Source organism: Hydrogenophaga sp. (genome assembly GCF_019264445.1).
In the GTDB taxonomy this organism is placed as follows: Bacteria; Pseudomonadota; Gammaproteobacteria; order Burkholderiales; family Burkholderiaceae_C; genus Hydrogenophaga.
In genome coordinates this window covers 1-55,150 of record NZ_JAHVAB010000043.1, presented here as the reverse complement: position 1 = coordinate 55,150, position 55,150 = coordinate 1, and the positions used below count along the sequence as shown (strand labels likewise).

The 55,150-nt window shown below is 67.0% G+C and carries 53 protein-coding genes, 3 tRNA genes and 2 pseudogenes (1 of these 58 cut by a window edge); 25 read left to right on the top strand and 33 right to left on the bottom strand.

All coding sequences use genetic code 11. From position 1 onward, the window contains the following. From KXJ60_RS07295 to KXJ60_RS07275, 5 genes are all read left to right on the top strand, one after another. On the top strand, positions 1–214 hold the 3' end of the coding sequence (locus KXJ60_RS07295) for an O-succinylhomoserine sulfhydrylase (RefSeq protein ID WP_291125765.1). 992 nt of this gene lie to the left of the window's left edge; 214 of the gene's 1,206 nt are visible here — the last part of the coding sequence; the start codon falls outside the window, past its left edge; the stop codon is at positions 212–214. Position 215: 1 nt separating this feature from the next. Beyond that, positions 216–1,604 (top strand): glutamate--tRNA ligase, encoded by a 1,389-nt coding sequence (gene gltX / locus KXJ60_RS07290; RefSeq protein ID WP_291125762.1) that lies wholly within the window; start codon positions 216–218, stop codon positions 1,602–1,604. A 78-nt stretch (positions 1,605–1,682) separates the two neighbouring features. Continuing rightward, positions 1,683–1,758, top strand: a tRNA-Ala gene (locus tag KXJ60_RS07285). A gap of 94 nt (positions 1,759–1,852) precedes the next feature. Further along, a tRNA-Glu gene (locus tag KXJ60_RS07280) sits at positions 1,853–1,928 on the top strand. 70 nt (positions 1,929–1,998) lie between these two features. Next, positions 1,999–2,075: transfer RNA gene (locus KXJ60_RS07275), tRNA-Asp, on the top strand. A 207-nt stretch (positions 2,076–2,282) separates the two neighbouring features. Here the strand turns inward: KXJ60_RS07275 and KXJ60_RS07270 are convergent. From KXJ60_RS07270 to KXJ60_RS07255, 5 genes and pseudogenes are all read right to left on the bottom strand, one after another. Further along, positions 2,283–3,446, bottom strand: coding sequence for an ABC transporter substrate-binding protein (locus KXJ60_RS07270; protein WP_291125759.1), 1,164 nt, complete (start codon positions 3,444–3,446; stop codon positions 2,283–2,285). A 53-nt stretch (positions 3,447–3,499) separates the two neighbouring features. Beyond that, entirely contained in the window at positions 3,500–4,201 is a 702-nt protein-coding gene (locus KXJ60_RS07265) for an ABC transporter ATP-binding protein (protein ID WP_291125965.1), read from the bottom strand. A gap of 38 nt (positions 4,202–4,239) precedes the next feature. Then, positions 4,240–4,401, bottom strand: coding sequence for a hypothetical protein (locus tag KXJ60_RS21675; RefSeq protein WP_366018141.1), 162 nt, complete (start codon positions 4,399–4,401; stop codon positions 4,240–4,242). 114 nt (positions 4,402–4,515) lie between these two features. Continuing rightward, positions 4,516–4,977, bottom strand: a pseudogene (locus tag KXJ60_RS21670) (ATP-binding cassette domain-containing protein); the annotation flags it as partial. Between the two features lie 162 nt (positions 4,978–5,139). Continuing rightward, positions 5,140–5,628, bottom strand: a pseudogene (locus tag KXJ60_RS07255) (AMP-binding protein); the annotation flags it as partial. Between KXJ60_RS07255 and KXJ60_RS07250 the strand changes: the two are divergent. After that, entirely contained in the window at positions 5,621–6,412 is a 792-nt protein-coding gene (locus KXJ60_RS07250; RefSeq protein ID WP_366018114.1) for a PaaX family transcriptional regulator C-terminal domain-containing protein, read from the top strand. The pseudogene KXJ60_RS07255 and the gene KXJ60_RS07250 overlap by 8 nt on opposite strands. Before the next feature lie 74 nt (positions 6,413–6,486). On the opposite strand, the gene KXJ60_RS07245 is transcribed toward KXJ60_RS07250, so the two are convergent. The 3 genes from KXJ60_RS07245 to KXJ60_RS07235 are packed head-to-tail and all read right to left on the bottom strand — an operon-like array spanning position 6,487 to position 9,518. Beyond that, positions 6,487–7,398 carry a DMT family transporter gene (locus KXJ60_RS07245; RefSeq protein ID WP_291125756.1) on the bottom strand — a complete coding sequence of 304 codons (912 nt, stop codon included), beginning with the start codon at positions 7,396–7,398 and terminating at the stop codon, positions 6,487–6,489. 33 nt (positions 7,399–7,431) lie between these two features. Continuing rightward, complete coding sequence (locus tag KXJ60_RS07240) at positions 7,432–8,004, bottom strand: methylated-DNA--[protein]-cysteine S-methyltransferase (protein ID WP_291125753.1); 573 nt, start codon at positions 8,002–8,004, stop codon at positions 7,432–7,434. After that, complete coding sequence (locus KXJ60_RS07235; protein ID WP_291125749.1) at positions 8,001–9,518, bottom strand: Ada metal-binding domain-containing protein; 1,518 nt, start codon at positions 9,516–9,518, stop codon at positions 8,001–8,003. The genes KXJ60_RS07240 and KXJ60_RS07235 overlap by 4 nt, the downstream gene beginning before the upstream one ends. A gap of 112 nt (positions 9,519–9,630) precedes the next feature. Here KXJ60_RS07235 and KXJ60_RS07230 point away from each other — a divergent pair, with 112 nt between their 5' ends. Both KXJ60_RS07230 and KXJ60_RS07225 read left to right on the top strand, forming a co-directional pair. Beyond that, the gene (locus tag KXJ60_RS07230) at positions 9,631–11,013 is read left to right on the top strand and encodes a phosphomannomutase/phosphoglucomutase (RefSeq protein ID WP_291125746.1); all 1,383 of its coding nucleotides are present in this window, start codon (positions 9,631–9,633) and stop codon (positions 11,011–11,013) included. Positions 11,014–11,015: 2 nt separating this feature from the next. After that, complete coding sequence (locus tag KXJ60_RS07225; protein ID WP_291125743.1) at positions 11,016–11,882, top strand: glycosyltransferase family 2 protein; 867 nt, start codon at positions 11,016–11,018, stop codon at positions 11,880–11,882. 10 nt (positions 11,883–11,892) lie between these two features. Here the strand turns inward: KXJ60_RS07225 and KXJ60_RS07220 are convergent, their stop codons facing one another. From KXJ60_RS07220 to KXJ60_RS07165, 12 genes are all read right to left on the bottom strand, one after another. Beyond that, the gene (locus KXJ60_RS07220) at positions 11,893–12,798 is read right to left on the bottom strand and encodes a hypothetical protein (protein WP_291125740.1); all 906 of its coding nucleotides are present in this window, start codon (positions 12,796–12,798) and stop codon (positions 11,893–11,895) included. Between the two features lie 5 nt (positions 12,799–12,803). Next, positions 12,804–13,886, bottom strand: coding sequence for a hypothetical protein (locus tag KXJ60_RS07215; protein WP_291125737.1), 1,083 nt, complete (start codon positions 13,884–13,886; stop codon positions 12,804–12,806). A 4-nt stretch (positions 13,887–13,890) separates the two neighbouring features. Beyond that, the gene (locus tag KXJ60_RS07210) at positions 13,891–15,141 is read right to left on the bottom strand and encodes an O-antigen ligase family protein (RefSeq protein ID WP_291125735.1); all 1,251 of its coding nucleotides are present in this window, start codon (positions 15,139–15,141) and stop codon (positions 13,891–13,893) included. Continuing rightward, on the bottom strand, positions 15,138–17,165 hold the full coding sequence (locus KXJ60_RS07205) for a 3-deoxy-D-manno-octulosonic acid kinase (RefSeq protein ID WP_291125732.1): 2,028 nt from the start codon (positions 17,163–17,165) through the stop codon (positions 15,138–15,140). The genes KXJ60_RS07210 and KXJ60_RS07205 overlap by 4 nt, the downstream gene beginning before the upstream one ends. Further along, positions 17,141–17,881, bottom strand: a complete 741-nt coding sequence (locus KXJ60_RS07200) for a glycosyltransferase (protein WP_291125729.1) — start codon at positions 17,879–17,881, stop codon at positions 17,141–17,143. The genes KXJ60_RS07205 and KXJ60_RS07200 overlap by 25 nt, the downstream gene beginning before the upstream one ends. 77 nt (positions 17,882–17,958) lie before the next feature. Further along, positions 17,959–19,314: a TolC family outer membrane protein gene (locus KXJ60_RS07195; protein ID WP_291125726.1), complete on the bottom strand. Its 1,356-nt coding sequence runs from the start codon at positions 19,312–19,314 to the stop codon at positions 17,959–17,961. Between the two features lie 177 nt (positions 19,315–19,491). Then, positions 19,492–19,842 (bottom strand): rhodanese-like domain-containing protein, encoded by a 351-nt coding sequence (locus tag KXJ60_RS07190; protein WP_291125723.1) that lies wholly within the window; start codon positions 19,840–19,842, stop codon positions 19,492–19,494. A 14-nt stretch (positions 19,843–19,856) separates the two neighbouring features. Beyond that, on the bottom strand, positions 19,857–20,570 hold the full coding sequence (locus KXJ60_RS07185; RefSeq protein ID WP_291125720.1) for a protein-L-isoaspartate O-methyltransferase: 714 nt from the start codon (positions 20,568–20,570) through the stop codon (positions 19,857–19,859). Positions 20,571–20,620: 50 nt separating this feature from the next. Then, entirely contained in the window at positions 20,621–23,800 is a 3,180-nt protein-coding gene (locus KXJ60_RS07180) for an efflux RND transporter permease subunit (protein ID WP_291125717.1), read from the bottom strand. Positions 23,801–23,821: 21 nt separating this feature from the next. After that, positions 23,822–24,967, bottom strand: coding sequence for an efflux RND transporter periplasmic adaptor subunit (locus KXJ60_RS07175; protein ID WP_291125714.1), 1,146 nt, complete (start codon positions 24,965–24,967; stop codon positions 23,822–23,824). Between the two features lie 6 nt (positions 24,968–24,973). Further along, complete coding sequence (locus KXJ60_RS07170; RefSeq protein ID WP_291125711.1) at positions 24,974–25,654, bottom strand: TetR/AcrR family transcriptional regulator; 681 nt, start codon at positions 25,652–25,654, stop codon at positions 24,974–24,976. 90 nt (positions 25,655–25,744) lie between these two features. Further along, positions 25,745–26,929, bottom strand: coding sequence for an acyl-CoA dehydrogenase (locus KXJ60_RS07165; protein WP_291125708.1), 1,185 nt, complete (start codon positions 26,927–26,929; stop codon positions 25,745–25,747). A 102-nt stretch (positions 26,930–27,031) separates the two neighbouring features. Here KXJ60_RS07165 and KXJ60_RS07160 point away from each other — a divergent pair, with 102 nt between their 5' ends. Both KXJ60_RS07160 and msrA read left to right on the top strand, forming a co-directional pair. Next, positions 27,032–27,922: a LysR family transcriptional regulator gene (locus tag KXJ60_RS07160; protein WP_291125706.1), complete on the top strand. Its 891-nt coding sequence runs from the start codon at positions 27,032–27,034 to the stop codon at positions 27,920–27,922. A 63-nt stretch (positions 27,923–27,985) separates the two neighbouring features. Beyond that, complete coding sequence (gene msrA, locus KXJ60_RS07155) at positions 27,986–28,522, top strand: peptide-methionine (S)-S-oxide reductase MsrA (RefSeq protein WP_291125704.1); 537 nt, start codon at positions 27,986–27,988, stop codon at positions 28,520–28,522. A gap of 63 nt (positions 28,523–28,585) precedes the next feature. Here msrA and KXJ60_RS07150 read toward each other — a convergent pair whose 3' ends face one another. From KXJ60_RS07150 to KXJ60_RS07130, 5 genes are all read right to left on the bottom strand, one after another. Continuing rightward, the gene (locus tag KXJ60_RS07150; protein ID WP_291125702.1) at positions 28,586–29,137 is read right to left on the bottom strand and encodes a fasciclin domain-containing protein; all 552 of its coding nucleotides are present in this window, start codon (positions 29,135–29,137) and stop codon (positions 28,586–28,588) included. Positions 29,138–29,236: 99 nt separating this feature from the next. Beyond that, positions 29,237–30,121 (bottom strand): EamA family transporter, encoded by an 885-nt coding sequence (locus KXJ60_RS07145; protein WP_291125700.1) that lies wholly within the window; start codon positions 30,119–30,121, stop codon positions 29,237–29,239. Positions 30,122–30,190: 69 nt separating this feature from the next. Next, positions 30,191–31,156, bottom strand: a complete 966-nt coding sequence (locus tag KXJ60_RS07140) for a metal ABC transporter substrate-binding protein (protein ID WP_291125697.1) — start codon at positions 31,154–31,156, stop codon at positions 30,191–30,193. Positions 31,157–31,172: 16 nt separating this feature from the next. Beyond that, entirely contained in the window at positions 31,173–32,051 is an 879-nt protein-coding gene (locus tag KXJ60_RS07135) for a metal ABC transporter permease (RefSeq protein WP_291125694.1), read from the bottom strand. After that, complete coding sequence (locus KXJ60_RS07130) at positions 32,048–32,782, bottom strand: ABC transporter ATP-binding protein (protein WP_291125692.1); 735 nt, start codon at positions 32,780–32,782, stop codon at positions 32,048–32,050. Before KXJ60_RS07130 ends, KXJ60_RS07135 begins: the two co-directional genes overlap by 4 nt. Positions 32,783–32,910: 128 nt before the next feature. Between KXJ60_RS07130 and KXJ60_RS07125 the strand changes: the two genes are divergently transcribed. Genes KXJ60_RS07125 through KXJ60_RS07100 form a run of 6 tightly spaced genes read left to right on the top strand, consistent with a single transcriptional unit; the run spans position 32,911 to position 37,125 of the window. After that, the gene (locus tag KXJ60_RS07125; protein WP_291125689.1) at positions 32,911–33,417 is read left to right on the top strand and encodes a Fur family transcriptional regulator; all 507 of its coding nucleotides are present in this window, start codon (positions 32,911–32,913) and stop codon (positions 33,415–33,417) included. After that, positions 33,414–34,073 carry an ATP-binding cassette domain-containing protein gene (locus KXJ60_RS07120; protein WP_291125686.1) on the top strand — a complete coding sequence of 220 codons (660 nt, stop codon included), beginning with the start codon at positions 33,414–33,416 and terminating at the stop codon, positions 34,071–34,073. The genes KXJ60_RS07125 and KXJ60_RS07120 overlap by 4 nt, the downstream gene beginning before the upstream one ends. Beyond that, a complete protein-coding gene (locus KXJ60_RS07115) occupies positions 34,070–35,293 on the top strand; it encodes an ABC transporter permease (protein ID WP_291125684.1) in 1,224 nt (407 codons plus the stop codon). Before KXJ60_RS07120 ends, KXJ60_RS07115 begins: the two co-directional genes overlap by 4 nt. A 5-nt stretch (positions 35,294–35,298) precedes the next feature. Next, positions 35,299–35,541, top strand: a complete 243-nt coding sequence (locus KXJ60_RS07110) for a hypothetical protein (protein WP_291125681.1) — start codon at positions 35,299–35,301, stop codon at positions 35,539–35,541. 11 nt (positions 35,542–35,552) lie between these two features. Continuing rightward, positions 35,553–36,140 (top strand): DUF3299 domain-containing protein, encoded by a 588-nt coding sequence (locus tag KXJ60_RS07105; protein ID WP_291125680.1) that lies wholly within the window; start codon positions 35,553–35,555, stop codon positions 36,138–36,140. 28 nt (positions 36,141–36,168) lie between these two features. After that, positions 36,169–37,125, top strand: a complete 957-nt coding sequence (locus KXJ60_RS07100) for an AEC family transporter (RefSeq protein ID WP_291125678.1) — start codon at positions 36,169–36,171, stop codon at positions 37,123–37,125. A gap of 10 nt (positions 37,126–37,135) precedes the next feature. Here KXJ60_RS07100 and KXJ60_RS07095 read toward each other — a convergent pair whose 3' ends face one another. After that, complete coding sequence (locus tag KXJ60_RS07095; RefSeq protein ID WP_291125675.1) at positions 37,136–37,588, bottom strand: hypothetical protein; 453 nt, start codon at positions 37,586–37,588, stop codon at positions 37,136–37,138. Position 37,589: 1 nt separating this feature from the next. Further along, positions 37,590–38,120 (bottom strand): GNAT family N-acetyltransferase, encoded by a 531-nt coding sequence (locus KXJ60_RS07090; RefSeq protein WP_291125671.1) that lies wholly within the window; start codon positions 38,118–38,120, stop codon positions 37,590–37,592. Positions 38,121–38,293: 173 nt separating this feature from the next. Here KXJ60_RS07090 and rpsP point away from each other — a divergent pair, with 173 nt between their 5' ends. The 6 genes from rpsP (at position 38,294) to KXJ60_RS07060 (ending at position 42,235) form a co-directional block, all read left to right on the top strand. Then, complete coding sequence (rpsP, locus tag KXJ60_RS07085) at positions 38,294–38,548, top strand: 30S ribosomal protein S16 (RefSeq protein ID WP_291125668.1); 255 nt, start codon at positions 38,294–38,296, stop codon at positions 38,546–38,548. A 16-nt stretch (positions 38,549–38,564) separates the two neighbouring features. Continuing rightward, complete coding sequence (gene rimM, locus KXJ60_RS07080) at positions 38,565–39,164, top strand: ribosome maturation factor RimM (RefSeq protein WP_291125665.1); 600 nt, start codon at positions 38,565–38,567, stop codon at positions 39,162–39,164. A gap of 50 nt (positions 39,165–39,214) precedes the next feature. Continuing rightward, positions 39,215–39,991, top strand: a complete 777-nt coding sequence (gene trmD, locus KXJ60_RS07075; RefSeq protein ID WP_291125662.1) for a tRNA (guanosine(37)-N1)-methyltransferase TrmD — start codon at positions 39,215–39,217, stop codon at positions 39,989–39,991. Positions 39,992–40,123: 132 nt separating this feature from the next. After that, positions 40,124–40,480 (top strand): 50S ribosomal protein L19, encoded by a 357-nt coding sequence (rplS, locus tag KXJ60_RS07070; RefSeq protein WP_066268749.1) that lies wholly within the window; start codon positions 40,124–40,126, stop codon positions 40,478–40,480. Positions 40,481–40,560: 80 nt separating this feature from the next. Continuing rightward, entirely contained in the window at positions 40,561–41,244 is a 684-nt protein-coding gene (locus KXJ60_RS07065) for a CoA pyrophosphatase (RefSeq protein ID WP_291125660.1), read from the top strand. Positions 41,245–41,302: 58 nt separating this feature from the next. Continuing rightward, the gene (locus KXJ60_RS07060) at positions 41,303–42,235 is read left to right on the top strand and encodes a CobD/CbiB family protein (protein ID WP_291125657.1); all 933 of its coding nucleotides are present in this window, start codon (positions 41,303–41,305) and stop codon (positions 42,233–42,235) included. A gap of 24 nt (positions 42,236–42,259) precedes the next feature. Here the strand turns inward: KXJ60_RS07060 and rsgA are convergent, their stop codons facing one another. The 3 genes from rsgA to KXJ60_RS07045 are packed head-to-tail and all read right to left on the bottom strand — an operon-like array spanning position 42,260 to position 44,795. Then, a complete protein-coding gene (rsgA, locus tag KXJ60_RS07055; RefSeq protein WP_291125654.1) occupies positions 42,260–43,198 on the bottom strand; it encodes a ribosome small subunit-dependent GTPase A in 939 nt (312 codons plus the stop codon). Continuing rightward, a complete protein-coding gene (locus KXJ60_RS07050; RefSeq protein WP_291125651.1) occupies positions 43,198–43,518 on the bottom strand; it encodes a 4a-hydroxytetrahydrobiopterin dehydratase in 321 nt (106 codons plus the stop codon). The genes rsgA and KXJ60_RS07050 overlap by 1 nt, the downstream gene beginning before the upstream one ends. A gap of 14 nt (positions 43,519–43,532) precedes the next feature. Then, the gene (locus KXJ60_RS07045) at positions 43,533–44,795 is read right to left on the bottom strand and encodes a M48 family metallopeptidase (protein WP_291125648.1); all 1,263 of its coding nucleotides are present in this window, start codon (positions 44,793–44,795) and stop codon (positions 43,533–43,535) included. A gap of 83 nt (positions 44,796–44,878) precedes the next feature. Between KXJ60_RS07045 and orn the strand changes: the two genes are divergently transcribed. From orn to KXJ60_RS07030, 3 genes are all read left to right on the top strand, one after another. Then, a complete protein-coding gene (gene orn, locus KXJ60_RS07040; protein WP_291125646.1) occupies positions 44,879–45,481 on the top strand; it encodes an oligoribonuclease in 603 nt (200 codons plus the stop codon). A 95-nt stretch (positions 45,482–45,576) separates the two neighbouring features. Continuing rightward, the gene (locus KXJ60_RS07035) at positions 45,577–47,163 is read left to right on the top strand and encodes an inorganic phosphate transporter (RefSeq protein WP_291125644.1); all 1,587 of its coding nucleotides are present in this window, start codon (positions 45,577–45,579) and stop codon (positions 47,161–47,163) included. 336 nt (positions 47,164–47,499) lie between these two features. Next, positions 47,500–49,428 carry a DEAD/DEAH box helicase gene (locus tag KXJ60_RS07030; protein WP_291125642.1) on the top strand — a complete coding sequence of 643 codons (1,929 nt, stop codon included), beginning with the start codon at positions 47,500–47,502 and terminating at the stop codon, positions 49,426–49,428. Between the two features lie 64 nt (positions 49,429–49,492). Here the strand turns inward: KXJ60_RS07030 and atzF are convergent, their stop codons facing one another. The 3 genes from atzF to KXJ60_RS07015 form a co-directional block, all read right to left on the bottom strand. Continuing rightward, positions 49,493–51,331 carry an allophanate hydrolase gene (atzF, locus tag KXJ60_RS07025; protein ID WP_291125640.1) on the bottom strand — a complete coding sequence of 613 codons (1,839 nt, stop codon included), beginning with the start codon at positions 51,329–51,331 and terminating at the stop codon, positions 49,493–49,495. 32 nt (positions 51,332–51,363) lie between these two features. Beyond that, complete coding sequence (locus KXJ60_RS07020) at positions 51,364–54,900, bottom strand: 5-oxoprolinase/urea amidolyase family protein (RefSeq protein WP_291125638.1); 3,537 nt, start codon at positions 54,898–54,900, stop codon at positions 51,364–51,366. Further along, on the bottom strand, positions 54,882–55,150 hold a 269-nt coding region (locus KXJ60_RS07015), incomplete at its 5' end, for a hypothetical protein (protein WP_291125635.1). The genes KXJ60_RS07015 and KXJ60_RS07020, both read right to left, overlap by 19 nt.

Genomic DNA, 55,150 nt, shown 5'->3' with positions numbered 1-55,150 from the left:
CGTGCTCGACTCGCTGCAGGTGATGTCGCTGTCGACCAACCTGGGCGACACCAAAACCCTGGTGGCACACCCCGCCAGCACTTCTCATGGCCGTCTGACCGAAGCGCAACGCCAGACGGCTGGCGTGGTGCAGGGGCTCATCCGCGTGGCGGTGGGACTTGAGCACCTGGGCGATATCCAGGCCGACCTTGACCGTGGCCTCACTTCCTTCTGACATGTCCGCACCCACCCGCACCCGCTTCGCACCGTCGCCCACCGGCTTCATTCATCTGGGCAACATCCGCTCGGCGCTGTACCCCTGGGCGTTTGCGCGCTCCACGGGCGGCGCGTTCATCCTTCGCATCGAAGACACCGATCTCGAGCGCTCATCGCAGGCTGCGGTGGACGTGATCATCGAAGGCATGAAATGGCTGGGGCTGGACCACGACGAAGGTCCGTTCTACCAAATGCAGCGCATGGACCGCTACAAGGCTGTTCTGGCCGACATGGTGGCTGCCGGACTGGTGTACCCCTGCTACATGAGCGTGGCCGAGCTTGACGCGCTGCGCGAAAAGCAGATGGCCAACAAGGAAAAACCTCGGTACGACGGCACCTGGCGGCCTGAGCCAGGCAAGACCCTGCCTGCCGTGCCCGATGGCGTCAAGCCTGTGTTGCGCTTCAAGAACCCGCAAGGCGGCGTGGTGGCCTGGGACGACAAGGTCAAGGGCCGCATCGAGATCGCCAACGACGAACTGGACGATCTGGTGATTGCCCGCCCCGACGGCACGCCCACCTACAACTTCTGTGTGGTGGTGGACGACGTCGACATGGCCATCACCCACGTGATCCGTGGTGACGACCATGTGAACAACACGCCGCGCCAGATCAACATCTTCAAGGCGCTGGGCAAAGAGCCGCCGGTGTACGCCCATCTGCCCACCGTGCTCAATGAGCAGGGCGAGAAGATGAGCAAGCGCAACGGCGCCAAGCCTGTGACGCAATACCGCGACGAAGGCTATCTGCCCGACGCCATGGTGAACTACCTTGCGCGCCTGGGCTGGAGCCACGGCGACGATGAAATCTTCAGCCGCGCGCAGTTCCTGGAATGGTTCAACCTCGACCACCTTGGCCGCAGCGCTGCGCAGTTCGACGAGGCCAAGCTGCGGTGGGTCAATGCGCAGCACCTCAAGGCCATGGCCGATGACGCGCTGGCACCGCTGGTGGCTTTGCACCTGCAGCAGCAAGGCGTTGCGACCGACGCGCGCTTGCCGCGCATCTGTGGCCTGTTCAAGGACCGCTGCGACACGACCGTGGTCCTCGCGGATTGGGCGAAAGCGTTTTATGCGGACATCACGCCCCATGAAAGCGAGCGAGCCCAGCACGTGACAGACGCCGTGCGCCCTGCGCTGCTGACGCTGGCGGAGAAGCTCGTCGCGTGCGCTTGGGACAAGGCGGGCATCTCGGCAGCGATCAAGGAAGTGCTCGCCGCGCACAGCCTCAAGATGCCGCAGCTCGCCATGCCGGTGCGCGTACTGGTGATGGGCACCGCCCAGACGCCGTCGCTGGATGCCGTGCTGGAATTGCATGATCGACAGGTTGTGATCGACCGTTTGAAGAACGCCTGAAAAAATCGCCTATAATTCGAGGCTTGCTGAAATGCACCGCGCAACGGCAGTTGCAAGGCGCAGATCAACAAACCCTGTGGGGGTATAGCTCAGCTGGGAGAGCGCTTGCATGGCATGCAAGAGGTCAGCGGTTCGATCCCGCTTACCTCCACCAAAAATTGAAGTCGCAATGAGTTTTTCATCGCGCATCGGCAGAAAAACAAGCTTTGCCGCTGCTACAATGCGAGGCTCTTTGAGTCCAAGGTTATGACCCTATCGTCTAGAGGCCTAGGACATCACCCTTTCACGGTGAGTACCGGGGTTCGAATCCCCGTAGGGTCGCCAAACAAGCTGCAAGGCAAGTAGGCAAACAAGTGGTTGGCACTTGGTTCGAAAGAACGAACGCCATCTACCAGGAGTGGTAGTTCAGTTGGTTAGAATACCGGCCTGTCACGCCGGGGGTCGCGGGTTCGAGCCCCGTCCACTCCGCCAAAATTTCGACAGAAATCAATGGGTTGCAATCTTCGGATCGCAGCCCATTTTGGTTTTTGGAATGCGAATCTGGAGCTTCGGAACAGGCGCCTTGTTCTCACCAGGCGGGGCCAGCGCGGTCATGTCGATGAAGCCTTTGCGGATGCCGCGTCCAGGTATCCGGTGTGCGAGGGCGATCTCTTTGTGCTCCTTCGCTGATATGGGGCGCTAGCGTGTGAACCTTCCGTCGCGACCCACAATGACCAGATCGACGTATCGCCCGGAACTGTGCTGCGACGGCGACATGTCCACCGCATAGCCCCCCAGGTCGACCCTGGACATGGATTCGAGGGCCTGCAGCAAGCCCTCGCGTGTCGGCTTGCTGCCTGCACGTTTCACCGCTTCCACCAGGAATTTGGCGGAGATGAATCCTTCCATCTGACTGAACGAGTATTCGCCGAGTCCTTTGGCGGCCGCCAGTGCCTGGAATTCCCGCGATACCGCGATGCTCCTGTTCCAGGGCGACGGAACCACTTGCGAGATCACGATTCCCCGTGAACGCTTGCCCAGGGCGCTCTCCAGTTGCAGGTTGCTGATGACAGACAGCATGTAGAACGTAGACCGGTGCCCCGCCTTGAGATACGCGTCGACAAAGTCGATGCTGGGCTTGCCCGCGCTGATGACGATGATCGCTTGTGGCGATGACTTCGCCACCTCTGCGACCACTGTGTCGAGCTTCGCTCCGTCGACTGCCAGTGGCACCCGCGCCACCAGAGAAATCTGGTGCACCGCCGCAGACCTTTCGACCGATGCCAGCCCTCCGATGCCAAACGGATTGTTGAGATACACCGCGGCCACCTTCGTGATACCCACCACGGCCAGTTGGCGAACCATGGCGTCGAGCTCGCTGCTGTAGCCGGCCTTGATGTTGAAGACGTAGCGGCTGAAGTTCTGGCGCAACGGGTCTGCGCCGGAAAATGGCGTGATGAAGGGCACGCCAAACGCTTCGGCAATGGGCACGGCCGCCATGGAAGGTGGGGTGCCGGCGTACTGGAACAGCGCCAGCACCTTCTCATGCTGGATCAGCGTGCGCGTGTTCTCGGCGGCCCTCTGTGGGTCGTAGGCATCGTCCAGCGCAATGACCCGGATCTTTCGACCGTGGATTCCTCCACTCGCGTTGACGCGGTCGAAGTAGAGCTGCGCACCCTGACGCACCTCGTTCGACAACGCGGCCAGGGGGCCGGTGAGCTGGCAGGATTGCCCGATCAGGATCTCGGCGTCTTGCCTGTTCGCCACGGCTTGCGCGATGGCACCGTGGCTGGAAAGACAAACCAGGAGCCCTGCGCCAAGGCGGGTGCACGCCCGCGCCAGTTTTCGCCATGTCTCCGACACCTTGTCTCCTTTCGTTGTGGCGTGGCTCCCACGAGGGCACGCGGTTCGCGCTCCTACATGCCCAGATAGGCCTGCTGTATCTGTTCGTTCCTGAGCAGCTCCGGCCCGGCCCCCGACATGACGATGCGCCCCAGTTCCATGACATAGCCTTTGTCGGCAATGGACAACGCGGCCCGCGCATTCTGTTCAACCAGCAGGATCGTGATGCCCTGGTCGCGCAACGTTTCGATCAATCGAAAAATCTCCAGAACGATCAGCGGCGCCAGACCCATGCTGGGTTCGTCCAACAGCAGCACCTTCGGCGAGGCCATCAAGGCGCGCGCCATGGCCAGCATCTGCTGCTGACCTCCCGACAAGGTGCTCGCAGGCAGGTGCCGCTTTTCAAGCAGGATCGGGAACCGCTCGTACGTGGCGGAAAGGCTTGGGGCGATCTCGCTTCCGGGACGCGTGAAGGCGCCCAGCACGAGGTTGTCCTCCACGCTCATGGGGCCGAAAACCTGCCGTCCTTCGGGAACCTGGCTGATGCCCGCGCGCACCCTGCGGCTTGCCACGAGACCATTGATGTCTTGCTCTCCGAACCGCACGCTGCCCCCGCTGACCGGTTGAACACCCGAGATGGCGCGAAGCAGCGTGGTTTTCCCCGCGCCGTTGGCACCGACCAGCGCGACCAGCTGGCCGCGCTCGACGCGGATGTCCACGCCATGCAATGCTTGAATCCGACCGTAGTGACTGGTCAGGCCATGGGTGGAGAGCAATGCCTCTGGCGTGGTGCCTGGGACGGCGGCGGGTGCAGTCATGCGGCCTCCTGGTGGCCAAGCGCGGTACCTGCCTCGGACACTCCGTCAGCGCCAAGGTAGGCGGCGATGACCTGTTCGTTGGCGCGAATGGCCGTCGGCGTGCCTTGCGCTATCTTCCTGCCGTGGTCCAGCACGGTGATCGTGTCGGAGACGCCCATCACCAGCGGCATGTCGTGCTCCACCAGAACCACCGTCAGGCCTTCGGCGGCGAGCTGGCGGATCAGCTTGCCGATGCTGGCCGTCTCGGTGGGGTTGAGACCGGCGGCCGGCTCGTCCATCAGCAGCAAGCTCGGGCGCGTCATCAATGCGCGGGCGATTTCCAGCCGTTTCAAGGCACCGTAGGGCATCTCTCCGGCCTCGGCCTTCGCGCAGGACGACAAGCCCACCCGTTCCATGGCCTTCAGGGCGTCGGCCCGGCAAACGCGGTCCTCTCGCCGGAGCCTGGGCAGTGACAGAAGCCCTGCGATCAACCCGCTGTTCTGGCGCAAGTGCGCTCCCACCATGACGTTGTCCAGCGCGCTCATGTTCATGCAGATCTGCAGGTTCTGAAACGTTCGCGCCATGCCCAGTGCAGGGAGTTCCATCGGCGCTTTGGCGGTGATGTCCCGTGTGTTGAGAAGCACCCTGCCGAATGTCGGTGTGTACATCCCGGTGATCAGATTGATCAGCGTGGTCTTGCCCGCGCCGTTCGGACCGATGATGGCGTGCACGGTTCCCTCCAGGACGGCAAAGCTCACGTCCTGCACCGCGCGCAACCCGCCGAAGGTCTTTGTCAGCGACTGGACTTCGAGCGAATTCACGACGCGCTCCGGCGCAACCTGGCGCGCAACGTCGGCACCACCCCTTTGGGCAAAAAAATCATGCACAGCATGAGCACGGCGCCAAAGGCCAAGGGTTTCGATTTCGCGGCGCATCGCCTCGGTCCACGGCTCTGCACCGAAGATGCCCACCTCCAGGGACGTCTCGCGTGGGTCGATGCCCTGTCGGACAAACTCCTCGATGATCACCTGCATGTAGGAAGGCGTCACCATGATCAGGCGCGGCTTGAAGTCCTGGATCAGTTGCACCTGTTTTTCCGTTTGCCCACCGGACATCGGAATGACCGTGCAACCCAGCCGCTCGGCGCCGTAGTGCGCACCCAGCCCGCCGGTGAACAACCCATAGCCGTAGGCGACATGCATCGTGTCGCCGGCGCGGCCGCCCGCGGCACGGATCGACCTCGCGACAAGATGGGCCCATTGGTCGATGTCCCTTTGGGTGTAGCCCACCACAGTGGGTTTTCCTGTCGTGCCCGAAGAAGCGTGGACGCGCGACACCCGATCCTTGGGCACGGCGAACATCCCGAAGGGGTAGTTGTCGCGCAAGTCCTTCTTGGTCGTGAAGGGAAGCCTCATCGCGTTGGCTGAGCTGTTCGGGCTTTCGTCAAGAGGGGTGCGCACCAGCGCCTTTCGGCTTGCCGCCGATGACTGGCTCGATGTGGAGCGGGTGGGCCGCCGCAGCTACTACGGCCTTTCTGACGTCGGTCTGCTGCGCGTTCAGCACGCAGACCGACGGATCTACGAGTTCAACCATCCGCAGTGGGATGGCCGATGGACCCTGGCTGTCCTGGTGGGCTCCATGCGCGCGAGCAAGCGCCTGGATCTCAAGCGCGAGCTGCTGTGGGAGAGCTTCGGGCAGCTTGCGCCCAATGTGTTCGCGCATCCCCACGCCGATCACACCTCCCTTCGTGAAATCCTGAAGGCGGCCAACGCCGAGGAAACGGTGGCGGTCCTCAGTGCCGAGAGCCTTGACGCCTACGCGCGCAGGCCCTTGCAGGTCATCATGAAAGAGACCTTCAAACTGGAACACGTGGAGCGGTCCTGGAAACAGTTCATCGCCAGGTTCTCGCCGGTCTTGTCGATCTATCGCAGCCTCGCGCCCGTTGAGTCGTTTTTTGTGCGCACGCTGCTGATCCACGAATACCGCCGAGTGCTCCTGAGAGATCCCAATCTGCCCGAGGCCCTGCTGCCGGTGAACTGGCCCGGCTTGCACGCTCGGCACCTGTGCGGCGAGCTCTACGGGGTGCTGCTTGCCCCGAGTGAACTGTTTCTCCAGTCGCACGTGGAAACGGCTGACGGCGCCCTGGTGAAGACGCCGCGCGCCATCACGCGGCGCTTGTCGACAAGGTGAGCTGGCATCGCGCCGGGTGTGGAGGGGGCTTCACCCGCTGGTATGCGCAAGGCCTGCGCACGTCGAATCTGCGCTCAGGTCGCGCGCTCCAGCCAGCGCAGGCGCAACAGGCCGGTGGAGAGCGCTGTGCCGCAGACGATCACCACGCCGCAGCCAATCATCCATGGCGTGATGACTTCGCCAAGAAACACCGAGCCATACACGAGCGCAAACACCGGTACGAGGAAGGTCACGGTGAGGGCGCGGCTGGGGCCGGCTTTTTCGATGATGTGGAAAAAGAGGATGTACGCGATGGCGGTGCACAGCAGCGCAACAGCTGCCACGGCGCCCCACGCCGTGGCGCTCACGGGCTGGCTCGGCCAGAGAACGATGGTCGGGATCGCCAGACCCAGCGCGGCGCCGATCTGGCTGCCGGTGGCGGTGGCCAATGGGTGTGCGCCTGTGAGATAGCGCTTGGTGAAGCTGGCGGCAATCCCGTAGCACAGGGTGGCGAGCAGGCAGGCACCCATGGCCAGCAGGGTGCTCGCGGTGGAGCTGCCGCTGGCCACGCCCATGGCGCTGAAGCCCGATTTGCCGATCACCAGCAGGGTGACACCGGCGAACCCGATGGCCAGACCCAGCATGCGCGATCCACCGGGACGGTCTTTGAGCCAAAGCCAGGCCACCAGGGCGCCGGACAGTGGCACGGTTGCATTCAGGATGGAGCTGAGTCCCGTGGTTATGTGCAACACGGCATACGCGAACAACGCGAAGGGAATGCCCGAGTTGAGCAGGCCCACAAACAGGATCGGTCTCGCACGCGCACGGAAATCGGCCCACACCCCGTTGACCAGAAACACCGGCAGCAGGAACAGCGACGCCAGCGCCACGCGCATGCCGGCCGTGGGCAACGCGCCGAACTCGGCCGCGCCCAGGCGGGTGAACAAGAAAGAGGCACCCCACAGAGAGGCCAGCAGCAGAAATTCCAGGGCGAGAACGGGATTCATGGCGTCAAAGTATGCATGGGGGTCTCGCGTGTTTCAGCGCGCCATTGATGCCGGTTGCGCGTGGGATTGATGAGCGCCTGTCCACAATGGCTCGGGCGCACGGTTCGATGGCAGCGGGACACCTTCCAGTGCGAGCAGGGCGGTCTTGCGCTCGAGCCCACCAGCGTACCCGGTGAGCGAGCCATCGGCCCCGAGCACGCGGTGGCAGGGCACGATGACGCTGATGGGATTGCGCCCCACCGCCGCGCCCAGTGCGCGCACCGCGGCCGGCTTGCCGATGGCGGCGCTCAACAGGCCATAGCTCGTGGTGGTGCCGTGCGCGATGCCCAGCAGCGCCCGCCACACCTGTTGCTGGAATGGCGTGCCGGCGGTGAGATCCAGCGGCAGTTCAAAACGCGATCGACGACCGGCAAAGTAGTTGGCGAGCTGGTCGATGGTGTGCTGGAACACCGGTGGCGCCGGGTCGTGCCGCCAGCCTGACGTGTCAGGCCCATGGCGCTGGCCGTCAAACCAGACGCCGCTCAAGCCGCGCGGGGTGGCCGCCAGCGTCATGGGGCCCAGGGGCCCGGGCCAGGTGGTGAAAACCGTGAGGGGATCGTGTTTCATGAGGGGCTTTCAGAAGGTGGGTTGACGCGGCCTGCCGCCCAGGCACGCACCACGGCGTAGCTGCGCCAGGGCTTCCACGCCTGCGACAGGGCCTCGGCTTCCCGGACGGGGTGTTTGACGGCCTGTATGGCCATGGCCTTGTGCAGCGCGACGTCTCCCGCCGGGAAGGCGTCGGGCCAACGCAGGGCGCGCATGGCGATGTACTGCGCGGTCCAGTCGCCAATGCCGGGCAGCGCCTTGAGGGCGGCGATGGTCGACGGCACATCGGCGCTGCCGTTGAGCACGAGGCCTTGTTCGGCGACCGCGCGCGCCAGCGCCACGATGGCGGCCTGGCGCTGCCGCACGATCCCGAGTTGCCCGAGCGCATCGCCTTCGGCCTGCGCCAGGGCTTGCGGGGTGGGGAACAGCCGCGTGAGGCGGTCGAAAGGCGTCTCGATGGGTTCACCGAAGCGGTCGACCACGCGCTGTGCCAGCGTGCGGGCGGCGGCCACCGTGATCTGCTGCCCGAGCACCGCCCGCACCGCAAGTTCAAAGCCATCGAGCGCTCCGGGCACCCGCAAACCGTCGCCCTGCGGGAACGCGCCATGCAGCACGGCATTGATGGCCGCCGGGTCGGCGTCCAGGTCGAGCGCTGCGCGCAGGCGGTGGATCACCTGGGGCAGCGCGGTGCGCAGCGCGTCGCTCACGCGCAGCACCACCTGGCAGCGGGACTCGTCGAACTCGGCAAGCCACCAGCCCTGCAAAACATGCCCGCCCACAGGCATGCGCAAGGTCTGGCCCAGCCGCGCATGGGGCGCGTCCACAAACGAAAGGCCTTGCAGTTGCCGCTGTTCAAAGAAAACCAGGGTGGCCGTCAGGTCGTAGGGCGGGCGGTAGCCCAGCCGAACGGCGGTGCCCTGGCCAGGGTCGGGCGTGCCTGTGGCGCTCTGGCGCCGCAGTTGGGTCGGGTTCAGCCGGTAGTGCTCGACAAAGGCGGCGTTGAAGCGGCGCACGCTCGCAAAGCCGCTGGCCAGCGCAATCTGGCCGATGGGCAGGTCGGTGTCGGCCAGCAACTGTTTGGCGGTCAGGAGCTTTCGCGTGAGCAGGTATTGCAGGGGCGAGACACCCAGGCCCTCTTCAAACACGCGCCGCAGGTGCCGGTCGCTCACGCCCAGGCGCTGCGCCAGCCGTTCGCCCAGCGATGAGGTCTCGTCCAGCCAGTGTTGAGGGTCGTCCATCCACAAGGTGGCTTGCTGCAGCAGGATGGCGGTGGCGTCGGTGCTCGACCAGTGCCGCTCCAGCGGTGCGAGTTCGGGTCGGCAGCGCAGGCAGGGGCGGAAACCCGCGTGTTCGGCCTGCGTGGCGTGAGCGAAGAAACGGCAGTTTTCGCGCCGGGGCGTGCGCACGCGACACACGGGGCGGCAGTAGATGCCGGTGGATGTGACGGCCGTGAAAAAGCGCCCATCGAAGCGCGCGTCGTGCGAGCACAGGGCGCGGTAGCAGGCGTCGTCGTCCAGGGGCTCGGGTGCGGTCATGGACCCATGGTAGGCGCAGATCCCGCTCAAGACTGGTCGTTTCCGGACATCTTCCTCAAGTTGCGCGAAATGCCCGCTCCTACAATGCAACCTTTCGTCTCAAGGAACACCCATGCAAGTTGCTGCGTCCATCTTCAAGGCCTATGACATCCGGGGCGTGACCCCCACCGCGTTGAACGAGGGCGTGGCCGAAGCGCTGGGCCTGGCCTTCGGCACGCAGGCCATGAAGCTGGGCGAAAAAACCGTGGCAGTGGGCCGCGACGGGCGCTTGAGCGGCCCCGGTTTGTCGGCCGCGCTGATCCGCGGTCTTGTGGCGGCCGGCGTCGACGTGATCGACATCGGCCTGGCGACCACGCCCATGCTGTATTTCGCGGCGAGCACCTTGTGCACCAGTGGCATCCAGGTCACGGGCAGCCACAACCCGAAGGACTACAACGGTTTCAAGATGGTGCTCGCGGGCCGGGCCATTTATGGCGAAGACATCCAGGCCTTGCGCAAGACCATGGAAGCCGAAACGCACCAGCGCGCCGATGGTGGCCGCGTGCGCCTGATCAATGTGTCGGCTGCCTACAAGGACCGCATCGTCTCTGACGCCAGGCTCGCGCGCCCCATGAAGGTGGTGGTGGACTGCGGCAACGGCGTGGCGGGCGCATCTGCGCCGGCCATCTTCCGTGCCCTCGGCTGCGAGGTGATCGAACTCTTCAGCGAGGTGGACGGCAACTTCCCGAACCACCACCCGGACCCGAGCAAGCCTGAGAACCTGCAGGACGTGATCCGCACGCTGCAAGAGACCGATGCCGAACTGGGTCTGGCCTTTGATGGCGACGGCGACCGCCTGGGCATCGTCACCAAGGATGGCCAGACCATCTACCCCGACCGCCAGATGATTCTGTTCTCGCAGGACGTGCTCTCGCGCGTGCCGGGCGGCGACATCGTGTTCGACGTGAAGTGCTCGCAGCGCCTGGCCCCGGCCATTGAAGCCGCCGGCGGCGTCGCCCACATCTACAAGACGGGGCATTCGCTCATCAAGGCGCGCATGAAGGAGCTCAACAGCCCGCTGGGCGGCGAGATGAGCGGACACATCTTCTTCAAGGAGCGCTGGTACGGCTTCGACGACGGCACCTACGCCGGCGCGCGCCTGCTGGAGATCCTCAGCCGCAGCCCGGACGCCAGCGCCGTGCTCAATGCGCTGCCCACCAGCTTTAGCACCCCCGAACTCAACGTGGCCTGCGCCGAAGGCGAACCGCATGCGGTGGTCGACAAGCTGGTGGCCATGGCGAAGTTCGATGCGCCGGCCAAGCTCTCCACCATCGACGGTGTGCGCGTGGACTGGCCCGACGGCTTCGGCCTGATCCGCGCGTCCAACACCACACCGGTGCTCGTGCTGCGTTTCGAAGGCCAGACCACCGAAGCCTTGCACCGCATCGAGGCCACCATGCTGGCCTTGCTCAAACAAGCCAAGCCCGACGCGGTGGTGGGCGCCAGCGCGCACTGACCATGAGCGCTCAGGACCTGCTCGATCAGGTCACGGTCGTGGTGGTCACGTACCACAGCGCGCACTGCTTGCCCGCGCTCGATGCGCTGCTGGCGCATTGCCCGCATGTGGTGATCTCGGACAACGGCAGCACCGACGGCACACCCGATCAGGCGGGGGCGCGCTGGCCGCACGCGCGCGTGCTCGAGCATGGGCGCAACCTCGGTTTTGGAGCGGCCAACAACCGCGCGCTGGCCGACACGCGAACGCCATTCGCCTTCCTGCTCAACCCCGATTGCGAAGTCACGCCCGATGGTCTGCGCGAGCTGGTGCGGGCCGCGAACGACATGCCCGAAGCCGCGCTGGTGGCGCCCCAGCTGCAGAGCGCGCCCGGGCAGGCCGACGTGAATTACCGCTGGCCCAAGGTCGTGTGGCGCTCGCGCGGCGCGGGTGCCGACGGCCCGGCGTGCGTGGGGTTCGTGGTGGGCGCGGCCATGCTGTTCCGGCTCGCGCGCTTTGAGGGCGTGGGCTTTTTCGACGAGCGCTTCTTCCTCTATTACGAAGACGACGATTTGTGCCTGCGACTGTTTCATGCGCAGCGGCCCATCGTGGTCTGGCCATCGGTGGCCGCCGTGCACCGCTCGCGCGGGTCGGTCAAGGGCAAGCGGCCGTGGAAGAGCGAGTACCTGCGCGGCTACCACCACGCGCAATCCAAGCTGATCTACGCCGCCAAGCACCGTTCGGTGGCCGCTGCGCAGGGCCTGCGCTGGAGCGTGCTGCTCGGCACGACACTGGTCTTGCCCCTGCGCGTGATCGCGTTCTCGCCCAAGCTGGTGGCCCGCATGGCGGGGCGGTGGATGGGCTTGGTGCGCTGGAGGTTGCGTGACTGAGGCCTGAGACTCAAACGGCGTTCCAGAGTCTGAGCCAGATTTTTTCAAGACGTCGGGCCACCGCGCCCTTCATGCGATGCGCTTCAAGCACGTCGTGCAACGGCCCCGCTGAACGGATGTCGGTGGGAGCTGCAAGCCCAGGCCGTTGCGCAAACCAGGCGATGAGCTCGGGTTCAGCCCAGTCGTGATCGTCCATGTGTACCCGGCCCCACTTCTTGGCCCTGCGGTAAATGTCCTTGCCCGCATACAAACGCGCCAGATTGCGCGCCTTGTTCTTGTAGCGGGGCTTGTTCAGGTTCTGGTGCGAAAAGCGTTCGAGCTTTTGCTCGATCAAAGCCATGCCACCCAGATAGCTGAAGTGCCATCCCGCGTCTGCCACCGTTACGACACGAATGCCCTGGCGGAGCGCTTTGCTGTTGCGAATGTCTTCCGCCGGGTGCGCCAGCGCATAACTGCCCGTGACAGCCACCGCCTTTCGCCAGAATGGGTCTGACACCATGAGGTAGTCGCGGTAGAAGTACAGCATCAGCTGCTCGAACACCTGCACGCTGCCTTCCTCAACGCGTGTGATCTTGTGGGGTCGAAGAATCTCGTCGACGTCGGCAATGATCACGACATCGTCGGGGGATGCATCGGCGAAGCCACGCCGCAGGGCGTTGCGCTGGAACCGTTCGCGGTCCCACGGGGACTCACACGCGGAAAATTCTTCAGACTGAAGTTGCACGTACCGGATCTTTGGCATGGCCCAGGCGAAGCGCTCGGCGTCGAAAGCGAACGGTTTGCTCGCACCCGAAAAAGTGACGTTGGCCTCCACGATGACGAACCAGTCCACCGCATTCCAGTGCGTGCGCAGCCGCAGTTCCAGACAGTCCTCTCCGTCGTAGGTGAAGCAGTCGTAGACGCGAGGTTTGCTCATGGCGTTCATGGCTTGGATGGGTGTCGCTGGCCCAGCCGCATGCTCAGCTTGAGCCGGTAGTAGGGCAGGCGGTCGCGCCAGCGCAGGTTCAGTTCGGGGCGGGCCAGGTGGCGGTTGCGCAGGGCGGGCTGGATCAGGTGCTGGTCAAACAGGCCCATGACCTTGTGGGGGTTGTAGCGCGACGAGTAGCGGTCCCAGGACTGCTGCTTGAGCGCATCGGGGTCGAGCCGCTCGATGATCTCGACCAGCGATGGTGCATCGGTGTAGTAGAAGCCGCTGTCGCCCAGCACGTCGATATGGTGGCGGTGCTTGCTGCCCGCGTAGGTGATCACGGGCTTGTTGCGAATGGAAAACTCGCCGCAGGCCAGGCCGAATGACTCGCCTTGCAGGCGCGCGTGCAGCATGGCGTCGCAGGTGTTGATGAAGCGCGTCTTGTAGACCATGTCGGTGCTGCCGGGCAGGAACAGCGCGCGCGGGTGGTCCACAAAGCTTTCGATATTGAGGAACGCAAACCATGTGTCGGTGGTGCGCGTCAGCACCTCGCGCACCGCCAGCCTGGCGGCGGGCACATCGAAACTTTGCGCCCCGCCGTGGCAGCCCAGCACTTTGGCCTGCGGCGGAATCTGCAGCTCGGCGCGCAGGTCACCGTCGACCTCGGGCAGCGCGACGATGTGGGGCACGCTCGGAATCCTGTCGTTGGCGCAGTGGCGGCTGAGCCACTCGGAGATGAAGGCGTAGGACGCGCCGTGTGCCTGCGCGGGGTGGGTGGGGAACACCGCATGCACCATGGTGGGCACCGTGCGCGACCACACGCCGTCGTTCTTGCCGGCCTTGATCGCGTACATCAGGTCGGCCTTGTGCTGTGCGAGCAGCGCGTCGCGCTCTTCGGCGGTGCGGTAGGCCACCACTGGAAAACGCGCACCGAATTTGGCGAGCGCCGCCGCATCGTTGTGCGCGCTGTTGGCGTTGTAGAAGATGACGCTGCGGTGTTGCAGCACGTCTTCGCTGTGCAGCGCGTAGTCGTACAGCGCGACTTCGGTGCCGCGGATCGACAGCTGGTTGGAGTGGAACGCGATGGTCTTCTTCATGCGATCACACCGGTTGGTGGCTCGGTTGCAAAGCGTCGCGCGATCGCGCGGGAACCGCCGCCATGAGCAGCACCGACAACAAGATGAAGAAGTGGTTTTCGGTCGAGAGCCAGAACGAGCTGTGCGTCATGTTCGAGGCCACCAGCACCGCCAGAAAGCCCAGCATGAGTGCCCGCCGGGGCGCGGGCTCGCGCCAAGCCTGGCGGGCGATCGCCGCCAGCAACCACAGAAACAGCAGCAGACCGACCAGACCCTGCTCGAACAGGAAAAACACGAACTGGTTGTGAGGATGCACGCACACCACCGAGCACCAGGCCGGGTCGGTGAAATGCCGGGGAGAGAGCACGGGGTAGGCGGCGGTGCCGTGGCCCAGCAGCGGCTTTTCCAGCGCCTGGGTGAGCGCGAAGCGGGTCATTTCCACCCGTGCACCGGCAGAGGTCACGGGCGCTGCCAGGCTGCTGGTTTGCGCTTCCTGCCAGGCTTGCAGCGTGCGCACGCGCAGCTGGGTGGACGCGGTGAACACGGCGGCAATGACGGCAACCACCGCGACCACGGCCATGGCCAGGCGCACAGGGCGCTGCGCGGTGGCGACGAGCACAAACACGGCCAGCGAGAGCATCAGGGCCAGGTAGCCGGTGCGCCCTGCGGAGAGGAACAACACGCTGCACGCGGCCAGGCCTGCCACGCACACCGCCACCAGGGCCAGGGAGCGCCGGGGCGCGCCCAGTGCATGGTGCAAGGCCATCAGCGTGAAGAACGACACCATGATCCCCTGCGAGATGTAGTCCTTGAACACGGTGTGGTCCTGGCCGAAGCCCTGGTTGTGGGTGCGCGTCCAGGGGAAGTCGAACCACACGTTCAGCCAGGTGACGGTGACCGTGAACAGCATGGCCAGCGCAAACGCCTGCCAGCAGCGCAGGCGTGTGGTGGCGTCGTGCAGCAGGCCGATGAAGATGGGCACCATCAGGAATTTGCTGTACTTCTGCAGCGCAGCGCCGATCTGCGTGCCGTCGGCGGGCGACCACAGGGTGGCCAGCACGATCCAGGCGAACAGCGCCAGCGCGGGCGGCACCAGCGGGTTGGCCAGCGCCTGGCGGACGTCGCGCAACGAGGTGCCCCAGATGCAGCCCAGCAGCCAGAACACCAGCGTGAGCAGCAGGCCCACGTTGGCCAGGGCCACCGACACAGGAAAGGCGAAGAACACCAGGACGATGGAGGCCTTGGCGCCGAGTTGAACAACGGTGGACGGGTTCATGGGCTTGCAGGGTGGTGTCGATAGCCCGCCACCAGATGCGGCCAGTCGGCATCGGTCCAGTGGTAGGGGCTGACGCGGGTGGCTTCCTTGCGCAGCGAGCGCAGCAGCCGCTCCAGGTTGAGGGGTTTCCAGTCGTCGCCGGGGCGCACGCCGCATTTGTCGAAGTCCACCACCCAGGCGCGGCCGGTGTCGTCGAGCAGCAGGTTGTGGGCGTTGAGGTCCGAATGAAAAACCTGCCGCTCGTGCAGCTGGCGAATGGCCTGGCCCAGGGCGTGCCACTCGGTGGGTGTGAGGGCCTGGCGCTGAAGGCGCTGCACCACGTTTTCGCTGCCCGGGATCAGGCCGACCAGGATGTCGGCTTCGTAGAACAGCCCGCGAGGCCAGTGGCTGGCGGCCACAGGCTCTGGCACCGGCAGTTGCCAGGAGCGCATCAGCCGCAGCAGGGCGAACTCGCGCATGGCGCGGCTGTCGTGCGGTGCGGCGCGCCAGAAGCGGTCTTCACTCAAACGCGCCATGAGACCGCCGCGCCGGTAGTGGCGCAGCACGTGGCCGCGCCCTTCGTTTTGCACGAGCAGCGCCTGACCGCGCCCGCTGCCGGTGGCCAGCGCGGTGCCTTCGGTGTGGGCGAAGGGGTCAAAGGTGTGGCGGGTCACTTGGGCAAGCTGTGCCGGGTCGTGCCAGCAGGTGCGGTGGGCCACGGTCGATGCGTGCACGCGCGAGATGTCCTGTGGCCGGGCGGGTGCCCACAGGGGCTGCACCACGGCCAGCGTGCGCGCCGCAGCGCCCTGGTGTCGGGCGATGAGCGCGCGCGCGGCGTCTGCGCGGCGCTGCCATACCTCTGGTTGCATCAACCAGCGCTGCACGGCCGCTGCGAGTTCGCGGGGGCTGTGGACGCACTCGCCCGCGCCGGTCTGGACAATTTCTTCAAACAGCGAGGCAGCGTTGTGCGTGTGAGGGCCGAACAGCACCGGCTGGCCGACCGACATGGGTTCGAGCGGGTTGTGGCCACCCACCGGTGCGAGAGTGCCGCCCACAAAGCACACGGACGCGTGCCGGTACCAGTGCATGAGCTCGCCCATGGCGTCGACCAGCAGCACTTGCGTGCGCGGTTCCACCGCATGCCCGCGGCTGCGGCGCACGTGCACGAGGCGGCTGTGCTGCAGTTGCGCGGCGACCTCGTCAAAGCGCTGGGGATGGCGCGGCACCAGCACCAGCAGCCAGCTCGGGTTCACCGGGGCCAGCTCGGCCCACACCGCGAGCCAGGCGGTTTCGTCGCCTTCATGCGAGCTGCCCACCACCACCAGGGTGCGCGCCAGCAACTCGGGCGCCAGCGCCATGTGACCGGCCGGCACGGCGACATCGAACTTCAGGTTGCCCGTGTCGTGCATCTGCGAGGCGGGCACACCCAGCTGTCGGAAGTGGGTGGCGCTGGGCGTGTCGGCCGCAGCCACCGTGAGCTGGGCCCACACCGGCCGCATCAGGCCCGACAAACGCTGGTAGGTGCGCGCCGAGCGCTCCGACAGCCGCGCATTGACGAGCGCCACGGGCACGGCCCTGGCGCGGCACTGGTGCAGCCACTCGGGCCACAGCTCGCGCTCCACCAGAATGAGCAACCGGGGCTGCAGCCGGTTCAGGAAGCGGGTGACGGCGCCGGGTGTGTCCAGCGGTGCGTACACATGGCGGATCTGGTCGCCCCAGTGGGTGCGCAGCGCCTGCGCGCCGGTGGGGGTCTGGGTGCTGACGACCACCGCGTGCGCCGGCCACTGGTCCAACAGCGCGTGCAGCAGAGGCTGCATGGCCTGCACCTCGCCGACCGACGCGGCGTGGAGCCAGATGCAGCCCAGCTGGTCGGGGTCGACAGGGATGAAGCCCAGGCGGTGCTGCAGGTTCTGCCGGTAGCCGGGCTCACGCCGGCCGCGCCACCACAACCAGCCCAGCAGGGGCGCGGCCAGTGCCCGGCTGAGCAGGCGGTACGCCCGGTGGGGCAGTGAAACCGCGCTCAGCGCCAATGGTCGGCGACCCATTGCGCTGGCAGCACGCGCCGGTACCACTTGCCGCTCACGCCGGCGATCACGTCGGGCGGGTTGGGCTTGCCGTGGAACACGATGATCTTGGCACCGGGCGGAATGGTGGGCGGCGAGAACCAGCCCATGAGGCCGCGTCGCATGCAGTGGCGCTTGAAGCTGCGGCACCAGGCGTCAGGCCAGTAACTGACCTTGCCCTGCCGGTTGAGGAAGCCGGTGATGTATTCCTGCTCGTTGCGCACGTCGGCGATCGACTCGGGATAGCCGTTCTTGAGGTGCTCCAGCGCATCGGTGTGGGCGCCGATGGTGTAGAGGTAGCACGAGGTGTTGCCCGTGCCGTCCTTCTTGTCCCATTCCTTGATGACGATGAACTCGCCGGGCTGGTCGAAGAACTCGTCCAGGCTGTCGACGATGACGATGTCCAGGTCGAGGAACAGCGTCTGGCCGGTGAGGTCGTAGAGCGGGGCGGTGAAGCTGGTGAGCTTGAGCCAGCCATGGCCAAAGCTCCAGGGCTTGCGCTGGTCGAATTCGTCGAACCCGACGGCGGGAATGGGCTTGACTTCGATGCCGGGGTGGATGCCTGCGCCGTCGTCGGTCAGACAGACAAAACGGAACGGACGATGCAGGTGCCGCGACACCATGCTGTGAAGTTTGTTGACGTAGTCGGGGCCGTATTTCTTGCCCCACTTGATGCACAACACGTTGACGGTTTGCACGTCTGCCCCTCCTGGGAGTGCTGGTTGGAAGAATGCGTCCGCCCTGGTGCCGACTTGCCGGTCGAGTGTAGCGGAGCTCACTTCACCAGCAGGGCATCGATGGGCTGCAAATCTTCGGGCAGCAAGGCGCCGCTGGCCTGGCGCAGGCGCAGGCTGCTGAGCAGCACGTTGTAGCGCGCCTGGGCGAGGTCGCGCTTGGTCTGGAAGAGCTGGCTTTGCGCGTTGAGCACGTCGATGTTGATGCGCACACCCACCTGGTAGCCCAGCCGGTTGGCGTCCAGCGCGCTCTGGCTGGAGGCCTCGGCCGCCTGCAGCGCACGCACCTGGCCCTGGCCAGAGACCACGCCCAGGTAGGCGCTGCGGGTGGAGAGGTCGACGCCGCGGCGTGCGGCTTCGAGGTCGGAGCGGGCTTTGTCCTGCAGCGCCAGCGTTTCCTTGATGCGGTTCTGCACGGCAAAGCCGGCGAACAGCGGCAGGTTGAACTGCACGCCCACGCTGGCGCTGTTGGTGCGCACGTTGCCGGCGGTGGGCAGTGTGGTCGACGGGCCGCGCGCCACCTGGTACTGGCCGACCAGGTCGAGCGTGGGCTTGTGCCCGGCTTCGGCCTTGCTGGTTTCGAGCTGCGCGATTTCCAGGTTGCGCGTGGCCTGCAGGATGGTGGGGTGCGTGCCCACGTTGCGGTCCACCCAGGCCTGTGGGTCGGCGGGCAGCAGCTCGGGCAGGGCCACGGGGGCGGCCAGGGGGCGGGGCGCCACGGCGGAGCGACCCACCAGCTGGTCCAGCGCCAGCTGTTTGACGCGCAGGTCGTTTTCGGCGGCGATCTCGCGCGCCAGCACCAGGTCGAACTGCGCCTGCGCTTCGCGCGAGTCGGTGATGGTGGTGGTGCCGACCTCGAAGTTGCGCTTGGCGGCAGCGAGCTGCTCGGCCACGGCGGTCTTTTGCGCGCGCACGAACGCGAGCGTGTCCTGCGCAGCCAGCACGTCAAAGTAGGCCTGCGAGGTGCGCACGATGAGGTCTTGCTCGGCCAGCGTCAGGCGGGCCTTTGCAATGTCCATGGTGAGCGTGGCCTGGTCGTTGGTCAGCTTGTTGACCGGGCGGTACAGCGGCTGGCTGGCCGAGAGCGTGGTGCTCTGGCTGTCGTTGGTGCCGCCGAAGCCGCCGTTGTTGACCTCGCGCCGCGCCCAGCTGGCGGCTGCGGCCAGGCCCGCCTGGGGCAGCAGGCCCGCGCGCGCCTGCGCGGCCTGGGCCAGGCTGGCGTCGTACTGCGAGCGCGCGGCGAGGTAGGTCGCGTCAAAGCCACGCGCCGCCTCGTACAGCTCCACCAGGCTTTGCGCCTGCGCGCTGGTGGCCAGCGAACCCAGCGCCAGCACCACCGCCAGCAGACACCGGGGACGGTTGGCAGACGATTTGCGAGCAGACGAAGCGGCATTCATGCGGTGTTCCTTGGAGCGGGACGGTGCGAGGAGGTGGAGGGGCAGATGCGAGAGGGCAAGCGCGCCAGGGGCATCCAGGGTCCGGCTACGCCGGCCCGAGATGCCGTCCCCCCTCGAAGCGCCGAAGGCGCGCCACAGAGGGGGGAAGCCGCAAAGCGGCGCAGGGGGGTGTTCATCTCAATACATCGGCACGCCGGGGTCGCGTTCCTGCGACCAGGCGTGGATGCCGCCGTGGATGTTCACGACGTGGGTGAAGCCCTGGCTCTCCAGAAACTGCACCACCTGGGCGCTGCGCGCGCCGTGGTGGCAGAGGCAGGCAATGGGCTGGTGGCGGTCGAGTTCGAGCAGGCGCGCGGGCACGGTGCGCATGGGCATGGCGCGCAGCTCGAAGCCGTCGGGTTTGACCGACGCCGTCTGCAGCTCCCACGGCTCGCGCACGTCCAGCACCACCGGCAGGGCCTGCGGTGCGGCGGGGTCGGTGGCCTGTTGCAGCCAGTCCTGGAGTTGGGCGGGGGTGATGGAGTTCATGGGGTGTTGCCTGCTCAGAACCGGAAGCTGGAGGGCGCGGGGAAGTTCAGCAGACGCGGCGCCACGGTGTCCCAGGGCTGTGCGGTCTGGAAGGCCGCGTCGCCCGTGCGGGTGACGATGGTGGCGCGCATCATGGGCTCGAAGCCGACGATGGCCGCCAGCCGCCCACCGGGTGCGAGCAGGCTCAGCAGCGCGGACGGCACCTCGGCCACCGAGCCGCTGAGCACGATGGCATCGAACGGGCCTTCGGTGGCGCAGGCGGCGAAGCCGTTGGCGGCGGCATCGGCGTGGCGCACATCGGCGTTGGTGATGCCGGCTTTCTGCAGGTTGTTGCGCGCCACGCGGGCCAGCGCTTCGTCGACTTCGATCGTGACCACGCGCTGCGCCAGGCTGGCGAGCAGGGCGGCCATGTGGCCGCTGCCGGTGCCCACTTCCAGCACCTTGTCGGTGGCCTGGAGCTGCAGGTCCTGCACCAGCCGCGCCTCGACCTTGGGCGCCAGCATGGCCTGGCCTTCGACCATCGGCAGGCTCAGGGGCAGCTCCATGTCGGCAAAGGCCAGCGCCTTGTGCGCGGCGGGCACGAAGTCTTCGCGGTGCACGCGCTCCAGCAGGGCCAGCACGCGGGCGTCGAGCACTTCCCACGGGCGGATCTGCTGCTCGATCATGTTGAAGCGGGCCTGGCTCAGGCCGGTGAGGGCGGTTGTCTGGGGGGCGGTGGCAGTGGTCATGGCGTCGGCTCGGTGGAACGGTGATGCAAGGGGCGGAGAACCGCGAGATTTTACGGAGTGGGGCCTGCCGGGGCGGCGGGTGAGGGTGCCAGACCCAGCCGGCGGCGGAACCAGCCGGCGAGGTCGTCCAGGTAGCAATACACCACCGGCACCACCACCAGCGTGAGCAGCGAAGAGGTGATGACGCCGCCGATGACGGCCTGGCCCATCGGCGCGCGCTGCTCGGAGCCTTCGGTGAGGGCAAACGCCAGCGGCACCATGCCGAAGACCATGGCCAGCGTGGTCATGAGGATGGGTCGCAGCCGCACCTTGGCCGCCAGCAGCAGGGCGCTCTCGCGGTCCAGCGGCGGGCCGCCGGCGCGGCCTTCGCGGGCGCGGATGGCGAAGTCCACCAGCAGAATCGCGTTTTTGGTCACCAGGCCCATCAGCAGCACGATGCCGATGACCGAGAACATGCTCATGCTCGAGCCGAACATGAGCAGCGTGAGCACCACGCCAATGAGGGTGAGCGGCAGCGAGGTCATGAGCGCCAGCGGCTGCAGGAAGCTCTGGAACTGGCTGGCCAGGATCATGTAAATGAAGATGATCGCCAGCGCCAGCGCCGACAGCGCGTAGCCAAACGACTCCTGCATGTTTTTGGTGGAGCCGCCGAACTCGTAGCGGTAACCCGGCGGGAAGGCGATGGTGTCGAGCACCTGCCGGATCTCGCCCGACACCTCGCCCGGCGAGCGGCCGTACACGTTGGCGTTGATCGACACCTCGCGGTTGAGGTTGCGGCGGTTGATCTGGTTGGGGCCGGTGGCGTCCACCACGTCGGCCACCTGGCCCAGGCGCACCACGCGCGCCGTGCCGTCGGCCTGGGTGCCCACCACAAAAGGCAGTTGCTCCAGGTCGCTGGCGCGCTCGCGGCCGCTGGGTGCCAGGCGCACGTTGACGTCGTAGCTCTGGCCGTCGGCCGCGCGCCAGTTGCCCACCGTGGTGCCGGCCACCAGCGTGCGCAGGCTGGCGCCCACCGCGGCCACGCTCACGCCGGCGTCGGAGGCCAGGTCGCGTTTCATCTTCACGTCCACCGTGGGCTTGTTGGGCTTGACGCTCGCATCCAGGTCCACCAGCCCGACGATGGGGCGGATGCGCTCCGTCACGATTTGCGACAGGCGTTCGAGCTCGGCGAGGTCATCGCCCTGCAGCGAGAACTCCACCTGCTTGTTGCCGCCCACGGCATCGAGCAGGCCCACGTGCGTCACGGTGATGCCGGGCACGCTGCGCAGCCGCTCGCGCAGCCGCGCCGACATGTCCGAGGCGCTCAGCGTGCGCTCCTTGCGGTCCACCAGGCGCACATAAATGCTGGCGTACATCGTGCCCTGGGCGTTGCCGGTGTTGATGGTGGACAGCGTGTACTTCACCTCGGGGAAGCTGCGCAAGATGCCTTCGACCTCGCGCGTTTTTGCCTCGGTCGCATTGAGCGACGAACCCACCGGCGTGTGAAAGCTCAGCGAGGTTTCCGAGAAGTCGGCCACCGGCACGAATTCCGTGCCCAGCAGCGGCACCACGAACAGGCTGCCCACGAAAGTGGCCAGCGCCAGGCCGAGCGTGGCGAGCTTGTGCTTGAGCGACCAGCGCAGCGTGCCCTGGTAGGTGTCGCTCAGGTCGTCCTGCACGCGGTCAAACCAGCCAGTGACGCGGCCAATGGTGCGGTCGTAGAGCGTTCGGGGTCCAGTGGACCTGCCGTGCTTCTCGATTTCGGGGTCGTGCCATACCGACGACAGCATCGGGTCGAGCGTGAAGCTCACGAACATCGAGATGAGCACCGCCGCCACCATGGTGATGCCGAACTCGTGAAAGAACTTGCCGATGATGCCGCCCATGAAGCCGATGGGCAGGAACACCGCCACGATGGACAAGGTGGTGGCCAGCACCGCCAGGCCGATCTCCTGTGTGCCGTCCATGGCGGCGTTGAACGGCGTCTTGCCCATCTGCACGTGCCGAACGATGTTCTCCCGCACCACGATGGCATCGTCGATCAGCAGGCCCACCGACAGCGTGAGCGCCATCAACGTGATCATGTTGATGGTGAACCCGAAGAGGTTCATGAAGAAGAAGGTGCCGATGAGTGCAATGGGCAGCGTGAGGCCCGTGATCACGGTGGAGCGCCACGAATTCAGGAACAGGAAGACGATGAGCACGGTGAGCACCGCACCTTCTATGAGCGTGCGGCGCACGTTCTCGACCGAGACGCGGATCGGGCGCGACCCGTCGGCAATCTGCTCCAGCCGCATGCCCGGCGGCAGCTCGGCGCCCAATGCGGCCACGGCGGCCTTCAGGCCATCGGTCACCGCGATGGTGTTTTCGTCCTGCGCCTTCTGCACCTGCAGCAGCAGCGTGCGCTGCCCGTTGTAGAGCGCCAGGCTCTCCACTTCCTGCGTGCCGTCGCTCACGCGCGCCACCTGGCCCAGCCGCACCGCCTGGCCACCGCGCCGCGCCACGATGATGTTTTCGAAATCTTTCGGGTTCTGCAGCCGCGAAAGCACCTGCACCACGCGCTCGGCTTCGCCCGTCTTGAGCGTGCCCACCGGCAGGTCCTGGTTTTCGTTGCGCACGGCGGCGTTGATCTGCTCGGTGGTCACGCCCAGCGCTTCCATCGCCGAGGGATCGAGGTCGATGTTCACGGCGCGGCGCGTGGCGCCCACCAGCGTCACCGAGCCCACGCCGCGCACGTTCTCCAGCCGTTTCTTGAACACCTGCTCGGCCCAGGTCGTGAGCTCCACCGCGCTCGGTGTCTTGCCATCCACCGCTTGCGGAATCACCGCCACCGACCAGATCGAGCGGCTGGCCGGGTCAAAGCGCAGGACGCGCGGCTCTTCCACTTCGTCGCGGAACACGGGGCGCAGGATGGCGATCTTCTCGCGCACGTCTTCGGCCGCCTTGCGCCCGTCCACCGTGAGCTGGAATTCAATGATGACGATGGCCTGGCCTTCGAAGCTGCGCGAGGTGAGCGTGTTCACACCCGCGATCGCATTGACCGCTTCCTCCACCTTCTTCGTGACCTCGGACTCGACGATTTCGGGCGAAGCGCCCGGATACGCCACCTGGACCACCACCACGGGGAAGTCGATGTTGGGGAACTGGTCGACCTGCAGGCGCTGGAAGGAAAACAGCCCCAGCACCACGAAGGCGACCATCACCATGGTGGCGAAGACCGGGTTGCGCAGCGAGACCTGGGTGAACCACATGGTGTTGTTGCCGCTGAGCCGTCAGTTCGATGCCTGGCGCACGGCGGTGCCGTCGCGGATCGCGCCGACCTGCGCGCTCAGCACCAGCGTGCCCGCGGGCAGTCCCTTGACTTCGCGCATCGGCTCGTTGCCTTGCAGACCGGTGGCGCCGCCTTCGAGCGTGACGTGTGCCACCTTGCCGTCGCGCAGCACCTGCACGTAGGGCTGCGGCTTGTCGTTGCGCACCGACGACGCGGGCACCGCCACCGCGTTGACCTGCCCCGTGACGATCTGCCCCTGCGCAAACAGGCCCTGGCGCATACCCGCCGTGGCTGGCACGCGCAGGTACACCAGCACGCTGCGGCTGCCCGGCTGCACGCTGGGGTTGATGCGCGAGACCGTGGCCTGCACCGGCTCGCTGAGGCCTTCCACGCGCAGGCGCGCCGACTGGCCCACTTTCACCGGCACCGCATCGCCCGGCGCGACCGCCGCTTCCATCTCGAAGCTGGAGAGGTCGACCACGTCGAACACGCGCGTGTCCACGCCCACGCGCTCACCGTTCTGCACCAGCCGTGCGGCGATCTGGCCGCTCAGGGGCGAGCGCAGGGTGGTGTCGGCCAGCGCCTTGCGGGCGATGTCCAGCGCGGCCAGTGCCGCCTGGTGGGTGGCTTCGGCGCCGGCGAGATTGGCGGTGGACGTTTCGAGCGCGGTGGCCGATATGAAGCCCTGGCGCACCAGCGCCTGGTTGTTGTCCAGCGTGCGCCGCGCAATCGCCACCTGCGAAGCCGCGGATTCCGCCTGGCGCGCGGCCTGGCGCACGCGGGCGTCGGCCTCGGTGCTGTCGATGCGGGCGACCACTTCACCGGCCTTTACCGTGTCGCCTTCGCGCTTGGACAGTCCCTGAATTTCACCCGCCGTGCGCGCCTTGATGGCCGCCGTCTGCAGTGCCTCGACCGAACCCGAAATGCCCACGGTCTGCGTGAGGTCGATGGCTTGTGCGGTGACCACGTCGCGGGGCGACAGCGCGTACACCGGCGTGGTCTTGAGCGCCTCCGCTGCGGTGCGCGCCGTCTCGGCGCGGGTCTTGCGCTTGTCCAATGCGCGCAGCAGGCCCAGGCCGAGCGCGATCACCAGCAGAACCAGCAGCAGCCATTTGATCCAGGTGGAGCGCGAGCGTGTGGCGTTCATGGCGGTTCAGGCGGTGGGGCCGGGCACGAGCATGCCGCGCAGCAGCAGGTCGACCTGGTTGTCGATGAAGCCGATGGGATCGATCACTTCGGTGGCGGGGCAGCAGGGCGCCATCGAGTGTTTCCACATCAGCAGAAAGATCATGGGTGCGATCAGGCTGTAGACCGCGTATTCGAGCGACAGGGGGCGGAACTCACCCCGGTCCATGCCGCGCTGCAGGATGCGGCGGATCAGGTCGTGGCCGGGTTCGATCACTTCCTGCTGGTAGAAGGCCGCGATCTCGGGGAACATGCCGGCCTCGCTCATCACCAGCTTGGTGATGCCGGAGGCCGGCGTCATGCCCACGCGCTCCCACCAGGTGTGCAGGCAGTAGCGCACCAGCTCGGCGCTGTCGCCGCTGAACTGCGCCAGCTCCTCGTTCCACTCCGGAAAGCGGCCGGCGATGTTTTCGCGCACGACGGCCTTGAAGAGTTCTTCCTTGCTCGGGAAGTACAGGAAGAGCGTGCCTTTGGAGACGCCTGCGCGGGCGGCGACTTCTTCCACCCGCGTGGCGGCAAAGCCCTTCTCGACGAAGAGCTGCAGGGCGGCGTCCAGCAGCTCGCCGGGGCGCGCTTCCTTGCGCCGCGCGCGGCGCTGGCGCGGCTCGGCGTCGGAATCTGGAGGGGCCAGAGGGCGGGAGGCAGGCATGGGGAAACGGTTAATGACCGGTGGGTTAGTAATGTAACCCACCCCCGCTGCCCGGCACACGTCCCCAGCCCGTGTGCCCGACCCTTTCGCTCAGTTGAACGCGGCAATCCCCGTGATCGCCCGGCCCAGGATCAGCGCGTGCACGTCGTGCGTGCCCTCGTAGGTGTTCACCACCTCCAGGTTCACCAGGTGGCGCGCCACGCCGAACTCGTCGCTGATGCCGTTGCCGCCCATCATGTCGCGCGCCAGGCGGGCCACGTCCAGCGCCTTGCCGCAGCTGTTGCGCTTGAGGATGGAGGTGATTTCCACCGCGGCGGTGCCTTCGTCCTTCATGCGGCCCAGGCGCAGGCAGCCTTGCAGGCCCAGGCTGATCTCGGTGAGCATGTCGGCCAGCTTTTTCTGGATCAGTTGGTTGGCCGCGAGCGGGCGGCCAAACTGCTGGCGGTCCATGACGTACTGGCGGGCGCGGAAGTAGCAGTCTTCGGCCGCGCCCAGCGCGCCCCAGGCAATGCCGTAGCGCGCGCTGTTGAGGCAGGTGAACGGGCCCTTGAGGCCGCGCACCTCGGGGAAGGCGTTTTCTTCGGGGCAGAACACGCCGTCCATGACGATCTCGCCCGTGATGGATGCGCGCAGCCCCACCTTGCTGTGAATGGCCGGGGCACTCAGGCCTTTCATGCCTTTTTCCAGGATGAAGCCACGGATCGCGCCTTCGTCGTCCTTCGCCCAGACCACGAACACGTCGGCGATCGGGCTATTGGTGATCCACATCTTGGCGCCAGACAAGCTGTAGCCGCCAGCCACCTTCTTGGCGCGCGTGACCATGCTGCCGGGGTCGGAGCCGTGGTTGGGTTCGGTCAGGCCAAAGCAGCCGATCCACTCGCCGGTGGCGAGCTTGGGCAGGTACTTCTGCTTTTGCGCTTCGCTGCCGAATTCGTTGATGGGCACCATCACCAGCGAGCTCTGCACGCTCATCATCGAGCGGTAGCCGGAGTCCACGCGCTCCACTTCGCGCGCCACGAGGCCGTAGCACACGTAGTTCAGGCCGCTGCCGCCGTAGGCTTCGGGGATGGTCGGGCCGAGCAGGCCGAGTTCGCCCATCTCGCGGAAGATGCCCACGTCGGTCTTCTCGTGGCGGAAGGCCTCGGTCACGCGCGGGAGCAGTTTTTCCTGGCAGTAGCTGTGGGCGGCGTCGCGCACCTGGCGCTCGTCGTCGGTGAGTTGGGCGTCGAGGTGGAAGGGGTCTTCCCAGCTGAAGCGGGCTTTGGCGGTGCTCATGGTGTTGTCTCCGGGGTTCGGGGTGGCGATGCGCGATTGTCCGTGGCGCATGAATACCTGTCTAATATCGTTGGTGTATTCACCCATATAAATTTCAGATTCATGGAATTCCGCCACCTGCGCTATTTCCTCGTGCTGGCCGAGGAGCTGCATTTTGGCCGGGCGGCCCAGCGCCTGGCCATCACGCAGCCGCCGCTCTCGCTCAACATCCAGCAGCTCGAAGCGTCGGTGGGCGCGCAGCTGTTCACGCGCAACAGCCGGGGCGTGCAGCTCACGGCGGCGGGGCAGGCGTTCGTGCCGGCGGCGCGCGCGCTGCTCGATCAGGCGGGCCACGCCGCGCGCGAGGCACGCGAGGTGGCGCAGGGCCTGGTGGGCAGTTTGCAGATCGGCTTTGCGGGCACCGTGCTGTACCGGGGCTTGCCGCAGGTTCTGAAGGGATTTGCAGCGCAGCATCCGCGTTTGCGGCTGGTGCTGCGCGAGATGAGTTCGAGCGACCAGCTCATTGACCTCATGCACGAGCGGCTGGACCTGGGCTTTGTGCACACCACGCGTGTGCCGGCCGGGTTTTCGCAGATTCTGGTGTCCAGCCAGCCCTTCGTGGCCTGCCTGCCCGCTGGCCACACGCTGGCGCGGCGCCAGCGGCTGCCGGTGGCCAAGCTGCAGGGGGAGCCGTTTGCCATGGTCTCGCGCGCGGTCTCGCCCGACTACCACGAGCGCATCCTCGGGCTGTGTGCCGACGCCGGGTTTTCGCCGGAGATTCGCTACGAGCTGCGCCACTGGCTCAGCGTGGTGTCGATGGTGGCGCAAGGCCTCGGCGTGGCGCTCGTGCCGGCGGCGCTGCAGCAGGCCGGCTTGCCCGGTGCCGTGTTTGTGCCGCTGGCGGTGCAGACCCCGCCTTACGACACCCACTGCCTCTGGAAGACCGACAGAGACCAGGCCGCGCTGGGGGCTTTTCTCGACGCGGTGCGCGGGTTCGCGCAGCCGGTAGAGTGATGCGCTGTTGAAAGATTTCTGCGCGTGGAGCGACCAACGCAGGCAACAATCAAGGAGAAAACGATGAGCGACAAACAAGTGCTGGTGCTGGGCGGTGGCTGCTTCTGGTGCACCGAGTCGGTTTACAAGGAAGTGCAGGGCGTGACCGACGTGGAGTCGGGCTACAGCAACGGCCAGGTGAAACAGCCCACCTATGAGCAGGTGTGCACCGGCACCACCGGGCACAACGAGGTGGTGCGGCTGGAATACGACCCGGCATTGATCAGCACGCGCGAGATCCTGGAAATCTTCTTCGTGGTGCACGATGCAACCACGCTGAACCGCCAGGGCAACGACGTGGGCACGCAGTACCGCAGCGGCATCTACTTCACCACGCCCGAGCAGCAGCAGGTGGCGCAGGCGTTGATCGATGAGCTCACGAAAGACAACGCCTTTGGCAAACCGGTGGTCACCGAGCTGAAGGCGCTGGACAACTACTGGCCCGCCGAGGCCTACCACCAGGACTTCTTCGAGCGCAACCCGCACCAGGGCTACTGCATGGCGGTGGCTGCGCCCAAGGTGGCGAAGTTCCGCAAGACCTTCGCGCGGCTGGCCAAGTAACGCGCATAAAAAAACGGGCGGGCACCCGAAGAGGGTGTCCGCCCGTTGGCTTTGAAGCGCCGGTTACTTCGGCAACATCACCTTGTCGATGACGTGGATCACGCCGTTGGACTGGTACACGTCGGCGATGGAGACCGTGGCCACGCCGCCTTTTTCATCCGTCACGGTGACCTTGCCGCCAGCCGCCTTGGCCACCAGCGTGCCGCCGGCGGCGGTCTTCATCGAGGCCATGCCCTTGCCGTCGGCAATCAGCTTGGTGATGGCGGCGGCATCCAGCTTGCCGGGAACCACGTGGTAGGTCAGGATGCCGGTGAGCATGCCCTTGTTCTCAGGCTTGAGCAGGGTGTCCACCGTGCCGGCAGGCAGCGCAGCAAACGCGGCGTTGGTCGGTGCGAACACCGTGAACGGGCCCGGGCCCTTGAGCGTGTCGACCAGGCCCGCGGCCTTGACGGCGGCGACCAGCGTGGTGTGGTCCTTGGAGTTGACGGCGTTGTCGATGATGTCCTTGCTGGCGAGCATCGGCGCGCCGCCCACCATGACTTGCGCGAAAGCGCCAAGGGAGGCGGTGCCGATGGCCAGGGCCAGAACGGTCTTGCTGAGGGTCTGCTTGAACATGAAGTCTCCTTGAGGGTTGAAGCCGGAACGTGGCTGCAAGGAGATACGCGGCGCGACCCCGCACTGGATTCACCTCAGCGGAAATACCCCGCGAAACTGTCAGGGCATCGGCTGGCGCCGCCGGGATTGCCACAGCGGCCAGCAGACGATGACCGCCAGCCCCAGCAGCACCAGCGAGGCTGCCCCCAGCTTCCACTGCGGCAGCGATTCGCCCAGCGAGAGCGCCGAGGCGCCCATGCCAAACACCGGGATCAGCAGCGCCAGTGGCGTGACGGTGGCGGCCGGGTGGCGCGCCAGCAGCCAGTTCCAGACGCCATAGCCAAACAGCGTGTTGCCCACGGCCTGCCAGAGCACGCTCGCCCACACCAGGCCACTGGCGTTTTGCAAGCCGCTGGCCATGGCGTGCGGGCCCTCGATCAGCCAGGACAGCGCCAGCAGCGGCGGCACCGCGAACACGCTGCTCCACACCATGAAGTGCAGCATGTTCACCGGCCCGAGCGACTTGACCACCAGGTTGGCCAGCGACCAGAAAAAGGCGGCGCTCAACACCATTGCCATGCCCAGCAGCGTGACGGTGGCGTCCAGGTGCGTGGCGATCACGCCCAGGCCCGCCAGCGCCAGCAGCAGGCCCACCACCTGGAAGCCACGCACGCGCTCGCCCATGAGCCACAACGACAACCCGATGGTGAAGAACACCTGCAGCTGCACCACCAGCGAGGCCAGGCCCGGCGAAATGCTGCTGCGCATGGCCAGAAACAGCAGGCCGAATTGCCCCACGCCCAGCAGCACACCGAAGGCGGCGATCTTGCGCCAGGGCGCGGTGGGGCGGGGCACCAACAGCAGCCAGGGCAGCGCTGAGAACGCGAAGCGCAGCGCGGCAAAAAGAAACGGTGGCAGGCCATCCAGCCCCCAGCGGATCACCACGAAATTGGTGCCCCAGACGAACACGACCGACAGGGCCAGCAACAGGTGGGTCAGGGGCACGGCGTGTTCCGGGTGGCGAGGGGCCCGCAGTATAGCCACGGCCCCCGTGGCACACAGGCCTTGCCGCCGTTACTGGCCGCGCACGGCCCGGGTGAGCGCGAGCGTGTTGAAACGCATCATGTCGACGTAGGTGGCGGCCGGGCCACCCGGTGCAGACAGGGAGTCGGAGTACAGGGCGCCCGCCGGTTTCACGCCGGTTTCGCGCCCGATCTGCTCGATCAGGCGGGGGTCGGAAATGTTTTCCACAAACAGCGCCCGGATCTGGTCTTTGCGGATTTGCCGCACCAGCCGGGCCACGCCCTGGGCCGAGGCCTCGCTTTCGGTGCTCACGCCTTGCGGGGCCAGAAAGCGCACCGCGTGGTCGCGCGCGTAGTAGCCAAACGCGTCGTGCGAGGTGATCACCTTGCGTTGCGCGGCGGGAATGGACGCCCATGCTGCGCGAATCTCGGTATCGAGCGCGTTGAGCTGCGCCGTGTAGCTGACCGCGTTGCGGTCGTAGAGGTCGCAGCCGGCGGGGTCAGCACGGCACAGGCCTTGCGCGATGTTCTTCACGAACACCTTCGCGTTGCCCACGCTTTGCCAGGCATGGGGGTCGGTGTCGCCGTGGTCGTGCGCGCCGTGCGCATGCCCTTTCTTGTGGTCGTGGTCATCGTCTTCGGGTGCCTTGAGCGGCTGGATGCCTTTGCTCACCACCACCTGCTGGCCCTTGTAGCCCGCGGTCTTGAGCAGGCGGGCCATCCAGCCCTCAAAACCCAGGCCGTTGGAGAACACCACTTGCGCCTGGCCCACCAGGCGAGCCTGTGCCGGTGAAGGCTGGAACACGTGTGCGTCGCTGCCCGGACCCACCAGCACGTCGACCTTCACGCGCTCGCCGCCGACCTGGCGGACGAGGTCGCCCAGGACGCTGAAGCTGGCCACCGCCTGCACCGGGGTCTGTGCGTGCAAGGGCGACGTGAGACCACCCAGGCCGAGGGCGAGGGACAACGAGAGTGCCGTGCGGCGGCGCAATGGGGTACGAATGTGGGGGATTGGCATGGCAGTGGTCCTTTGCTCAGGCTTGGAGGTGGGAGAAACGGGAGCGCTGCTGGCGCAGCAGGCCGTGCGGCGCCAGCAGCATCGAGACGAGGTACAGCGCGCCCAGGCAGAGCACGATCACGGGGCTGGTGGGCCAGTCGGCGTGGTACGACACCAGCAGGCCGGTGGCGCTCGCCACCAGCGCCAGTGCGCTGGCGAGGGCCAGCAGCGGCCCGATGCGGCGCACCCAGAAGCGCGCCGTGGCGGCGGGCAACACCATCACGCCCACCGCCATCAAGGTGCCCAGCGCATGGAAGCCGGCCACGAGGTTGATGACGAGCAAGGCCATGAAACCGTAGTGGGCGGCGGCGCTCCAGCGGCTCTGGCCGCGCAGAAAGCCCGGGTCCAGGCATTCGAGCACCAGCGGGCGGTACAGCACCGCAAGCGAGACCAGCGTGGTCAGCGTGATGCCACTCAGCAGCACCAGCGCGTCGTTGTCCAGCGCCAGCACGGTGCCAAAGAGCACGTGCAGCAGGTCCACGCTGTTGCCCCGGGTGGAGACGATCAACACGCCCAGCGCGAGCGAGAGCAGGTAGAACGCGGCGAGGCTGGTGTCTTCGCGCATCACGGTGTGCCGGGCGACCCAGCCGGAGCCCACGGCCACCGCAAGACCTGCCGCAATGCCACCTATGGTCATGGCGCTCAGCGACAGGCCGGCCGCGAGGTAGCCGATGGCCGCGCCGGGCAGGATCGCATGGGCCATGGCGTCGCCCATGAGGCTCATGCGCCGCAGCATGAGGAACACGCCCACCGGCGCCGCGCTGAGCGACAGCGCCACGCCGCCCAGCAGCGCGCGCTGCATGAAGCCGAATTCCAGAAAGGGGGTGAGCCACAGGTCGGCCCAGGGCGCGCTCATGCGGTGGCTCCGTGCGCGTGCAGCCTGGGGGCTGCGTGACACACCTCTGCACCGTCGTCAAAGGGCTCCTGCATGTGCAGGGCGCGCTGCCAGTTGGCCGGCGTGAGCACGTCGGCGGTGGCGCCCCAGGCGATGGGCTCGCGGGCCAGCAGCAGCGTCTGCGGAAAGTGCGCGCGCACCTGGGCCAGATCGTGCAACACGGCCACCACCGTTTTGCCCCCGGCCACCCAGCGGTGCAGCAAGGCCAGCAAATCGTTGGTGGTGCGCTGGTCGACGGCGGCGAAAGGTTCGTCGAGCAGCACCACGGGGGCGTCTTGCAGGATCAGCCGGGCGAACAGGGCGCGCTGCCACTGGCCTCCTGACAGCGAGTCGATGCCGCGCCGCTCAAAACCCAGCAGCCCCACCTCGGCCAGTGCGCTGTGGCAGGCCTGCCGGTGTGCGGCGGTGTGGCGCCCGAGCGCGCGCACCTGGTGCCACAGGCCGAGCATCACGAAGTCGCGCACCGAGATCGGGAAGCTGCGGTCAATGCCCGCGTGCTGCGCGAGCCAGGCCACGCGGTGCGGATCGAGCCCCTCGATCCAGCCGCCAATGGGGTCGAGCCGGCCCGCCAGGGCTTTGATCAAGGTGGACTTGCCGGCGCCGTTGGGGCCGACCACCGCCACGAGCGAGCCCGCCGCCACGACCAGCGACAGGTGGTGCACGGCGGGGTGCCGTTCGTACCCTAGGGTCAAGTCTCGAAGGACGATGGGGCGTGCAGAGGGCGGGCGGCTATCGGGTGAAAACACGTTGGGACTAAGATATTGCAACTCAATTGCGATAGCCGCATATTAACGCAACCAAGTTGCAATAATGCAGAGGCATGCCCATGGTCACCCGAGCTCCCCGAGAAACCGCCACTGTGCCGCCCCACATCCAGACGCGCCTGGAAGCCGCCGGCTTGCGCCGCACCCTGGCCACGCGCGCCGTGTTGGGCCTCTTCCTGGCGCAGCCTCCGGGCGGGCTCACGCATGCCCAGGCGCTCCAGGCGCTGACGGCGCGCGGGCTGGACATCAACCGCGTCACCCTCTACCGGCTGCTCGATCGCCTGGCCGCTTGCGGCGTGCTGCAACGCCATACCGACGACCAGGCGCGCACCTGGCGCTTCAACCTGGCACCCCGGGAAGCGAGCGGTGAAGACGAGGGCGCGCTGCCGCGCTTCGAGTGCGATGCCTGTCACCGGCAGTTCCGCCTGACCGACGCGAGCGAGCCCACGCGGGCGATGGCGCAAGACCTGTTCAGCTCGCTGGCCCGCCTGGGCCACCAGGGTGCGCGGGTGGACGTATCGGTGCATGGCACCTGCGCGGGCTGTGTCGAGGCGGCTTCGTGATCGAGTCGCGTGGCCTGCGCTGTGCCTACCCGGGCAGCGATCCGTTCTCGCTTCCCGACGTGGACGTGGCCCAGGGCGGCACGCTGCTGCTGCGCGGCCCCTCGGGCAGCGGCAAGTCGACCTGGCTGGCGCTGGCCGCCGGGCTGCTCACGCCTTCGGCGGGTGAGATCGTGGTGGCGGGGCAGTCGGTGGGCGCCCTGGGCGGCGCCGCGCGCGACGCCTGGCGGGCGCGGCACATCGGTTTTTTGCCACAGCGGCTGCACTTGAGCGAAGCGCTGACGGTGGCCGACAACCTCGCGCTGGCTTTCTACGCAGCCGGCCTTCCGGTGGACCAGGCCGCGCTGGCGCGCACGCTCGATACCCTGGGTCTCAAGGAGCTGGCCCGGCGCCGCCCATCGCAGCTGTCGGGCGGGCAGGCCCAGCGCGCGGCGCTGGCGCGTGCCGTGCTGCTGCGCCCGAAAGTGATCCTGGCGGACGAGCCCACGGCCAGCCTTGATGACGACACCTGCGCGAATGCGCTGGCGCTGTTGCGCCAGACCGCCGACACGCTCGAAGCCACGCTGGTGATGGCCACACACGATGCGCGCGTGTGCCAGGCGCTGCCGCACGCGCAGGCGCTGGTGTTTGAAGCCTTGTCGGCGAGGTCGGCGGCATGAACGTGTTCTCGCTGTCCTGGCGCTACCTGTGGTCGCGCCCCTTGACCACCGCGCTCAACCTGCTGTTGCTCGCGTTGGGCCTGGCGTCGATGGCGTTTTTGCTGATCGCGCGCGACCAGGTCGACCGCGCCTTCGAGCGAGACCTGGCCGGCATCGACGCGGTGGTGGGGGCCAAGGGCAGCCCGATGCAGCTGATCCTGGCCGGTGTGTTCCACCTCGATGTGCCGCCCGGGAACATTCCGCTGTCCGAGGTGCGCGAGCTTGAAAAAACCCCGCAGGTCGCGCAACTGATTCCCCTGAGCCTGGGCGACAACCTGGGCGGCTTTCGCATCGTTGGCACCACGCACGCGTACCCGGCGCACTACGGCGCGACGCTCGCGCAGGGTGTGCTGTGGCAGGCGCCGCTGGAGGCGGTGCTCGGGGCGCAGGTGGCGCAGCGCACGGGGCTGCAAGTGGGCCAACGGTTTGAGGGCGCGCATGGTCTGGGCGCGGGTGGGGCGGTGCACGGCGACACGCCCTACAGCGTCACTGGTGTGCTGGCACCTTGCGGCTGCGTGCTCGACCGCTTGGTGTTGACCGCCACCGAATCCGTCTGGCGCGTGCACGACGACATGCACGCGGGCGCCAGCATGAGCGAGGACGAACGCGCCGAGCTCGAAGAAGCGCTGGCCGAAGACCGCGAAATCACGCTGGCCCTCATCCGCTACCGCTCGCCGCTGGCGGCCGTGAGTTTCCCGCGCTTTGTCAACCAGGGCACCTCGATGCAGGCGGCCGCGCCTGCGGTGGAAATCACCCGGCTGCTGAACATGGTGGGTGTCGGCACGCAGGTGCTGCGCGCGCTCGCCGCTGTGCTCGTGGTGGTGGCCGGGCTGTCGGTGTTCATCGCGCTGTGGAGTGCGGTGCGCGAACGGCGCGCAGACCTTGCCATGTTGCGCATGCTGGGCGCGCCGCCCGCGCGCGTGGCCGCGCTGCTGCTGTGCGAGGCACTCTGGCTGGCCGCGCTGGCCTGCGTGCTGGGCCTGCTGGCGGCGCACGCCCTCACGGCAGTGGCCGGTGACTTTTTGATCGCCCGCCATTCGCTGGCCATTGCCGGCTGGCAGTGGGTGCCCGGGGAAGCCTGGGTGCCCGTGCTGGCCTTCGGGGTGGCGGTGGTGGCGGCGCTCCTGCCGGCCATCAACGCTTACCGCATCGACGTCACTCAACTTCTCAACTCAAGGTAAATGCCATGAAAAAACCACTCGTCCTTCTCCTGACCGCCGCGCTGCTGTCCACCGCCGCGCTCGCCCAGCATTCCGACAAGGAAATCAAGGAAGACGCCGCGCGCCACCGCGCCATGGCCGCCGCACACGAAGGCGCGGCCAAATGTCTTGAAGCCGGCAAGGGCGAGAAAGTCTGCATGCAGGAACTCTCGGTGGCCTGCAAGGGTCTGGCCTTGGGCAAATACTGCGGCATGCGCCACGCCCATTGACTCCACACACCATGACCCCACCCCAGCTCTTCACATTCGTGGCCCGTCGCGGCGCATGCACCGTCCGGGTGGCTCTGGGCGCTCTGGTGGCCGTATCGGTGGCGTGCCCGGCGTGGTCGCAGCCCACCCTGAGTTCGCCCGTGCCTGCGGGCGCTTCGGCGCCGCCACACCCCGGTGTGCCAAGCGGTCAGGGTGCGGGTGTGCACAGCCCCCTGAGTCCCTTTGCTCCGCTGCCCAAGCGCGAGGACGTGGTGGCCTGGTCATTGCTCACCGACATCACCACCAAGGTGGACAACAAGCGCATCGTGCCGGTGTACCCGGCGCCGGTGGCCGGGCTGAACCAGAAAAAAGTGCGCCTGCAGGGTTTCATGATGCCGCTGGAGCCGGGGGAGAGCCAGCGCCATTTCCTGCTGGCGTCGGTGCCGATGACGTGCAGCTTCTGTACCCCGGGCGGGCCCGAAAGCATGGTGGAGGTGCGCACCGCCAAACCGGTGAAGTACAAGCTGGAAGCGGTCGTGGTCGAGGGCACGTTCCATGTGTTGCAGAACGATCCGTACGGCCTGTATTACCGGATCACGAGCGCGGTAGGCGTCGAGTAGGTCTTCCCGCGGCGGCTACCATCGCCGGGTGAACATTGCAGCCAACCCCGTCGTCGCCTCCCTCACCCCTGTCTTCATCCTGATCGGTCTGGGCTACCTGGCCGGTCGGCTGGAGTGGATCCGCGATGCCGCGATCAAGGACCTTTCCAACCTCGTCTTCCTGCTGCTGATCCCGGCGCTGCTGTTTCGCACCATGAGTTCGGTGCATTTCGAGACGCTGGACCTGCGCCCGCTCGGCGCCTACTTTCTGGCCGCGTTGTCCTTGCTGGCGGCGTCGATCGCCTGGCGCGGGTTCAACTGCGGCAGCGTGGTGATGGCGCTGGCCGGGACCTTCTCCAACATGGTGATGATCGGCATCACGCTGGTGGAGCTCGCCTACGGCAAGGAAGGGCAGGTGACCTTGCTCACACTGGTGTCGGTGCATGCGCTGATCCTCCTGACGCTGGGCTCCATCGTCCTTGAACTCGCCGTGGCCCGTGAGGCGCGTGCGGGCGGCCAGCGGGTGCCGCATGTGCTGTCCACGGCGTGGTCGGCCTTCAAAGGTGCGCTCATCCACCCGATTCCGCTGCCCATCCTGAGTGGTCTGCTGTTCGCACAAACCGGGTGGACGCTGCCCACCGTGGTGGACAAGCCGCTGCAGTTGCTGGGCAGTGCATTCGGCCCGATCGCGCTGGTGCTCGTGGGTGTGACGCTGGCGCGCACGCCGATGGCCGGCCATCTGCGGCAGGCGCTGTGGATCAGCGTCTCCAAGAACCTGGTGCTGCCGGTGCTGGTGGGCCTGAGCGCATGGGCGATGGGCATCACCGGCCTGCCGCTGACCGTGATGGTGGTCGCGGCGGCCCTGCCCATTGGCGCCAACGTGTTCCTGTTTGCCCAGCGCTATGAGGTCGCACAGGAAGTGACCACCGCGAGCATGGGCCTGTCGACCTTGCTGGCCCTGGTCACGCTGAGCGCGACCATGACCCTCATGTCATGGATTCACTGAGCCCTGGGGCTCACTGGCTGATCTTGCGTGCTTCCTCGACCTGGTACTCGAAGTAGCGCTGGAAACCGAAGGCCAGGCTGCCCATGAGCGCAATCGTGCCGACCAGCAAGGCGGCCACGAGCGCACCGATCGTCAGCCAGTTGGTGCCCCCCGAGGCGGCTTCGGCTGCCAGGTCCGGGTTGAACTGGCGGTTCCATTTTTCGCGGTCGGTGAGTGCGTAGACGATCGCCATGAGGCAACTGGCGGCGATGGTGGCACCCAGCAGCGGGATCAGCACCCAGGAGAGTTTGTCGTCCTGTCCGTAGAGCAGCACGCGGTCCACACCCCACAAACCCAACGCCGCCGGAATGGGGTGCAGCCAGCCCACCCAGTCGCCCAGGCCGCGCAGGTAAAAGCGGTGCAGGCCGAGCGCACCCCCCAGCAGCGCCAGACAGACCGCCAGCGTCTTGTTCTTGCGCGCCATGTCAGACGCTCCCTTGCGGCGGCGTGCTGTCGCCCGCACCCAGGGTCTTTTGCATCAGCACGATGTCCAGCCAGCGGTCAAATTTCCAGCCGCACGACTGCACCACACCCACCGGCTCAAAGCCCAGCGCCTTGTGCACGCCAATCGAGCCGGCGTTGGCCGAGTCGCCAATCACGGCCATGACTTTGCGTGTGCCCGTGCGCTCCAGCACCGCGAGCAGCTCCGCCAGCAGGGCGCGGCCCAGGCCCTTGCGGTGTGCGGAGGGGTCCATGTAGATCGAGTCTTCAACAGAAAAGCGGTACGCCGGGCGCGGCTTGAACCAGTTGCCGTACGCGAAGCCCAGCACCTGTCCGTTGTCTTCGGCCACCAGCCAGGGCAGGCCTTTGGCCAGCACATCGGCTCGGCGGCTGGTCATGTCGGCCAGGCTGGGTGGGGTGGTTTCAAAGGTGCCGGTGCCGTGCAGCACGTGGTGGCCGTAAATGCGGGTGATGGCGTCGAGGTCTTCGTCGCGGCTGGGGCGGATCAGGGGCATGGGAGGCTCGGGGCAGGAGGGAAATGGCAAAACCGGCGCACGGGCTATAATCGCGGGTTTCGTGGCGTTTCGCTGGCCGGGTGGTCAGTCGTGTGTCTCAAGCGCTGCAAATAGCGGGTCGCAAGATCCAGTGAAGTACCGATGTTGGTACCTCTCCACCCGAAGGATAAATCATGGTCGTCATTCGACTCTCCCGCGGCGGCGCAAAAGCCCGTCCTTTCTACAACATCGTGGTTGCCGACAAGCGCAACCGCCGCGATGGCCGTTTCATCGAGCGCATCGGTTTCTACAACCCGCTGGCCCGCGGTGGTGAAGAGCCCCTTCGCATCGCCCTGGACCGCCTGACCTACTGGACCAGCGTCGGCGCCACGCCTTCGGACACGGTGGCGCGTCTGGTGAAGCAAAACGCCGCCAAGGCAGCGGCCTGATCTCACCGTCTTCCCGGTGAGCAGCCCCGCGTCCGGCGCCTTCACGGCGTCACCCCTGCCCGACGACGCTGTCGAGCTGGGCCGCATTCAGGACGCGTGGGGCATCAAGGGCTGGGTGCGCATCCTGCCCCACAGCGCCGACACCTCGGCGCTGGTCGCGTCCTCCTCCTGGTTCCTGCAGCCGCCCGAAGCCCGCTTCGCGCGCGGCTTTTCGGCGTTTTCAGGTGTTGTCCGCGTGACGGTGCTCGAGGTCAAGGCCCACGCCGATGGTTTGGTGGCCCAGCTTCAAGGCCTGGACGATCGCAACGCAGCTGAAGCGCTCAAGGGCGTTCGCATCCTGCTGCCGCGCAGTGCCTTTCCGGCCACGCCGGAGGGCGAGTTCTACTGGATTGACCTGATCGGCCTTTCGGTGGTCAACCGCGAAGGCATTGACCTGGGCGTGGTGCGCGACCTCATGCCCACCGGGCCGACCTCCGTCCTGGTGCTGGAGTACACAGAGACGGTTGAGGGTGTCGAGCAAACCGCTGAGCGCATGATTCCGTTCGTGGCCGCGTATATCGATGACGTGGACAAGGCCCGCCGCATCATCACCGCCGACTGGCAGCCCGACTACTGACCTCCTGGTGGGGCGCCTTCGCGCGGATGGCAGAAGCTCACAATACCGCCATGCGCTTCGACGTCATCACCCTGTTTCCCGAGCTCTTTGCACCGTTCCTTCAGCACGGTATCAATCGCCGCGCTTTCGAGTCGGGCCAGGTGGCGGTGCATCTGTGGAATCCGCGCGATTTTGCAGAGGGCAACTACCGCCGTGTGGACGATCGTCCTTTTGGTGGCGGCCCCGGCATGGTCATGATGGTCGAGCCGCTGTGGCAATGCCTGCAGGCGGTGCGCGCCGCCCGCAACGACGAGCCGGATGCCCGTGCGCCCGTCGTCCTGTTTTCCCCCATCGGACAGCCGCTGAACCACACCAGTGTGGAGCGGTGGTCTGGCAGTGCGGGTGCGGTACTGGTGTGTGGCCGCTACGAGGGCATTGACCAGCGGTTCATTGACACCTGCGTGGATCTGCAGATCAGCCTGGGCGACTTTGTGCTCTCGGGCGGAGAAATCGCCGCCATGGCCTTGCTTGACGCGGTGGCGCGCCTGCAACCCGGTGTGCTCACCGACGAAGGCAGCCACCAGCAGGACAGCTTCAATCCGGCGCTTGACGGCCTGCTGGACAGCCCGCATCACACGCGCCCCGAGGTGTGGCAAGGGCCGAACGGTCCGTTGCCCGTGCCCGATGTCCTCACGGGCGGGCACCATGAGCGCATTGCCAGGTACCGGCGCGAGCAGAGTTTGCGCATCACCGCCGCCCACCGACCCGATCTGCTCGCCCGAGCCCGTGAGCAGGGGCTGCTCGCTGCGGCAGACCTTTCTTTCCTGCGCTCGCAAGGCTTGCTATAATCCGAGGCTTTTCGATCCTCTGACCGGCCGCCGCGACCGGGCCAGCCCGCAAACCTGCAAAGGTCTGGACAGGGCCCCCGCCGGATTCGCGGCCTTTAGTGCAGCGCGGTCATGACCGACAAACAGGAAACCATGAACCTCATCCAGACCCTTGAGCAAGAAGAAATTGCTCGCCTTGGCAAAGTCATTCCCCCGTTCGCCCCCGGCGACACCGTGATCGTCAGCGTCAACGTGATCGAAGGCACCCGCAAGCGCGTGCAGGCCTACGAAGGCGTGGTGGTGGCCCGTCGCAACCGTGGCCTGAACTCCAGCTTCATCGTGCGCAAGATCTCCAACGGTGAAGGCGTCGAGCGCACGTTCCCGCTGTACAGCCCGCTGATCGCGAAGATCGAAGTCAAGCGCCGTGGTGCTGTGCGCCGCGCCAAGCTGTACTACCTGCGTGAGCGCAGCGGCAAGTCGGCGCGCATCAAGGAAAAGCTGGGCGCGTGAGGCTTTCCGCCTGACACCCGCTTCCAGAAAAGCCGCTCCACGGAGCGGCTTTTTTTCGTCTGTCCTATTCTGGCGTGCCCATGACCCAAGTTCTCCCCGCTTTTGATCCGAGACTGGCGCCGATCGTGGCGGATGAAGCAGACGCGCTGTTGCTGCCCGCGCAGGCGCAACGCCTTACTGCGGACGGCTTGCGCGCCTTGTTTGCCAACCCCCCCGCCTGGACGCCCGAGCTGCACCGCGAAAAGAAATTTGCCGACAGGGCGCCTGCGCAGGCCGCCGTGTTGATCCCGCTGGTGATGCGAGAGGAGCTCACGCTCATACTGACCCAGCGCACCGCGCATCTCTCCACCCACTCGGGCCAGATCGCCTTGCCTGGGGGCAAGCTCGATCCTGATGACGCCGACGCCACAGCCGCCGCGCTGCGGGAGGCGCACGAAGAAATCGGCCTGCCGCCCGAGCGTGTCGAGGTGCTGGGCACTTTGCCGATCTATGTCACCGGCACTTCGTTCATCGTCACGCCCGTCGTTGGCCTGGTGCAGCCGGGCTTTGAGCTCGTGCCCAACCCGCACGAGGTGGATGACGTGTTCGAGGTACCGCTGGCTTACCTGATGAACCCGCTGCACCACCGCCGCCATTCGCATGCCTTCGAGGGCGTCGTTCGCGAGTGGTACTCCATGCCTTACCTTGATGGGGATCGCGAGCGGTTCATCTGGGGCGCCACAGCCGGCATGCTGCGCAACTTCTACCGCATGCTCAGCGCCTGAGTGCAGGCGGTCTCACGCTCCTCGCAGGCGCTGCAAAGCGCGCCACTATGATGGCGGCATGAGTTTCTTCGCCATCCTGATTGCCTTGTTGATCGAGCAGGCGCGCCCACTGGCCTTTGACAACCCTGTGCACGCCGGCCTGCGCAGCTGGGCACGCACGGTGCGCCGCAACCTGGATGCTGGCCAGTCGTCCCACGGTTGGGTGGCCTGGGTGCTGGCGGTCGGTGTTCCTGCGGCTGTTTCTGGCCTGGTGTACTGGGGTCTGTGGCAATTCAGCTCGGTGCTCGCATTTGCATGGACGGTGGCGATTCTTTACGTCACGCTGGGCTTTCGCCAGTTCAGTCACCACTTCAGCGAAATCCGCCAGGCGCTGGACGTGGGCGACGACGCACTTGCGCGCGAGAAGCTCGCGCGCTGGTTGCGCGTGGATGCCTCCAGCCTGCCGCGCACCGAGTTGTTGCGGCAGGTCATCGAGCATTCGGTGCTGGCTGCACATCGCCACGTATTTGGGGTGCTGGTGTGCTTTGTGGTGTTCTGGGCCATTGGCCTGGGCCCCTCAGGCGCGGTGTTCTATCGCCTGGCGGAGTACCTCTCGCGCAACTGGCGCGCGCGACCCGATGGCACGCCCAGTCTGGCCTTGCAGCATGCCGCTGAAGCAGGGTGGCGCTGGGTGGACCACGTGCCCGCACGGCTGACCGCGCTGGGCTTTGCCGTGGTGGGCAACTTCGAGGAAGCCGTGGCGAGCTGGCGAGGTGACGCCGAGCGCTTCGCCCCTGGAAGCGACGGTGTGGTGCTGGCGGCGACCTCGGGCGCGATCAACGTGCGCCTGACGCCGCAGTCGACCGATGCGCTGGCATCCATTGAAGAAGGCGATCCCGGCGCTCGCCCCGATCCGCAGCTGGCGCACCTGAGCAGTGTGGTCGGCCTGGTGTGGCGCGCCGTGGTGCTGTGGATGCTGCTGCTCGCGCTGCTGACGCTGGCAGGCCTCTAAAGCGGACGCCTCAGCAACGGCCGCTCAGTAGCGGCGTTTGTCGGAGAGTTCGGCGAACAACTCGCGATAGAGGCGGTAGCGGTTCTCGCTGATGGCCAGCGCATCTGTCGACGCCTGATCAGGCTCGCCCTGCTGCACATGCGCCACCACCGCGCAACCCGGTTCGTGCAGGTGGGTGCAGTTGTAAAAGCGGCAGTTCCCGAGCGTGGCGTTCAGGTCGGGCATCAGGTGGGCGAGCTGCATGGGCTCGATGTGGTTCAGTCCGAATTCCTGAAACCCGGGTGAGTCGATCAGCGCGGTCTGGCGCGTGGTATCGGTCCAGTACCACGTGGTGCTGGTGGTGGTGTGCTTGCCGGAGTTGAGCGCCCGGGAGATCTCACCGGTTTGCGCGCGCGCTTCGGGCACCAGTCGGTTGACCAGCGTGCTCTTGCCCACGCCTGAGGGGCCAAGCACCAGCGTGTTTTTGTGGGCGAGGCGGTGCTGCAGTTCGTCCAGGCCGGCCTCGGTGCCATCCGCCGAATTCAACCGCAGCGGCAAGACGGTGGAGCCCATGCGGCGATAGGGCCCGAGGCGAGCCCAGGCGCGGTCAAAGGCGGGTTGGAGGTCGCTTTTGTTGAGCACGATGAGCACGTCGATGCGCTCGGCCTGTGCCGCAATCAGTGCCCTGGCCAATTGGCTTTCCGAGAATTCCGGGTCGGCGGCCACCAGCACCAGGACCTGATCGAGGTTGGCCGCGAACGACTTCGTGCGCATCTCGTCCTGGCGGTAAAAGAGGTTGTGGCGCGGATCCACGCGTTCGATGCTGCCTTCGTCGCCAGTGACCTGCCACTGCACGCGGTCACCGACCACCACGGCGTTCTTCTTGCCCCGCGGGTGGCAGATGCGCCGCTCGCCGTCGGTGCTTTCGACCAGGCAGTGGCGCCCGTGGGCGGCCACCACAAGACCGGGTTGCAAATCGGCCATCAGGCCTTCTGCAGCGCGTCCACCGCGCCGGCGCAATGGAAGTCACTCACCGAAATGCCATTCACGTCGTGCGTGTTGAAGCGCACAGTGCAACGGCTGTAGCCCAGCGCGAGGTCGGGGTGGTGGTCTTCGCGGTGCGCCACCCAGGCCAGCGCATTCACGAACGCCATCGTCTCGTGGAAGTTGGCGAACTGGTAGGTTTTCTCCAGCGCACCGTCGATCAGCTTCCAGCCCTGCGCGGCATCGCCGTTGAGCTGGGTGAGTTGGGTGACGATTTCAGTGGCTGAGAGCGCGCGTCGGTTGAGGTGGATCGGGTTCATGGCATCTGGGCCGGTCAGGCGGCTTGCAGGCGCGAGAGGCGCTCGCTCGCCGGGGGGTGGGAATAGTAGAAGCGCGCGTACAGCGGGTCGGGCGTGAGGGTGCTGGCGTTGTCCTTGTACAGCTTGAGTAAGGCGCTGGCGAGGTCTTGGCCATTGGTGTGCTCGACGGCGTAGGCATCGGCTTCGAACTCGTGCCGGCGCGAGAGCTGCGCCATCAAGGGGGAGAGGAAAAACGTGAACAGCGGCACCACCATCATGAAGAGCAGCAAGGCCAGCGCATCGTTGGGTGCGTCCATCGCTGGGCTGACGCCCAGCCCGCTGAAGAACCAGGCCTGGCTCGACACCCAGCCCAGCAGCGCGAAGCCCGCCAGGCTCAGCGCAAACATCATCACGATGCGCTTGAGGATGTGACGGCGCTTGTAGTGACCCAGCTCATGCGCGAGCACGGCATCGATTTCCTGCGGGCTCAGTTGCTTGAGCAGGGTGTCGAAAAACACCACGCGCTTGGCGGCGCCAAAGCCGGTGAAGTACGCGTTGGCGTGTGCGCTGCGCTTGCTGCCATCCATGACAAACAGGCCCTTGGCGGCAAAACCGCAGCGCTGCATCAGCGCATTCACACGCGCCTTGAGGGTTTCGTCCGAGAGCGGTTCGAACTTGTTGAACAGTGGCGCGATGAGTGTGGGGTAGAGCACCAGCGCGAGCAGGTTGAAGGCCATCCACACGCCCCAGGCCCACAGCCACCAGGTGGCGCCGGCTGCGCCCATGAGCCAGAGCACCAGCGCGGCAATGGGCAGTCCGATCAGTGCGCCGACCAGCGAGCCTTTCAGCAGATCGCCCAGCCACAGCGAGAGCGTCATCTTGTTGAAGCCAAAGCGTTCTTCGATGCGGAACGTGGCATACCAGCTCAGGGGCAGCGTGAGCACGCCACCGATGACCACGAAGGCCGCCATGACGCTGAGCTGCTGCAGCATGCCGCCGCCCAGCGCATCCAGCAGCCACTGGTTGAGCCAGTCCAGCCCGCCCAGCAGTGTCCAGCCGAGCAGCAGCGCTGCATCCAGTGCGATCTCGAGCATGCCGAAGCGTGCCTTGGTGATGGTGTAGTCGGCGGCTTTCTGGTGGGCGGCCACTGAAATGGTGTCGCTGAACGCGGCGGGCACCGCGTGGCGGTGTCGCGCCACATGCCGGATCTGCCGGCTCGCGAGCACGGTGCGAACCAGCAGGCCCACGACCAGCAGGGCGCAGAAGAGGGCGGTGAAGGCAAACGAGGCGGTGTCCATGGGGGTGGAGTCTATCGAAGACGGTGTTCTGCGCGGGCTGTAGGGCCGGGCCCATGGCGGGCGGATCGGCGAGAATCCCGGGCATGACTTCAGCTACCCCAGCGGCCGCGACGGCCCCGGCGACCCTCGCCGAAACCCCCACCCTGACCAAGAGCGACCAGAACCTGGTCTGGATCGACTGCGAGATGAGCGGGCTCGACCCTGAGAAAGAGCGGTTGCTGGAGATTGCCGTGGTGATCACCGGCCCTCAGCTCACGCCGCGCGTCGAAGGCCCCGTGATCGTGGTGCACCAGAGCGACGCCGTGCTGGGCGCCATGGACGCCTGGAACAAGGGCACGCATGGTCGCAGCGGGCTGATCGACAAGGTCAAGGCCAGCTCGGTTAGCGAAGCGGAGGCCGAGGCCACGCTCCTGGCGTTCATCGGGAAGTACGTGCCCAAGAACGGCTCGCCCATGTGCGGCAACACCATCAGCCAGGACCGCCGTTTTCTGGTGAAGTACATGCCCAAGCTGGAGGCTTACTTTCACTACCGCTGCCTGGACGTGAGCACGCTCAAGGAGCTTGCCAAGCGCTGGCGCCCCGAGGTGTATGAGTCTTTCAAGAAGCACCAGAAGCACACGGCGCTGGCCGATGTGCACGAGTCCATCGACGAGCTCGAGCACTACCGCACGCACTTCCTGCGCTGAGTAGACAGGCCACCTGCGGCTTGCCTGGAGGGCGTTGCGCCGGATGAAGGGCGCCTGGCCGCATGTCAAAATTGTGACGTTCACATGAGATTCGCATGACAAAAAAATCCCGCTCGCGCTTCGTTTCGAAGCACCAGGAGGTGTTCCAGCTGGGCGCCGCCGTGTTGTTCCTCCTGCTGGTCGGCGTCTATGCCTCGCTCACGGGGGCTTCCGCAGCGGGGCTGAGCTCGTCGGCGGTGTGGCTGCTGATCGTGGCGGCAGCGGTGGGGGCCTACATGGCCATGAACATCGGCGCCAACGACGTGGCCAACAACATGGGCCCGGCGGTCGGCTCGGGGGCCATGACGATGGGTTGGGCCATCGCGATCGCGGCCTTGTTCGAGGCGCTGGGCGCCATCGTTGCGGGTGGCGATGTGGTGGGCACCATCAAAGGCGGCATCATCGACGCCGACGCGATCACCGACCCCGCGCTGTTTGCCTGGGTCATGTTTTCTGCGTTGCTGGCCGGTGCGCTCTGGCTGAACCTGGCCACCGCGCTCGGGGCGCCGGTGTCCACCACGCACTCCATCATCGGTGCCGTCATGGGCGCTGGCATTGCGGCCGGGGGCTGGGGCCTCGTCAACTGGGGGACCATTGGCCAGATCGTGATCAGCTGGGTGATTTCGCCGCTGGCGGGCGGCGCGATGGCCGCGGCCTTCCTCTACATCATCAAACGCAGCGTGACTTACCGCAGCGACATGATCGATGCCGCCAGCCGCGTGGTGCCCATCCTGATTGCCGTGATGGTCTGGGCCTACACCACGTACATGCTGCTCAAGGGGCTGGGCCAGTTGGTCAAGGTGGGATTTGTCGTTGCGCTGGTGGCGGGCGCCCTGCTGGCCGTGGTGGTGTGGGCGCTGATCCGCAAGCCGATTGCCGCCATGGCGCGTCGCCAGGACAACAGCAAGAGCGGTGTGAACCGCCTGTTCACCTGGCCGCTGATCTGCTCGGCCGCGCTGCTGAGCTTTGCCCACGGGGCGAACGACGTGGCCAACGCCATCGGGCCACTGGCCGCGATTTACGAAGCGGTCAAGGAAGGGGCCATCGCCACCAAGGCCGGCACGCCGATGTGGATCATGGTGCTGGGGGCGCTTGGCCTGGCGGTGGGGCTGGCGCTGTATGGCGCGCGGCTGATCAAGACCGTGGGCAAGGAAATCACCGAGCTGGACAACATGCGGGCGTATGCCATTGCCATGTCGGCCACGCTCACCGTGATCGTCGCATCGCAGCTGGGCATGCCGGTGTCCACCACGCACATTTCCATTGGCGCCGTGTTTGGTGTGGGCTTCCTGCGCGAGCTGCTCAAGGTGAACTACGCCAAGATGGAGTCGGTTGTGCGCACGGGCCACCAGGGAGCCGATCGCGACGAGGTTGAGGCATACCTCAACCGTTTCGAGGCAGCCGAGGTGAGTGAGAAGAAGCGCATGCTGGCCGACATGAAGCGCCGCGCCAAGCAGCGCGAGGCGGCCGAGGGCGCGGTGTTCGCCAAGAAGGAACAGAAGGCGTTCAAGAAGGCGTACAAAAAGGAAATCGTGAAGCGGTCCGTGGTCATGCGCATCGTGGCCGCCTGGATCGTCACGGTGCCCGCCACCGCTGTGCTGGCCGCGGTGCTTTTCTACGTGGTGCGCGCGGTGCTCAACTGAGCGTTGAAACAAGATTCAGGGTTTTCCCTGAATCTGTGCCATAATAGCGGGCTTCGCAGGCAACTGCGATGATTTGTGCATCTGCCTCACACACCAGGCCTCCCGGAACACCCGGTGGTTGCAATGTCTCCCCAGACGTTTCAACCGCCGCAGCGGATGGGGCCTTCGCTCCCGGCGTCACGTTCTCCCCTGTGACCCATGGCGCGTCGATCGTTTGATGGTTGATGTTTTGTAACCACGAACGGATTCGACGCCCCGGAGCTGCCACCTTTTCAGGTCGGCTGTCCCTTTAGCGTTTGCATTCGATCAATTGCACCGGATGGTGCATGGACGAACATGAGCGACTCTTTTGAAGCCCGCGGCGATTTCTCGCCCGAAACCCTGTCTGCCGATACCGACGCAGACATGTCTACCCCCGTGACCGTCGAACCCGTGGTGCCTGCCGGCCCCAACGGTTTCGAGCTGCTGGGCCTGGCGCCCGAGCTGGTGCAGGCCTGTGCCGATCTCGGCTATGTGCAGCCCACCGGCGTGCAGAAGAACGTGATTCCCAAGGCCATGCTGGCCGAGGGCGAAGCGCGTTTTGCCGACCTGATGGTGTCCAGCCAGACCGGCAGCGGCAAGACCGCCGCCTTCCTGCTGCCCGTGCTGCACACGCTGCTGCAACAGCGCGCCCAGGCCGATGCCCAGGAGCGCGCCGACCGCGAGCGCGCCGTGGCAGAAGCCCTGGCCCGTGGCGAAGCGCCGCCCAAGGCGCCCAAGCGCAAGGACCCGACCAGCCCGCGCAACTTCAAGGCCGCCACGCCCGGCGCGCTGATCCTGTGCCCCACGCGCGAACTCGCGCAGCAGGTGGCCAACGACGCAATCGACCTCGTGCGCCACTGCCGTGGCCTGCGCATTGCCAACGTGGTGGGCGGCATGCCTTACCAGCTGCAGATCGCGCGTCTGCAGAACGCCGACCTCGTGGTGGCCACGCCCGGCCGCCTGCTCGACCTGCAGCGCTCGCAGCAGCTCAAGCTGGATCAGGTGCAGTTCCTGGTGGTCGACGAAGCCGACCGCATGCTCGACCTGGGCTTCTCCGACGACCTGGCCGAAGTCAATGAACTGACCAGCCAGCGCCGCCAGACCATGATGTTCAGCGCGACCTTCGCGCCGCGCATCCAGCAGCTGGCCATGCGCGTGATGCACGACAACGGCAAGCACGTCCAGAAGGTGCAGATCGACTCGCCACAAGAGCAACACGCCAACATCAAGCAGGTGCTGTTCTGGGCCGACAACGCCGACCACAAGCGCAAGCTGCTCGACCACTGGCTGCGCGACACGACCATCAACCAGGCCGTGGTGTTCTGCAGCACGCAGATCGAGTGCGATGGCCTGGCCAACGACCTGCAGCAAGCCGGCTTTGCCGCCGTGGCGCTGCATGGCGCGCTCAACCAGGGCATGCGCAACCGCCGCCTGATGGCGCTGCGCAACGGCCAGGTGCAGATCCTGGTGGCCACCGATGTGGCTGCGCGCGGCATCGACGTGCCCACCATCACCCACGTCTTCAACTTCGGCCTGCCGATGAAGGCCGAGGACTACACGCACCGCATCGGCCGCACGGGCCGCGCGGGCCGCGACGGTCTGGCCGTGACGTTTGCCGAGCTGCGCGATCGCCGCAAGATCGGCGACATCGAGGCTTACACGCGCCAGCGCATCAATGTGGAGACCGTGCCCGGCCTGGAGCCGCGCCAGCGCGCACCGCAGCCCGAGTTTGGTGGCCGCGGCCGTCCGGCCGGTCGTGGTGACCGTTTCGGTGGTGACCGCAACTACGCCGACCGCAGCAACTTCAACGCCCGTGGCCCCGCACCGCGCGGCCCGCGTTTTGAGGGCCGTCCGGAAGGTCGCCCTGAAGGCCGCTTTGAAGCACCCCGCGTGGACCACAGCCGCCCCGAAACGCGCTTTGACCCGCGCTTCGAAGGCCGTGCCGAGCCGCAGCCGCGTCAAGAAGGCCGCTTCGACAACCGTGGCGAAGGCCGTGGCGAAGGTGGCTACCGCAACGACACGCGCCCTGCGGGCCGCACGTTCGACCGCGCACCGGCCCGCCCGGGTTTCGGTCCCAAGCCCACCGGTGGCTTCTCCAGTTTCGGCCGCACCGACAAGGGCGCTGACCGTGGTGGCTTCAGCGACCGTGGCAACGCCGAGCGCGGCGCCATGCGCGGCGAGTTCGCCCCGCGCCGCAGCGAAGGTGGCCCGGCCCGTCCGGTGGCCCGCCGCAATCCGCGCTGAGCCGGCACCCGCCCCATGAAAAAACCAGACCGTAAGGTCTGGTTTTTTTTCGCCTGTACGGCGTCTAGCGCGGCGCCCCGGCGGCCAGCCAGGCGCGCCAGCCGCCGAAGTGTGTGATGTCGGTCGCGCCGGTGATGCCCATGCCTTCGCAGATGAAGCCTGGCACCTCGCTGCCATCGGCCAGCTTGACCTTGCCGATGCCCAGCGGCGCGGGAATGCCCGCCACGAAGCTGCCGAACAGGGCCGATGGCACTTCCCACACTTCCAGAGCAATGGCCGCGCCGCCCTCGGCCACGCGCACCATGCCCGGGCGCTGCACCGGCCCGCCAGCCAGGGCGTAGAGGCGGTATTCGGGCGCGGACTGCGGGCTGGCCAGCAGGCGTGCCCCGCGCGAGGTGAGCTGGTGGTTCAGGGGCAGGCCGCTGAGGTGCGCACCGCACACCGCCACGCGCACAGTGCCCGTGCCTGCGGTGCCCACTTCGCCGGTGGGCAGGCCGCTGCAGGCGGGGGTCGACGCCACGTCCACCCCGGTGGCGCCCAGCGTGCCGCCCAGCGCGCGGTGAAAGCGGTCCGCCAGGCGCAGCAGCGCCAGGTCTTTGTGGGCTGGTGCGCCCAGTGTCACGCCCCATGGCAGGCCCTGAGCGTCGCCGCTGGCGAGCACGCCGGCGGGCACCGCCACGGCGCTGTGGTCCAGCAGGTTCACGAAGTTGGTGTAGCGGCCCAGGTGCGAGTTCAGCCGGATCGGGTCGGCCTGCATCTCGGCGATGCGGTAAATGGTGCCAGCAGTGGGCGTGAGCATGCAGTCCACGTCGTTCCACACCGCATCGCACACGCGGCGCAGCGCCTTGAGCCGGTACGCGCCGGCAAACGCCTCGGCCGCCGTCTTGTGCCGGCCGCCTTCGATGATGGTGCGCACCGGCGGGAACACCGCCTCGGGTTGCGCGTCGATGAAAGCCTGAATGGCCACGTAGCGCTCGGTGACCCACGGGCCTTCATAGAGCAGTTTCGCGGCCTCCAGGAACGGCGTGAGGTCGATTTCCACCGCCGTGCCGCCCAGCGATGCCAGGCGCTGCACGGCGCTGGCAAACAGCGCGGCAGCGGCGTCGTTGCCAAAGAAATCCAGGTCTTGCGCGCGCGGCACACCAAAGCGGAAAGGGCCTGCCGAGAAGTCCACGCCCAGGGGCTGCGCGGGGCGGCTGTAGGCATCGGTGGCATCGAACGCCGCCACCGCACCCAGTACGGCCTGCGCGTCGGCGGCGGTGAGCGCGAGGATGGAGGGCGTTTCCACCGAGCGGCAGGCCGGCAGCACGCCCGTGCCCGAGAGCAGGCCCAGCGTGGGCTTGAGGCCCACCAGGCCGTTGAACGACGCGGGCACGCGGCCCGAGCCTGCGGTGTCGGTGCCCAGCGCGAAGCTCACGCAGCCCCGTGCCACGGCCACACCCGAACCCGAGCTGGAGCCACCGGAGATGAAGGCGGGGTTGTGTGCGTTCTGGCACGCGCCGTAGGGTGAGCGTGTGCCGTTGAGGCCGGTGGCGAACTGGTCGAGGTTGGTCTTGCCCACCGGCACCGCGCCCGCAGCGAGCAGCTGGCGCACGACGAATGCGCTCTCGCCCGGCGTGAACGCGAACTCGGGGCAACCGGCGGTGGTGGGCACGCCGGCCAGATCGATGTTGTCCTTGATGGCAAACGGCACGCCGAACAGCGGCAGGCTGGCGGGGTCGACGCCGTCGAGCCGCGCCACGAAAGGTTCGAGTTCTTCGGCGCTGAGCACGTGGATGTAGGCGTGGTGCGTGTCGGCCCGGCTGCGGCGTTGCGCTTCGGCGACCACCTCGCGCACGGTGGTGCCGCGGCGGTAGGCGGCCTGCAGGCTGGCGAGATCGAAAGACAGGGTGGAGAGGGACATGGCAAAGGCTCCGTTGTAGTTGTGATGAAAGGTCAGGCGGCTTCGTCGATCAGCACCAGCACGTTCTGGCCGGCCGAGACGGCGCCCCCCTGGGCGCACAGCAGGCGGTGCACGGTAGCGTTGGCGGGTGCCAGCAGGTTGAACTCCATCTTCATGGACTCGATCACCAGCAGCACGTCGCCGGCCTGCACCTGCTGGCCTTCGTTCACGGCGACTTTCCACACGTTGCCGGGCACGCTGGTGGCCAGCGCGCGGCCGCCTTCGGGCAGGTCGATCTCGGCCTCCACACCCGCGGTCGACACATCGGCATCGCTCGCGTAGTCCATCTGGCCCGCGGCCGCCCAGCGCTCGCGCTCGGCTTCAAAGGCCGCCTGCTGCGTGGCCTTGAAGGCGGCGATGCTGGCGTCGTTGTCGGCCAGGAAGCGGCGGTACTCCTTCAGGCTGAAGCTGCCGTCTTCCGTGCGCAGCGCATGGCCACCGTGCGGAAAGCGCGCGCGGATGTCCTTCAACGCTTCTTCGCTCACGAGCTCGAAGCGGATCTGGTCGAAGAAGCGCAGCAGCCAGGGCTGTTCGAAGGGCGTGCCCGGCGTGCCATGGCGCCAGCGGTTCCACATCTGCAGCGTGCGGCCCACGAACTGGTAGCCGCCCGGGCCTTCCATGCCGTAGACGCACAGGTAGGCGCCGCCAATGCCCACCGCGTTTTCCGGCGTCCAGGTGCGCGCGGGGTTGTACTTGGTGGTCACCAGCCGGTGGCGCGGGTCCAGCGGCGTGGCCACCGGCGCACCCAGGTACACGTCGCCCAGGCCGAGCACCAGGTAGCGCGCATCGAAGACCACCTTGAACACGTCGTCGACCGAGTCCAGGCCATTGATGCGGCGGATGAACTCGATGTTGCTCGGGCACCAGGGCGCGTCCGGGCGCACCGACTGCATGTACTTCTCGATGGCCAGCTTCGTCTGCGGATCGTCCCACGACAGGGGCAGCACCACGGTGCGCGAAGGCACCACCATTTCGTCCACCGGTGGCAGCGCGTCGTCCACCTCGGCGATCACGCGCAGCAGCTCGTCGCGCGGCAGCCGCGCGGGGTAGAAGTGCACCTGCAGCGAGCGGATGCCCGGGGTGAGGTCGATCACCCCCGGCAGCTGCCGCTGCTTCAGGCCTTCGAGCAGCGCCTGCACGCGCATGCGCAGCTCCAGGTCGAGCTTGAGCGGCCCGAATTCGACGAGCACATAGCGGTCGCCGGCCTGGCGCACCACGCGGCGCGGCCGCTCGCCTTCGGCGGCGCGGTCGTCGAGGATGGGGCTGGGCGGCGAGCCTTCCGCGCGGTGAAAACGCACCGTGTCGCCGGGGCGCAGCTGGCCCAGCTTCCAGAGCTCCTTGTGCAGCACCACGGCCGGGCACACGAAGCCGCCCAGGCTGGGGCCGTCGGGCCCGAGGATCACGGGCATGTCGCCGGTGAAGTCGATGGCGCCGATGGCGTACGCGTTGTCGTGGATGTTGGACGGGTGCAGGCCGGCCTCGCCCCCGTCGGTGCGCGCCCACTGCGGCTTGGGGCCGATCAGGCGCACGCCGGTGCGACTGCTGTTGTGGTGCACCTTCCAGTCGGTGCCGAAGAACATGGCGATGTCGTCGGGCGTGAAGAAGTCGGGCGCGCCGTGCGGGCCATAGAGCACCGCAATGTCCCAGTGGTGCGTGTACTCGGGCACGAACACGTTGTCGCCCAGCGCCTGCGCGGCCACCGACGCCGGCTGGTCGGCCATGTGCAGCACGTCGCCCGTGCGCAGGTGGCGGCCCGCGTGGCCACCAAACTGGCCGAGCGTGAAGGTGCTGCGGCTGCCCAGGTACAGCGGCACGTCCAGCCCGCCGGCCACCGCCAGCGCCAGCCGCACGCCGTGCTCGCAGCGCCCCACCGCGAGCGTGCTGCCGGCTTTCACGGGCAAGGCTTGCCACATGGGCACGGCCTGCCCGTCGAGCGTGAGCGCAGCGGGTGCGCCCGTGACGGCCACCAGCGTGTCGGCGTTGAAGCGCAGCGTGGGGCCGGCCAGCGTGATCTCCAGCGCGGCGGTGTCCACCGCGTTGCCCACCAGCTGGTTGGCCATGCGGTGGGCGTGCGGGTCCATGGGGCCGCTGGGCGGCACGCCCACGGCCCAGTAACCCTGGCGGCCCGGCCAGTCCTGCACCGAGGTCTGCACGCCGGGCTCCAGCACGTCGATGGTGCGCGGCTTGAAGGCGAAGGTGGAGAGAAAGCGCGTGACCTGCCGGCCCTCGCGAAACACCGGGTGGCGCACCACCTGGCGCAGGTAGCCCAGGTTGGTCTCGATGCCGGCCAGGCGCGTGGCGTCCAGCGCGTCTTCCATCTGCGCCAGCGCCTGCTCGCGCGTCTCGGCCGTGACGATGAGCTTGGCCAGCATCGGGTCGTACCAGGCGGGCACCTCGGTGCCGCGCTCCACCCAGCCGTCCACGCGCGCCTGGTGCGGCGCGCCCGTGGGAAACACCACTTCGGTGAGCAGGCCCGCGCTGGGCTGGAAGTTCTTTGCCGGGTCTTCGGCGTACAGCCGCACCTGGATGGACGCACCGCGCGGCGTGGGCTGCAGCGTGTGCAGCGGGGGCAGGTCGCCCGCGGCCAGCTGCAGCATCCAAGCCACCAGGTCCACGCCGCACACCTGTTCGGTCACGCCGTGCTCCACCTGCAGGCGCGTGTTCACCTCCAGAAAATAGAAGGCACCGCTGGCCGCGTCGTACACAAATTCCACCGTGCCGGCCGAGCGGTAGTTCACCGCTTGCGCCAGCCGCACGGCGGTGGCGTGCAGCTCGGCGCGCTGCGCATCGGTGAGGCCGGGCGCGGGCGTTTCTTCAATCACCTTCTGGTTGCGCCGCTGCACCGAGCAGTCGCGCTCGCCCAGCGCGATCACGCCCCCCGCGCCGTCGCCAAACACCTGCACCTCGATGTGCCGCGCCTGCTCGACGTACTTCTCGATGAACAGGCCCGCGTCCTTGAAGTTGGCTTGCGCCAGGCGGCCCACCGACTCGAACGCGTCGGCCAGTTCGGCGTCGTTCCACACCAGGCGCATGCCGATGCCGCCGCCACCTGCGGTGCTCTTGAGCATCACCGGGTAGCCCACCAGGGCGGCTTCGGCGCGTGCGTCGTCCACGGTGCCGAGCAGGCCCGAGCCGGGCAGCAGCGGCACGCCGCACACCTCGGCCAGGTCGCGTGCGCGGTGCTTCAGGCCAAAGGCGCGCATCTGGTCGGGCGCGGGGCCGATGAAGGCGATGCCCGCGGCCTCGCAGGACTCGGCGAACGCCGGGTTCTCCGACAGAAAGCCGTAGCCCGGGTGAATGGCCTGCGCGCCGCAGTCGCGCGCGATCTGCAGGATGCGCTCGCCGCGCAGGTAGCTCTCGGCCGCGGGTGCAGGGCCGAGCAGGTAGGCCTCGTCGGCTTCGCGCACATGGCGCGCCTGCGCATCGGCCTCGGAGTACACCGCGACGCTCTGCACGCCCAGCGTTTTGAGGGTGCGGATGATGCGGCAGGCGATGGCGCCGCGGTTGGCAATCAGGACCTTGCTGAACATGAAAGGATCTCCGGTGCAGGTCGTCCTGCGTTGAGAAGGCGCACAGGCAGGTCGTCCTGCTTGTGAATCCAGAAGTCGTTCGCCCTGAGCTCGTTCCTGTTCGGGCTGAGCCCATTCCCGTTCGGGCTGAGCCTTTTCCCGCTCGCCCTGAACCCTTTCCCGTTCGCCCTGAGTTCATTCCCGTTCGCCCTGAGCTTGTCGAAGGGCATCCAGGCCGTGTGGGCAAGGGCTTCGACAGGCTCAGCCCGAA

What these genes read in the sequence shown, in the direction of transcription:
- gltX (WP_291125762.1), top strand. Translation starts at nt 216, where the DNA reads ATGTCCGCACCCACCCGCACCCGCTTCGCACCGTCGCCCACCGGCTTC.
- KXJ60_RS21675 (WP_366018141.1), bottom strand. Translation starts at nt 4,401, where the DNA reads ATGGGCGTCTCCGACACGATCACCGTGCTGGACCACGGCAGGAAGATA.
- KXJ60_RS07245 (WP_291125756.1), bottom strand. Translation starts at nt 7,398, where the DNA reads ATGAATCCCGTTCTCGCCCTGGAATTTCTGCTGCTGGCCTCTCTGTGG.
- KXJ60_RS07240 (WP_291125753.1), bottom strand. Translation starts at nt 8,004, where the DNA reads ATGAAACACGATCCCCTCACGGTTTTCACCACCTGGCCCGGGCCCCTG.
- KXJ60_RS07235 (WP_291125749.1), bottom strand. Translation starts at nt 9,518, where the DNA reads ATGACCGCACCCGAGCCCCTGGACGACGACGCCTGCTACCGCGCCCTG.
- KXJ60_RS07230 (WP_291125746.1), top strand. Translation starts at nt 9,631, where the DNA reads ATGCAAGTTGCTGCGTCCATCTTCAAGGCCTATGACATCCGGGGCGTG.
- KXJ60_RS07225 (WP_291125743.1), top strand. Translation starts at nt 11,016, where the DNA reads ATGAGCGCTCAGGACCTGCTCGATCAGGTCACGGTCGTGGTGGTCACG.
- KXJ60_RS07220 (WP_291125740.1), bottom strand. Translation starts at nt 12,798, where the DNA reads ATGAGCAAACCTCGCGTCTACGACTGCTTCACCTACGACGGAGAGGAC.
- KXJ60_RS07215 (WP_291125737.1), bottom strand. Translation starts at nt 13,886, where the DNA reads ATGAAGAAGACCATCGCGTTCCACTCCAACCAGCTGTCGATCCGCGGC.
- KXJ60_RS07210 (WP_291125735.1), bottom strand. Translation starts at nt 15,141, where the DNA reads ATGAACCCGTCCACCGTTGTTCAACTCGGCGCCAAGGCCTCCATCGTC.
- KXJ60_RS07205 (WP_291125732.1), bottom strand. Translation starts at nt 17,165, where the DNA reads ATGGGTCGCCGACCATTGGCGCTGAGCGCGGTTTCACTGCCCCACCGG.
- KXJ60_RS07195 (WP_291125726.1), bottom strand. Translation starts at nt 19,314, where the DNA reads ATGAATGCCGCTTCGTCTGCTCGCAAATCGTCTGCCAACCGTCCCCGG.
- KXJ60_RS07190 (WP_291125723.1), bottom strand. Translation starts at nt 19,842, where the DNA reads ATGAACTCCATCACCCCCGCCCAACTCCAGGACTGGCTGCAACAGGCC.
- KXJ60_RS07185 (WP_291125720.1), bottom strand. Translation starts at nt 20,570, where the DNA reads ATGACCACTGCCACCGCCCCCCAGACAACCGCCCTCACCGGCCTGAGC.
- KXJ60_RS07180 (WP_291125717.1), bottom strand. Translation starts at nt 23,800, where the DNA reads ATGTGGTTCACCCAGGTCTCGCTGCGCAACCCGGTCTTCGCCACCATG.
- KXJ60_RS07175 (WP_291125714.1), bottom strand. Translation starts at nt 24,967, where the DNA reads ATGAACGCCACACGCTCGCGCTCCACCTGGATCAAATGGCTGCTGCTG.
- KXJ60_RS07170 (WP_291125711.1), bottom strand. Translation starts at nt 25,654, where the DNA reads ATGCCTGCCTCCCGCCCTCTGGCCCCTCCAGATTCCGACGCCGAGCCG.
- KXJ60_RS07165 (WP_291125708.1), bottom strand. Translation starts at nt 26,929, where the DNA reads ATGAGCACCGCCAAAGCCCGCTTCAGCTGGGAAGACCCCTTCCACCTC.
- KXJ60_RS07160 (WP_291125706.1), top strand. Translation starts at nt 27,032, where the DNA reads ATGGAATTCCGCCACCTGCGCTATTTCCTCGTGCTGGCCGAGGAGCTG.
- msrA (WP_291125704.1), top strand. Translation starts at nt 27,986, where the DNA reads ATGAGCGACAAACAAGTGCTGGTGCTGGGCGGTGGCTGCTTCTGGTGC.
- KXJ60_RS07150 (WP_291125702.1), bottom strand. Translation starts at nt 29,137, where the DNA reads ATGTTCAAGCAGACCCTCAGCAAGACCGTTCTGGCCCTGGCCATCGGC.
- KXJ60_RS07140 (WP_291125697.1), bottom strand. Translation starts at nt 31,156, where the DNA reads ATGCCAATCCCCCACATTCGTACCCCATTGCGCCGCCGCACGGCACTC.
- KXJ60_RS07135 (WP_291125694.1), bottom strand. Translation starts at nt 32,051, where the DNA reads ATGAGCGCGCCCTGGGCCGACCTGTGGCTCACCCCCTTTCTGGAATTC.
- KXJ60_RS07125 (WP_291125689.1), top strand. Translation starts at nt 32,911, where the DNA reads ATGCCCATGGTCACCCGAGCTCCCCGAGAAACCGCCACTGTGCCGCCC.
- KXJ60_RS07115 (WP_291125684.1), top strand. Translation starts at nt 34,070, where the DNA reads ATGAACGTGTTCTCGCTGTCCTGGCGCTACCTGTGGTCGCGCCCCTTG.
- KXJ60_RS07110 (WP_291125681.1), top strand. Translation starts at nt 35,299, where the DNA reads ATGAAAAAACCACTCGTCCTTCTCCTGACCGCCGCGCTGCTGTCCACC.
- KXJ60_RS07105 (WP_291125680.1), top strand. Translation starts at nt 35,553, where the DNA reads ATGACCCCACCCCAGCTCTTCACATTCGTGGCCCGTCGCGGCGCATGC.
- KXJ60_RS07095 (WP_291125675.1), bottom strand. Translation starts at nt 37,588, where the DNA reads ATGGCGCGCAAGAACAAGACGCTGGCGGTCTGTCTGGCGCTGCTGGGG.
- KXJ60_RS07090 (WP_291125671.1), bottom strand. Translation starts at nt 38,120, where the DNA reads ATGCCCCTGATCCGCCCCAGCCGCGACGAAGACCTCGACGCCATCACC.
- rpsP (WP_291125668.1), top strand. Translation starts at nt 38,294, where the DNA reads ATGGTCGTCATTCGACTCTCCCGCGGCGGCGCAAAAGCCCGTCCTTTC.
- trmD (WP_291125662.1), top strand. Translation starts at nt 39,215, where the DNA reads ATGCGCTTCGACGTCATCACCCTGTTTCCCGAGCTCTTTGCACCGTTC.
- rplS (WP_066268749.1), top strand. Translation starts at nt 40,124, where the DNA reads ATGAACCTCATCCAGACCCTTGAGCAAGAAGAAATTGCTCGCCTTGGC.
- KXJ60_RS07065 (WP_291125660.1), top strand. Translation starts at nt 40,561, where the DNA reads ATGACCCAAGTTCTCCCCGCTTTTGATCCGAGACTGGCGCCGATCGTG.
- KXJ60_RS07060 (WP_291125657.1), top strand. Translation starts at nt 41,303, where the DNA reads ATGAGTTTCTTCGCCATCCTGATTGCCTTGTTGATCGAGCAGGCGCGC.
- rsgA (WP_291125654.1), bottom strand. Translation starts at nt 43,198, where the DNA reads ATGGCCGATTTGCAACCCGGTCTTGTGGTGGCCGCCCACGGGCGCCAC.
- KXJ60_RS07050 (WP_291125651.1), bottom strand. Translation starts at nt 43,518, where the DNA reads ATGAACCCGATCCACCTCAACCGACGCGCGCTCTCAGCCACTGAAATC.
- KXJ60_RS07045 (WP_291125648.1), bottom strand. Translation starts at nt 44,795, where the DNA reads ATGGACACCGCCTCGTTTGCCTTCACCGCCCTCTTCTGCGCCCTGCTG.
- orn (WP_291125646.1), top strand. Translation starts at nt 44,879, where the DNA reads ATGACTTCAGCTACCCCAGCGGCCGCGACGGCCCCGGCGACCCTCGCC.
- KXJ60_RS07035 (WP_291125644.1), top strand. Translation starts at nt 45,577, where the DNA reads ATGACAAAAAAATCCCGCTCGCGCTTCGTTTCGAAGCACCAGGAGGTG.
- KXJ60_RS07030 (WP_291125642.1), top strand. Translation starts at nt 47,500, where the DNA reads ATGAGCGACTCTTTTGAAGCCCGCGGCGATTTCTCGCCCGAAACCCTG.
- atzF (WP_291125640.1), bottom strand. Translation starts at nt 51,331, where the DNA reads ATGTCCCTCTCCACCCTGTCTTTCGATCTCGCCAGCCTGCAGGCCGCC.
- KXJ60_RS07020 (WP_291125638.1), bottom strand. Translation starts at nt 54,900, where the DNA reads ATGTTCAGCAAGGTCCTGATTGCCAACCGCGGCGCCATCGCCTGCCGC.